Genomic DNA, 57,671 nt, shown 5'->3' with positions numbered 1-57,671 from the left:
GTTGGTGGCGAGGTGCAGTTTGATGCTTGCTATGAGAAGAATCCTCTAGTAAATGCGATGTGTGTAGGGCTAATTAAGCAAGAAGATATCCAAAAAGGACAAGCGGCCGGTGATGGGAATCCCGTCATGTATGTGGGTGCAAAGACAGGTCGAGATGGGATTCACGGCGCAACGTTTGCTTCTGTTGAGTTCAGTGAAGAAGGCGAGCAACAACGTTCGGCGGTGCAAGTGGGGGATCCGTTTATGGAGAAGCTGCTGCTTGAAGCTTGCCTTGAAGTGATTGAGCAGCATGCAGATATTTTGGTTGGTATCCAGGATATGGGAGCTGCGGGTCTTGTTAGTTCAAGCTCAGAGATGGCTTCAAAAGCGGGAGCAGGGCTTGAACTTGTGATGGATGATGTCCCGCAACGAGAAACAGGGATGACTGCTTATGAAATGTTACTTTCTGAATCACAAGAGCGGATGTTGCTTTGTGTGAAAAAGGGTCATGAAGCAGAAATTCAAGCTTTGTTCGAACGTTATGGTTTGCATGCGGTAACGATTGGCCATGTGACGAATGATAAGATGTATAAAATCATTCATCAAGGTGAAGTGGTTGCAAATGTACCAGTAGATGCGCTGGCTGAGGATGCGCCTGTTTACGAGAAGCCATCTAAAGAACCTGCACGCTTCCAAGCTTTTCAAAATGAAACGCCATTTGCGCCGCGCATCGCCGATCATGGACTTGTGTTTGAAAAACTCCTTGCTTCCCCAACGATTGCAAGTAAACGTCACATTTATGAGCAGTATGATTATCAAGTGCGAACGAGCACGGCGGTTGCACCGGGGTCTGACGCGGCAGTGATTCGCGTGCGAGGAACGGATAAAGCCATTGCGATGACGACGGATTGTAACTCGCGCTATTTGTATCTTGATCCTAAAGTGGGTGGAGCGATCGCTGTTGCTGAGGCAGCACGAAATATTGTTTGTAGTGGAGCAAAGCCACTTGCCATTACGGATGGGCTGAATTTTGGAAATCCGGAAAAACCTGAAATTTTTTGGGAAATTGAAAAAGCGGCAGACGGAATCAGTGAGGCTTGTCGTTCTCTTAACACGCCTGTTATTTCTGGTAATGTCTCGCTTTATAATGAAACAGATGGAACAGGTATTTATCCAACGCCTGTAATCGGGATGGTTGGGGTAATTGAACAAACAAAAGATATCACAACGCAGCACTTTAAGGCGACTGGAGATCTTATTTTCCTGATTGGAGAAACAAAAGCTGAATTTAATGGTTCAGAACTGCAAAAACTTTTGGAGGGAAAAATCAGTGGGCGTGCACCGGAGCTTGATCTTCAAGTCGAACAAAAAACACAATCGGCGCTTCTTGCGGCGATTCAAGCGGGAACGGTTGCGAGTGCGCACGATCTTGCAGAAGGTGGACTTGCTGTTGCTCTTGCTGAAGCTTGTTTTGCAGGAGATTTCGGAGCGGATGTCGAGATTCCGTTTTCACTTACTGAGCTCTTTAGTGAATCGCAATCACGCTTTCTTGTATCGGTGAAGCAGGAAAACCGGGAGTCTTTTATGCGGCATGTTGAAGGGCTTATAGCACGCGAAATTGGAACGGTAACGGAAAATGGTCGCTTGGTTATTAAAAGCGGAGAAGATGTGCTAGAAAAAGAAACTGAGTCACTTCGGACCATTTGGGAAGGGGCGCTTTCATGCTTGCTGAAATAAAGGGTTTAAATGAAGAATGTGGAATTTTTGGCGTCTGGAATCACCCGCAAGCTGCTGAAATTACGTATTATGGCTTACACAGTTTACAACATCGCGGGCAAGAAGGTGCGGGAATTGTTGCAACAGACGGCAAAGTGTTACGCGGGCACCGCAACTTAGGTTTGCTAGCAGATGTATTTAAACATGGGGAACTGGAAGGTTTACCAGGAAGTGGCGCAATTGGCCACGTGCGCTATGCAACAGCTGGCGGAAAAAGCCTTGGAAATGTTCAGCCGTTTTTGTTTCATTTTCAAGATTCTTCACTTGCTCTTGCGCATAATGGGAATTTGATTAATGCGAAGACGCTTCGGAAGGAACTAGAAAGTGAAGGCGCCATTTTTCAAACGAGTTCAGATACAGAAGTGTTAGCGCATCTCATGAAGCGAAGCCGGACAGGAGACTTTATGCAAGATTTAAAGGTCGCTCTCCGCAAGGTTAAAGGCGGCTTTGCTTATATGCTACTCACGGAAAATGCGATGATCGCAGCACTTGATCCAAATGGTTTCCGACCGCTTTCGATTGGACGGATTGGGGATAGTTATGTGATTGCTTCTGAAACGTGTGCATTCGAAACGGTTGGGGCAGAGTTTGTTCGGGATGTGGAGCCTGGTGAGTTGATTGTAGTGGATGATGATGGATTGCATATTGATTCATTTACAAAGGATATTAAGCATTCGATTTGTAGCATGGAATATATTTATTTTGCTCGTCCGGATTCAGATATTGCGGGAATCAATGTACATTCGGCACGGAAGAGAAGTGGGAAACAGCTTGCTAGGGAGGCTTTTGTAGATGCGGATGTGGTGACGGGGGTTCCAGATTCAAGCATTTCTGCTGCCATCGGGTACGCGGAAGAAGCAGGTCTTCCTTATGAGCTTGGATTAATCAAAAATCGATATGTGGCGAGGACTTTTATTCAGCCTTCTCAGGAACTGCGTGAACAAGGCGTTCGGATGAAGCTTTCGGCAGTGCGTGGGGTTGTCGAAGGGAAGCGGGTTGTGATGATTGACGACTCAATTGTACGCGGCACGACAAGTAAGCGAATTGTGAATTTGCTCCGGGAAGCTGGGGCGCTTGAAGTGCATGTGCGGATTGCTTCGCCACCGCTTGCGTTTCCTTGTTTTTATGGGATTGATATTCAAACGCGAAATGAACTGATTGCGGCGAATTATAGTGTGGATGAAATTTGCCGGATTATCGGTGCGGATTCGTTGCAGTATTTAAGCGAGGATGGCTTGATTGATGCGATTGGTAGGCCTTATCCGGATGAGCCTTATGGCGGGCTTTGCATGGCTTATTTCAATGGGGATTATCCGACGCCACTTTATGACTATGAGGCGGAATACTTAGCAAGTCTTGAGGCGCAAAAAAACGGATTGTAGAAGGAGGAAATACTGTGGCGGAAAATGCGTATAGTAAAGCAGGCGTGGATGTAGAAGCTGGGTATGAAGTGGTTCGGCGGATTGAAAAGCATGTGGAGCAAACGAAGCGACGTGGTGTAATGGGCGCACTAGGGTCTTTTGGCGGTATGTTTGATCTTAGTTCGCTTGCCCTCAAGGAACCGGTTCTTGTTTCTGGTACGGACGGGGTTGGAACGAAGCTCTTGCTTGCGATTGAAGCGGATAAGCATGACACGATTGGAATCGACTGTGTGGCGATGTGTGTGAATGATATTTTAGCGCAAGGTGCGGAACCGCTTTTTTTCCTAGACTATATTGCGACGGGGAAAACATCGCCGCTTAAGATGGAACAAATTGTAAAGGGAGTTGCGGCTGGCTGCATGGAAGCGGGCTGTGCTCTTGTTGGCGGGGAAACGGCTGAAATGCCTGATATGTACGCGCCAGATGAATACGATTTGGCAGGTTTTACGGTTGGGGCTTGTGAGAAAGAGCGTTTGATTGCACCTGGCGCGGTGAAAGCTGGGGATGTTTTGATTGGGCTTTCTTCAAGCGGGATACATAGCAATGGTTATTCGCTTGTGCGTAAGCTGTATTTCAAAGATCATGATTTTTCTCTCGATACGTTTGTTGAGGATTTTGGCAGGAAACTTGGGGAGGAGCTTCTTGAACCAACGCGGATTTATGTAAAGCCGGTCCTTAACGTCTTAAAGAAGTATCCGGTCCACGGGATTTCACATATTACAGGCGGAGGCTTTGTTGAGAATTTGCCACGGATGCTTGATGCGGATTTGGCAGCGGAAGTAGAGCTTGGAAGCTGGCCTGTTTTACCGATTTTTAAACATATGAAGGCGCTAGGGGATTTGGATGAACTTGAAATGTTTGAGATTTTCAATATGGGAATTGGGCTTGTGCTAGCTGTCCCAGCGGATGTGCAGGATGAAGTTTTGGCTTTACTTGGGGAATCGGCTTACCGGATTGGTTCTGTTGTGAAACGCGAGAAGGAAGCGGTTCGACTCGTTTCAGGTGAGGAAAAATGAAGATAGCTATTTTTGCTTCGGGAAGTGGATCGAATTTTGAAGCATTGATGGAAGACAGTGTGATTCGACCGGCGGTAAAGCTACTTGTGTGTGATAAGCCGGGAGCTCGGGTGCTCGAACGGGCGGATCAATTTGAGTTGCCTCGTTTTGTGTTTTCGGCAAGCGACTTTTTGAACAAAGCTTCTTGCGAAAAAGTGATCTTGGAAGAGCTCCTTAGATATGAGGTGGATTTTATTGTGCTTGCGGGCTATATGCGGCTTCTTGGGGAAACGCTCCTTGAGGCTTTTCCAAACCGAATTATTAATCTTCATCCGTCTCTTTTGCCGCTATTTCCGGGGAAAGATGCGATTGGTCAGGCGCTTTCTGCTCGGGAGAGTGTGACGGGGGTGACGGCGCATTTCGTTGATGCCGGGATGGATACGGGTGCTGTGATCGCGCAGGAAAAAATTGAGATCGTCTCTTGTGAAAGTAAGGCGCAACTTGAAGAACGGATTCATCAGGTCGAACATCGTTTTTATCCAGCGGTTGTGAAAAAAATGATGCAAAAGGAGTCGAAGAAAAGAAATGAAAAGAGCATTGATTAGCGTGTCAGATAAAACGGGGATTGTTGATTTTGCTCGGGAGCTCGTTTCGCATCAATTTGAACTTATTTCGACGGGCGGAACGAAAAAAGTACTTCTTGAGGCGGGGCTCCCTGTTGTAGGAATTGAAGAGGTGACGGCGTTTCCAGAGATGTTAGATGGACGTGTGAAGACGCTACACCCGGCGATCCATGGCGGATTGCTGTTTAGGCGAGATCTTTCGGAACATAAGGCACAAGCGGCTGAGCATGGGATAAAGCCGATTGATTTGGTTTGTGTGAATTTATATCCGTTTCAGGAAACGATCGCAAGGCAAGGGGCAACTTTGGAAGAAGCTATTGAAAATATTGATATTGGCGGACCATCGTTGCTTCGTTCGGCAGCTAAAAACTATGCAGCGGTGACTGTGCTTGTGGATTCGGCGGATTACGGGACGGTGCTTGCAGAGCTAAATGAAGCGGGCGAAACGAAGCGGGAAACACGAGAAAAGCTTGCGGCGAAAGTTTTTCGCCATACGGCTCAGTATGATGCGCTGATTGCGGGATATTTGACGGAGCTTTCAGGCGAAGCATTTCCTGAAAAGTTGACGCTTACTTATAATTTGCAAAGTGAGATGCGTTACGGGGAGAACCCGCATCAACAAGCGGCATTTTATGCGGAACTGCTTGCGGGTACAGCAAGTCTTGCAAGGGCAAAGCAACTTCATGGCAAGGCGCTTTCGTATAACAATATTCGGGATGCGGATGCGGCGCTTAAGATCGTATCTGAGTTCGAGCAACCAGTTGCAGTGGCGGTGAAACACATGAATCCTTGTGGTGTTGGAACGGGAAATTCAGTGGAGGAAGCTTTTCAAAAGGCTTTCGAAGCGGATGAAACGTCTATTTTCGGAGGGATTATCGCTTTGAACCGGGAAGTGAACCGAGAAGCGGCTCTTAAGATGAGTGAAATTTTTCTTGAGATTGTGATTGCTCCAAGTTTTACTAAGGAAGCTCTGGAGATTTTAACGAAAAAGAAAAATATTCGGTTGCTAGAGCTTGAAATTTCAAGTGGCGCGCGTTATCATGACGTGACGTCTGTTCGAGGTGGTTTGCTCATTCAAGATAGTGATACGTTTCTTGAAGAGAGTAAGAGCTATGAAGTGATGACAGATCGCGTACCTACGGATGAAGAGCTTAAGGCGCTTTTATTTCAGTGGAAGATTGTAAAGCATGTGAAATCGAATGCGATTGTCGTTGGAAATGCAGAGATGACATTTGGAATTGGTGCGGGGCAAATGAACCGAATTGGTGCGGCAGAGATTGCCTTTCGTCAAGCAGGCGAAAAGGCAAATGGTGCGGTTCTTGCGAGTGATGCGTTTTTCCCAATGAATGATACGGTAGAGGCAGCTTGGAGAGCGGGCATTCGGGCGATTATTCAGCCGGGAGGTTCGATTAAAGATCAAGATTCGATTGATATGGCGAACAAACATGGTCTTGCGATGATAAAAACGAAGGTACGGCATTTTAAACACTAAGAAAGGTGTGTCAAAGATGAAAGTCTTGGTTATTGGAGGCGGCGGCCGGGAGCATGCGGTTGCTAAAAAGTTGCTGGAATCTGATCGAGTAGAAACGGTTTTTTGTGCGCCGGGAAATGCGGGAATAGAAGCAGACGGGATTCAGTGTGTGAAAGTTCCAGAAACAGACTCGGAAAATTTGATTGCCTTTGCAAAAGCGGAACGCATTGATTTTTCGATTGTGGGCCCAGAAGTGCCTCTTTTGTTAGGGGTCGTAGATGATTTTGAGGCAGCTGGTTTAAAGGCTTTCGGTCCACGAAAAGAAGCAGCTTTGATTGAAGGAAGCAAAGATTTTGCAAAATCGTTTATGAAAAAATATCAGATTGAGACGGCGGCTTCTAAGACTTTTACGGACTATGATTCGGCGAAGGCTTATCTGGATGAAAAAGGGGCACCAATTGTCATTAAAGCGGATGGGCTAGCTGCTGGAAAAGGGGTAGCAGTTGCGATGTCGCTTGAAGAGGCTACGCTCGCACTAAAAGAAATGATGCTTGAAGATAAATTTGGCTCAGCCGCGGAAAAGGTTATTTTGGAGGAGTTCCTTGAAGGGGAGGAATTTTCGCTCATGGCTTTTGTGAATGGCGAAGAAGTCTATCCGATGGAAATCGCGCAAGACCACAAGCGGGCCTATGATGGAGATAAAGGTCCAAATACGGGTGGAATGGGCGCTTACTCACCTGTACCGCAAATTTCTGAGCAGTTGGTGAAAAAAGCTGTGGAAGAAATTTTAAAACCAGCTGCACGAGGACTTGTAGCAGAAGGGCGAGCTTTTCGTGGGGTGCTTTATGCTGGACTGATCGCAACAAATGCGGGACCAAAGGTGATTGAATTCAATGCGCGTTTTGGAGATCCGGAAACGCAAGTGGTATTGCCACGTCTGGAAAGTGATTTTGCGGAAGTGATTCAAAAACTGCTTCATGATGAAAAACCGGATGTTCGTTTCAAAAAATCAGGCGTTACGCTCGGCATTGTGCTTGCAAGTGCTGGCTACCCAGATCATTATGAGACAGGACACGAGCTTACTGGGCTAGAACATTTAACTGAAACTGTTCGGGTTTATCATGCGGGAACGAAATGGCAAGATGAAGTGCTTGTTTCTGCTGGCGGAAGAATTCTCTTGCTTGAGACGGAAGCGGACTCGATGCAAGAAGCAAGGCAAGCTTTGTATGATGAAATGAAAAAATTAGATAATCCTAACTTCTTTTACCGAATTGACATTGGTTCGAAGGCAGAGTAAGATGAAAAGAGAGATTTAGCGGGTTGGCTGGGTCTCTCTTTTTTGCGAAACAATTGTTTTTTACACGTTGGTACGTTAAAATATGAAAGTATAGAGTATAAACACTAAAAACGGAGGTTTTCGTATGCAAATAGAGAAAATTCGAGGGGAAGGTCTGGATGCGTTTTTTCAAGGAGTTTTGAAACTGGAGACGCTTGAAGAGTGCTATGCCTTTTTTGATGATGTTTGTACGGTTAATGAAATTCAGTCAATGGCGCAACGTTTTCAAGTAGCGAAGATGCTTTCGGAAGGAAAGACATATAATGTGATTGAAGCGGAAACAGGAGCGAGTACGGCGACTATTTCCCGTGTGAAACGTTCGCTTAATTACGGAAATGACATGTACGGCAAAGTTTTTGAACGCATGAAAGAAGACGAAAAGTAACAGGGAGGCTTTTTTTGGAACAGAAACCATTTCGAGGCTTACGAATCTTGATTGCTACTCTTTTAGGCATCGCTGCTCTTTTTATGATCGGGAATATGGTGATGATGCGCGAGCCGCTAACTTTTAGTGTGCTGTGGCACTGGGTCTTTATTATCGGCTTTTTGGCTATTTCCTTTATAAATTTACGTGCGAAAAGTTTTGTAGGGACATCAATTGGTCTTTCGGGATTCGCCATTTGTCTTACAAGTTTAATTGTGATGGCACTTTGAATTTGAAAAAGGTTCTGAAACGAATTTCGTTTCAGAACCTTTTTTGTTATTTGAGGATGCCTGTTGCGTAGAGAAAGACAAAAATAATGCCGATTGGGGCGATAAATTTGATGAGAAAAAGCCAAACGATGAAGATTTTGTAGCTGATTTTGCTTCCGGCTTGGAACTCTTCTACTAATAGCTTCCGTGGCATTCTGAAGCCAACAAAGATTGCGATTAATAAGGCTCCGATGGGAAGTAAAAGATTTGAAACAAGATAGTCGGCAAGGTCAAAAAAGGTTAGCCCGAAAATGTGGATGTTAGCAAATACGCCGAAGCTAAGGGCTGACGGAATGGCAAGGAGCATAATGACAAGGCCTGTCATGGTGCTCGCTTTCTTGCGCGATGTTCCTTGTGCCATAAGTGGCGCCACGGTTACTTCGAGAAGCGAGAAGCTGGATGTAAGGGCTGCAAACAGGAACAAAAATAAAAAGACGATGAAGAAAAAGGTTCCGAACGGTAGATGACTGAAAATGGAAGGGAGAATCACAAATAAAAGTCCGGGTCCAGCGTCTGGTTTGATGTCTAGTGCAAAGCTTGCTGGAAAAATGGCAAGTCCTGCTAGAAGTGAGACGAAAAGGTTCAGTAAGGCAACGGATGCGGCTGACTGTGGTAAGCTAACAGACCGGTTTAAGTATGAACTATATGTCACCATAACGGATAGACCAACGCTTAAGGAGAAGAAGGCTTGTCCAAGTGCGATTAAAACGGTGCTACCGGTAATGGCGCTAAAATCAGGTTTTAAGAAAAATTGAACGCCTGCCATCGCTCCGTCAAGAGTCAAGGAACGAATGATTAAGATAACGAATAAAATGAATAGTGCAGGCATCATGAATTTATTCATTTTTTCAATGCCGGAGACAATGCCACGGCGAATAACGAATACATTGAGTGCGATGAAAGCGAATGTTGCGAGAATGGAGATATAAGGATTCGCAGTCGTTTTTCCGAATTCTTCGAGCAATTCCGGTTGGGAAAGGCCGTTTAGTGAAAGCGAGAGGGCTTTAATCAGGTAAGTAATAATCCAGCCTCCTATGACACTATAAAAAGAAAACAAGATGCTTGCTCCGGCAATACCCATTTTTCCAAGCCAGTTCCATTTGGTTCCGGGCGCTAATTTTTTATAGGCTGTAATGGCATCTGCTTTCGAACTTCGTCCAATAATAAATTCTGCAATTAAGACAGGCAAGACAATCAAGACCGTTAGCAGAAGGAAGAGGATAAAAAAGGAGCCTCCTCCTGCTGTAGCGGCTACATACGGAAGTTTCCAGATCGCTCCAATCCCTATCGCCGAGCCGGCAGAAGCTAATATAAATCCGAGTTTGGAACCCCATGTTTCCCTTTTTTCCATACTATTCCTCCTTTATCTAGTTAAAGTATAAGTTTTATGATACCAAAAAATGAAAAGTAAGAAAAGGATTTTTTTAAAAACTTTAAAAAAGTACAAAAAAAGTTAAATTGTTGTTGGAAAGGGTGAAGATGGTGGAAACAAATGCTATAATAAATTATTGATGACTGAAAGGTGAAGGAGAATTTCCAGAATGAGACATTTTTTTAAAATCGATCCTGCGAAAGTTCTTACGGATCCAGAGGTCGAGGCTTTACTGAGAAGTGATACGGATGGTTTTATCATTGGTGGTACGGATCTTGTAACGGCTGAAAATGCGGCTTTTTGTTATGAACGCTTTATGGAAACGGATAAAGCGCTTTTTCTTGAGTTAAGTAGCGAGGAAATGGTGCTCCCATTTGCGGATCGATTTTTGGTTCCACTCGTTTTAAATTCTCCGGATAGCAATTGGGTTGTTGGGCAGTTTAGTAAGGCACTCAAACGGTTTTCACCGCATGTGCCGTTTAAGCAGATTAAGCCAGTAGGGTATCTTGTTTTAAACGGCGAAGCGAAGGTGGCTAAGTTGACAAAGGCGGACACGGAGCTTTCGAAGGAAGATGTGGCAGCATACGCTGAACTCGCGGAGCGTTTCTTGCAATTACCGGTGTTTTATTTAGAATATAGCGGGAAACTCGGCGATGTTTCTCTGGTGCGGCATGTGAAGGGTAAGTTGCTCGGAACGGAGTTATGGTATGGGGGCGGAATTCGTTCGGTTCATGAGGCACGGTCAATGGCAGAATTTGCGGATGTGATCGTGGTTGGAAATTTGATTTATGAAAATTTTAGTGAGGCTTTGAAAACGGCAGAAATCACTAGGTAAATGAATGGAAATATGATAAAATAAAGAACAAATGTTTGTATGGTGGTGGAAAAGATGCAATTGGAAAGTGAACAGTTAGTAGCGGGGCTCAATCCGGAACAAAAAAGGGCGGTTGAAACGACGGAAGGCCCACTTTTGATTATGGCTGGCGCTGGAAGTGGGAAAACACGGGTTTTAACGCACCGGATTGCTTATTTGATCAAGGAAAAGGAAGTTAATCCTTATAATATTTTGGCGATTACGTTTACGAATAAAGCGGCGCGGGAAATGAAAGCGCGGATTGTTGGCCTTCTTGGCGGAGTTGCAGAATCAATTTGGATTTCAACGTTCCACTCCATGTGCGTGCGGATTTTACGTCGTGATATTGACCGGATTGGTTATGAACGAAATTTTACTATTTTGGATAGTGGCGACCAGTTATCGGTCATTAAAGGGATTTTGAAGGATAAGAATATTGATGCGAAAAAATTTGAGCCGCGTGGGATTCTTGCTTCGATCAGCAATGCTAAAAATGAATTGATGACGGCTAAAGAATACAAGAAAGAAGCAAGTGGCTATTACGACAATATGGTAGCCGAGGTTTATGAAGCTTACGAGAAGAAACTTAAGAAAAATCAGGCACTTGATTTTGATGATTTGATCATGGTGACGATTCAGTTATTTGAACGGATTCCGGAAGTGCTTGATTATTATGGACGTAAGTTTCAGTATATCCATGTCGATGAGTATCAAGATACGAACCATGCGCAGTATTTGCTTGTGAAGATGCTTGCTGAGCGGCTGCAAAATATTTGCGTGGTTGGGGATTCGGATCAGTCCATTTACGGCTGGCGTGGTGCGGATATTTCTAATATCCTTTCGTTTGAAAAGGATTATCCAGACGCGAAAACGATTTTGCTAGAGGAAAACTATCGCTCAACGCAGCGGATTTTAGAAGCGGCCAATCGAGTGATTGAAAATAATGGAAACCGAAAACCAAAAAAATTGTGGACGAAAAATCAAGAAGGCAAGAAGATTTTTTACCATAAGGCGTTAACGGAAAAAGAAGAAGCCTCGTATGTGGTTAGTAAGATTCAAGAAGAGGTTCAAAATGAATCTCGCCCACTTTCTGACTTTGCAGTCCTTTATAGGACAAATGCGCAGTCGCGGGTAATGGAAGAATTTTTCATGAAATCAAGCATGGCATATACGATGGTCGGTGGAACAAAGTTCTATGATCGTAAGGAAATTAAGGATATTTTAGCGTATTTGCGCTTGATTTCGAATAATGATGATGATATTAGTTTGACACGGATTGTCAATGTACCAAAACGCGGTGTCGGTGCTGGATCGCTTGATAAGATTGCACAAACGGCTGCGGCTTATGATTTAACTTATTTTGAAGTGCTCGAACGAATTGAACTTGCTGGGCTTTCAGCTAAAATCAGCAAACAATTAGTCGAATTTTATGATCTTGTTAAAGGATTTACGAAGATGCAAGATTATTTGTCTGTGACAGAACTTGTTGAAGAGGTTCTTGAAAAAACGGGTTACCGGACAATGCTTAAGAATGAACGAACGATTGAAGCGCAAACGCGACTCGAAAATATTGATGAATTTATGTCGGTCACACAAAACTTCGAGAAGGAAAGCGAAGACAAATCGCTGATCGCGTTCTTGACGGATTTGGCTCTTGTAGCGGATGTCGATCAACTAGATAATGCAGAAGATGAAAATAGCGGGGCTGTTACGCTTATGACGCTCCACTCGGCAAAGGGGCTAGAGTTCCCAGTTGTCTTTTTAGTGGGAATGGAAGAAGGCATCTTCCCGCATTCTCGTGCGCTATTTGAAGAAGACGAAATGGAAGAAGAAAGACGACTGGCATATGTGGGGATTACACGTGCTGAAGAGGAACTTTATCTGACGAGTGCTTACTCACGGATGTTGTTTGGACGAAGTACGGCAAATTCAGAATCCCGCTTTATTGGGGAGATCCCACAAGATTTACTTGAAATGGGTCATGAAAATCGGTTGAAGGAAGTTCCATTTAAACGAACACCCGAGAAACGAACAACTTCTGTTTATAAGAGCTCTGGTGCGGCTCAACTTGGCTGGAACGTCGGGGATAAAGCGAAGCACAAAAAATGGGGGACAGGAACGGTTGTTAGCGTAAAAGGCGAGGGAAGCAATATGGAGTTAGATATTGCTTTTGAAAGTCCAGTGGGTATTAAACGGCTACTTGCTGAATTCGCGCCGATCGAAAAAGTCTAGTAAGAAATGGGTGGACCTTGAAAATGAATGAAAAAAAACGCTATGAAGATATCATTCGTACTTTGGATGAATATAGCTACGAGTATTATGTGATGGATAATCCTACAGTTGAAGATGCGGAATATGATAAGTTAATGCAGGAATTATTGCAGATTGAAGAAAAACATCCAGATTGGGTTACGAACGACTCGCCTTCTATGCGTGTTGGTGGCGAAGTTTTGGAAGGCTTTGAAAAGGTAGAGCACAAAATTCCTATGCTGAGCTTGGCGAATGCATTTAATGAACAAGATTTGCTTGATTTTGACCGGCGGATTCGTGAAAAAGTGGGGGAAGATCGTGAATACATGTGTGAGCTCAAAATTGATGGGCTCGCAGTTTCTCTTGCTTATGAAGATGGACGTTATCACCGCGGGGCAACACGGGGAGATGGGTCTGTTGGCGAAGATATTACGGCTAACTTACGGACGATTCGCTCGATTCCAATGAAGCTTAAACAGCCCTTTTCTATTGAGGTGCGTGGTGAAGCATATATGCCGAAGCGTTCTTTTGTGAAGTTGAATGAAAAACGTGAAGAAGACGGACTTCCACAATTTGCTAACCCGCGAAATGCGGCTGCTGGGTCACTCAGACAGCTTGACACAAAAATTGCAGCATCGCGGAATTTAGATATTTTTCTTTATGCGGTAGCTGATTTTGGTGAGATGGGAGTTTCGCGTCATAGTGATGGACTTGATAAGTTAACGGAACTGGGGCTTCGAACAAATAAGGAACGCCGAGTTTGTAAGACGATGGATGAAGTCTTTCAGTATATTGAGGAGTGGACACAAAAACGTGAGACACTCGATTATGACATTGACGGAATTGTAATTAAACTAAATGACCTTGCGCAACAAGAAGAGATGGGAGCGCGCATTAAGACACCGCGCTGGTCGATCGCCTACAAGTTTCCTGCAGAAGAAGTGGAAACAAAACTCGAAGGAATTGAGTTGAATGTTGGGCGCACGGGAGTGGTTACGCCAACTGCGGTTCTAGATCCGGTTCAGCTTGCGGGAACGACGGTTAGCCGAGCTTCGCTTCACAACGAAGATTTGATTCATGAACGAGATATTCGTGTTGGAGACACGGTTGTTGTGAAAAAAGCAGGCGACATCATCCCAGAGATCATTCGAAGCATTCCAGAAAAACGTACGGGGAATGAAGTCACTTTCCACATGCCAGAAACTTGTCCGACTTGCGGGAGTGAACTGGTTCGACTGGAAGAAGAAGTCGCACTTCGTTGCATCAATCCGAAGTGTCCTGCTCAAATCAAAGAAGAATTGATTCACTTTGTTTCAAGGAATGCCATGAACATTGATGGGCTTGGTGAAAAGGTTGTGGTGCAGCTGTTTTCACATGAATTGATTCACGATGTTGCAGATTTATATTTCCTATCGAAGGAAAAACTGTTAGAATTAGAAAGAATGGGAGAAAAATCAGTTTCGAATTTGTTGAACTCGATTGAAAATAGTAAATCGAATTCGTTGGAAAGACTTTTATTTGGACTGGGGATTCGTCATGTCGGTGAAAAAGCTGCTAGGACGCTTGCGCTGAAATTTGAAACAATGGATGCTCTTCGTGCGGCAGATAAAGAAACGCTCACGGAAACGGCAGATATTGGCGAGAAGATGGCAGATAGTATTGTGACTTATTTTGAAAATGAAGAAGTCCACGCACTGCTTTCTGAACTTAGAAGAGCTGGTGTGAATATGACGTACACAGGACCAAGACGTGAAGATATTCCAGAAGAAGATTTGGTATTTGCTGGGAAAACGGTTGTTTTAACAGGGAAATTGGAACAAATGACACGAAATGATGCGAAAGCGCTAATTGAAAAACTTGGTGGGAACGTTTCAGGAAGTGTTAGTAAGAAAACGGATGTTGTTGTTGCAGGTAGTGATGCAGGTTCGAAGCTTACAAAAGCAGAGGAACTTGGCATTCCTGTCTGGTCGGAACTAGACCTTATGGAATACTTACCGGATGAGGGTGAAATTTAATCAATGAAAAAACTTTTAATAGTCATCGCAAGTTTACTGCTCGTTTTGGCAGGATGTGCGCCGAAGCTTTCTTCAGATGAAGAGGTCGTGCAAAAAGGCGATAAGAAAAAAAGCGAAACTGGGATTATGACGAAAAACCAGATTTCGTCCAATTACTACAAGACGGTGCTACCTTATAAAGCAAGTAAGTCCCGAGGTCTTGTTGTTTCGAATATTTATTCACGTTATGACATTAATCAACTGGAAACAGGATTGATGCGCGTTTCGCAGGAAGAATATTCGCCGGATGAATATCTTTTCCAAGAAGGACAATATCTTGACAAAGAAACACTTACTTCTTGGCTTGGTAGAAAAAGTGATAAAAACAAAGAAGGGCTAAATCCTGTTGACAATGGCTACGGGGATGATCGAAATCCGATTTATTTAGCTCATATCTTAGAGCAAGATTATTTGAAACAAACAGATAGTGATAGTGTCTCGCTTGGTGGGGTTTCTATTGCGCTTGCAATGAACTCGGTTGATTATTACCAAAAAGAAAAATATGGAGATACATTTGAGCAAGGGATTAGTGATTCTGTTTTACTTGAACAAGGTCAGAGAATGGCACAAACTGTGTTAGAGCGGATTCGTAAAACGAAGGGACTTGAGAATGTTCCGGTCACAATCGCGATCTATAAACAAGGTAAACGTGATGCCGTAGCGCCAGGAAACTATATGGCATATGCAACGGCTGATGGTGCAAGCTTATCGAACTTTAAAACGATCAAAGAAAAGAACTATGTGCTTCCTTCAACTGAAGCAAATAGCGACCATAAGACGGACAATGACAGTTTCTTAAACTTTAAAGCTGATATTGAGTCTTACTATCCAAACTTTACTGGGGTAGTTGGTCGTGCACGCTATGAAAATGGGGAAATGGCGGAGCTTGATATTGATATTCCATTACAATTTTACGGACAAGCTGAAATTATTGGTTTCACACAGTACATTACAGATCTTGTTGGTAAACATTTACCAGGTAGCGCTGAGATTCAAATTAATATCTCTACAACGGATGGCCCAGCCGCTTTAATTACTAGAAGTCCAAGTGATAAAGCAGCAACGGCGCATATTTATGACTAAATGGATTTAAAACTGGCTAGCTAACGCTAGTCAGTTTTTGTTTGCCGTTTTTCGTATCGCAAGTGGGAGTAGTTTATGATATAATTTTAGCATTGGTGGAAAAACTGGAAAAGGAGGATGGCATCTTGACAAATATTTCTGAAGACGAGGTTTTGAAGGTCGCAAATTTGGCGAAACTAGAAGTTTCTAACGAGGAAGCGGGGGCTTTTGCCACGCAACTTGATAAAATCATTGAAATGGTTGAAAAATTAAATGAACTCGATACGCAAAACGTGGAACCAACTTCACATGCGATTGAAGTCTCGAATGTGTTGCGCGAAGATGTGGCGAAACCGGGATTGAAACGTGAGAAGGTTTTACGCAATGCTCCTGATACGCAAGATGGTATGTTTAAGGTACCAACGATTATTGAAGAGTAAATTAATGAATGGATCCATTTTAGGAGGGAATTTATTTTGGGATACTTTGATCATTCAGTGAAAAACTTGCACGAACTACTCGTGAAAAAAGAAATTTCCCCATATGATCTGGTGAAAGAATCTTTTGACCGAATTGAAGCTGTCGAAGAGAAAGTCGGCGCTTTTATTACTTTAAATCAAGAAACTGCGTTTGATGTCGCAGAAGAAATGGCTGACGCTGGAATAGATCCGAACAATATGCTCGCAGGGCTTCCGATTGGTATCAAAGATAATATTGTAACCAATGATTTGCGGACAACAGCTGCAAGTAAGATTTTATATAATTTTGACCCAATTTATGATGCAACGGTTATGCATAAATTAAAGGCGGCTCAAGCGATTAATATCGGGAAACTTAATATGGATGAATTCGCGATGGGGTCTTCAACGGAAACTTCTTATTTCCACAAAACGTATAACCCGTGGGATCTTTCAAAAGTTCCAGGTGGTTCTTCAGGTGGGAGTGCGGCGGCTGTTGCGGCAAAAGAAGTGCTCTTCTCTCTTGGCTCAGATACGGGTGGATCGATTCGTCAACCGGCTGCTTTTTGTGGGGTCGTTGGAATGAAACCTACATATGGACGTGTTTCGCGTTTTGGGTTGATTGCTTTCGCTTCATCACTAGATCAAATTGGACCGATTACGCGCACAGTTGAAGATAATGCGTATTTATTGCAAGCTATTTCAGGTGTAGATGAAAACGATTCGACTTCGATTGATAAGCCAGTCGAAGATTTTTCAAAATACTTAACAGGCGATGTTAAAGGTCTTAAAATTGGGGTGCCAAAAGAATATCTTGGTGATGGTGTTCAAGAAGGCGTGAAAAAAGCAGTGCTTGAAGCGCTTGAAACGTTTAAAAAGTTAGGGGCTACTGTGGAAGAGGTTTCATTGCCGCATTCTGAATATGGCGTTGCAAGTTACTATATTCTTGCATCAAGTGAAGCTTCCTCAAACCTTTCTCGCTTTGATGGGGTTCGTTATGGGTACCGTTCTGAAAAAGCAGAAACACTTGATGAGCTCTATAAACTGACAAGGTCGGAAGGCTTTGGCGATGAAGTAAAACGTCGGATTATGCTTGGGACTTATTCGTTAAGCTCGGGGTACTATGATGCTTATTACAAGAAAGCGCAGCAAGTTCGGACGCTAATTAAACAAGATTTTGAAAAAGTGTTCGCAGATTTTGATGTGATTATTGGTCCAAGTACGCCAACAACGGCATTTAATATTGATGGCATGATTCACGACCCGATCACCATGTATCAAAATGACTTACTGACGATTCCAATTAATTTGGCTGGCTTACCAGCTATCTCTGTTCCATGCGGATTTAGTGAAGGACTTCCTGTCGGCTTACAAATTATCGGTAATCATTTTGAGGAAGGTCGTATCTATAACGCGGCACACGCTTTCGAGCAAGAAACGACTTTCCACAAAGAAAATCCATCATTATAAAGGAGCGGTTGAAACATGAATTTTGAAACGGTAATTGGGCTTGAGGTCCACGTTGAACTGAAAACTGAATCGAAGATCTTTTCTTCTGCTCCTGCACATTTTGGGGCAGAACCAAATACGAATACGACAGTGGTTGATTTAGGAATGCCTGGCGTGCTTCCGGTTCTGAATAAGCGTGCTGTCGAATTTGGAATGAAAGCAGCGATGGCGATTAATTGTGAGATTGCTCGCCACACGAAATTTGACCGTAAAAACTATTTCTATCCAGATAATCCTAAGGCTTACCAAATTTCACAATTCGATAAACCGATTGGTGAACACGGCTGGATTGAAATCGAAGTAGGCGGTAAAACGAAAAAAATTGGCATTACACGCCTACACCTAGAAGAAGATGCTGGGAAGAATACGCATACTTCGCACGGCTATTCGCTTGTCGATATTAACCGGCAAGGAACACCTCTTATTGAAATCGTTTCTGAACCAGATATTCGCTCAGCTGAGGAAGCCTATGCTTATCTTGAAAAGTTAAAGTCGATCATTCAATATACGGGTGTTTCTGATGTGAAGATGGAAGAAGGTTCGATGCGTTGTGATGCGAATATCTCAATTCGTCCTGTTGGGCAAGAGGAATTCGGTGTGAAAACAGAACTTAAGAACTTGAACTCCTTTAATAATGTTCGTAAGGGAATCGAATACGAAGAAAAACGTCAAGCAGAGGTGCTAATGGCTGGTGGCATCATCGAGCAAGAAACTCGCCGCTTTGAAGAAGCAACGGGTAAAACGACACTGATGCGTGTAAAAGAAGGCTCGGATGATTATCGTTATTTCCCTGAACCAGACTTAGTTGATTTATATATTGATGAAGCTTGGATGGAACGAATTCGCAGTGAAATTCCTGAACTTCCAGATAAGCGTCGCGTCCGTTACGTTGAAGAACTGGGGCTACCGGCTTATGATGCGATGGTGCTTACGCTTACGAAGGAGATGTCTGATTTCTTTGAAGCGGCGATCAAACTTGGAGCCGATGCGAAGTTAATTTCTAACTGGCTGATGGGGGAGGTTTCTGCTTATCTGAATGCAGAGCAAAAAGAACTTCATGAAACGGGGCTTACACCGGAAAACCTTTCTGGAATGGTCAAATTGATCGAAGACGGAACGATTTCCTCGAAAATTGCTAAGAAAGTCTTCCGTGAACTCGCTCAAAATGGCGGGGATGCGGAAGCTGTCGTGAAAGCAAAAGGACTTGTTCAAATTTCAGATGAAGGGGAGTTGCGTAAGATTATTTCAGGTATTCTGGATAATAATGCGCAGTCCATTGAGGATTACAAAAACGGGAAAGATCGTGCTGTTGGCTTCCTTGTAGGTCAAGTTATGAAAGCAACAAAAGGACAAGCGAATCCGCCGATGGTGAATAAGATTTTACTCGAAGAAATGAATAAACGTTAAACCAAGAGAAGGGGGCAATTAGCTTCCTTCTTTTTCTTTTTAAACCAGCTGTTTTTTGCTATAATGAAACTGTTGGTGTGAAGAAAATCGGTCGGATAGACAATCGTATTTTTGTTTTGTAAGAGAGGATGAACTACATGGCGAAGAGAGCCCGTGTGATCTATAATCCGACATCTGGTCGGGAAATTATTAAAAAGAATTTGGCAAATGTGCTGATGATTTTAGAAGATGCTGGCTATGTGACTTCTGCACATGCGACGACACCGGAACCGGGAGATGCAGAGCGAGAAGCTAAACTTGCGGTTGCTGAACGCTACGATTTAGTGGTTGCAGCAGGTGGAGATGGGACCATTAATGAAGTGATCAATGGCATTGCTGAGCAAGATTACCGGCCAAAAGTAGGTATTATTCCAACGGGAACAACCAATGACTTTGCACGTGCGCTCCACGTCCCTCGCGATGTGATCAAGGCAACGGAACTGATTGCAAAAGGGGCCTCTGTTGCGATGGATATTGGAAAAGCAAATGGGACTTACTTTATTAATATTGGTGGCGGTGGGCGAATCACAGAACTTACCTATGACGTCCCAAGCAAGCTCAAAACGATGCTTGGTCAGCTTGCTTACTACTTAAAGGGAATTGAGATGCTTCCCTCAATCAAAGCGACAAAAGTGCGTATTGAATATGATGAAGGCGTGTTCGAAGGGGAGGCGATGTGCTTCTTACTCGGACTAACCAATTCAATCGGGGGATTTGAAAAAATTGCGCCCGATGCTAAACTTGATGACGGAAAATTTTCATTGATTATTTTGAAAAAAGTCAATTTGCCTGAGTTTATTCGACTGGTTACGCTTGCTCTGCGGGGGGATCATATCAAGGAGCCTAATGTGATTTATGTGAAATCGCAAAAGGTTGTCGTGACGTCTGAAAAGAAAATGTTGATCAATTTGGACGGGGAACTCGGCGGAGAAACGCCTATGGTTTTTGAAAATTTGAATCAACATATTGAATTTTTTGCGGATGTGGAGGCTATTCCTGCTGCTGATTTAGACCAAGATGAAAAGACGAGTCTCTTATCTGAGTAATCTTCCTCTGGACTTTTTGTACGGGAAAGGGACTTATGACGGAGACGTCTAGTAAAAAAGTTGTCTTTTTTGTCATATATTTGTATTATTTCTAAAAAAGCATTATAATGGGGAAGTTCTAAGGTAAGGAAGTAGGTGTAAAAAGTCTTGAAAAAAACCAAACCATTAAAACGAATGCTAGGCGTTTCTTTTGTGGCACTTCTTTTAGGAGGGGCGGTTACATTCGCTTTTTGGCACGTACAGGCTGATGAAATCGAAAAAGCGGGGACAAGTGAGGATTTAATCACAAGCAATAAAACATGGGTGGATGCAAAGACTGAAATCCCGCTGACGAATGATATTCATTTTGTCACACAGAAAAAAGGAACATCGGTGAAAATCGTCGGGGATGGCGACTTGCAAATTGAAGTGGTTGACACGCAATTGCTGAAAGAAATGGCCGATGAAAATCCTGATTTTAAAGGAATCAAAAAATACCGGCTTCGAGTTGAAGCTGATCGGGTAGCTGATTATTTAAATAATGAACGCTATGTTTTCCCAGTGGAGCATGGCTATAAAGGGTTATCGAATTATCAAATCAGTGCTGGGGAAAGAAAAATTAGATCTGCTGATGAAGCAATTGCGCTTACGAAAAAGAATACAAATTGGGCGGTAGAAACAACGCTTCCTGTTGAGTATTCGGATGACCTTGCGGAGGATGCAGTCGATGTTCTTAAAATGAATGTTTCTTCTGGGAAACTAGAAATGGATGACTCGTTCCGTGCGGATTATAAGAAAGTTGAAGCGCATGCGAAGATGTTCCGTTATAACTTTACGGTTGAAAAAAATTCTTTGCTGGTCTTTAAAAGCGAGGAAGAAGTTCAGATTGATGAGCCGATCGGGATTGAATATTTGATGAAGTAGAAACAGGGCGAAATGTCCTGTTTTTTTGTTGTGGATTACGTTATAATATGGGAATGGAAAGATGAGGAAGGATGAAGTGCTGTGGAAATGGGCCAACTGAAGAAAAATCAGCTGCTGGACGTTCGGATAGAAGACTTGACGCACGATGGTAGTGGCGTTGCTAAAGTGGATGGGTATCCGCTTTTCATTCCAAATACGCTTGTTGGGGAACGGGCGGAGATTAAAATTGTGAAGTTGAATAAGAAATTCGGATTTGGCCGATTGATGGAGCTAAAGGAAGCGAGTAAGGACCGAGTGGAGCCGCCTTGTCCGGTTTATGATAAATGTGGCGGATGTCAGTTGCAGCACTTATCTTACGCTGGTCAGCTTGAATTTAAGCGTCATAGCGTAGAGCAAGTGATGCGCCGGATTGGAAAAATTGAAGCTTACGTGGAGCCGGTGCTTGGGATGGATCATCCATTTCGCTACCGTAACAAGTCGCAAGTTCCGGTTGGTACAATTAATGGACGGATTGCGGCTGGATTTTATCAAAAACGAACTCATGATATTATTGATATGGATTATTGTTTGATTCAAGATGAGCGGAGTGACAAGGCTGTTCAGGCTGTGCGAGATGTGATGGAACTTTTTCAAATTGAACCGTATGACGAAGTTCGGCACAAAGGGTTCTTGCGCCACATCATGACGCGTGTCAGTCGGTCAACGAATGAACTTATGCTCGTTCTCATTACGCGGACGGAAGACTTTCCGTTTCTTGCGGAAGTGCTTGACGCTTTGAAAAAACGGATTGATGGGCTTGCGTCTGTTGTGCAAAATGTCAATCCGCATAAAACGAATGTGATTTTTGGTGAGAAAACGCGTGTGCTTGACGGAAAAGAGCGGATTACGGACACGATTCATGGTATTCAGTTTGCAATTTCGGCGAAAAGCTTTTATCAGGTGAATCCAGAGCAGACGGAAGTATTATATGCGAAAGCGCTTGAAGCTGCAGGACTGACGGGACAGGAAACGGTGATTGATGCGTATTGCGGCATTGGATCGATTTCGCTTTGTCTTGCGAAGCGTGCGAAAAAGGTTTATGGGGTTGAAATCGTTGATGCGGCGATTCAAGATGCGCGTCGCAATGCGGAACTTAATCAGCTGGGGAATGTGATATTTGAGACGGGAAAAGCAGAAGAGGTGATTCCGCGCTGGTATAAAGAAGGGGTTAAAGCGGATGTGATTGTTGTGGATCCTCCTCGTAAAGGTTGTGATGAGAAGCTTCTTGAAACGATTCTTGCGATGAAGCCAAAGCGTGTTGTTTATGTTTCCTGTGAGCCGAGCACGCTTGCGCGTGATTTGCGAATTTTGGAAGACGGCGGGTATAAAGCGGGAAGTGTTCAGCCTGTTGATATGTTTCCAATGACGACACACATTGAAAATGTCGTGGCGCTTGAGCGTGTGGATGCTTGATAGGCGAAGCGTGGAAGGCCACTTTGGACGAATCACATGACACGTCCAAAGTGGCTTTTTTATGTTAGGATAATTGTGTTTGGATTTCAGAGACGATTTCAAGCGGACTCAAGGAATCGGTCTCAATACTAAAACTGGCAATAGCTTCATAATGCGCTTCGCGGGACTGAAATAATTTCTCGATTTCTTCAGGTGTTTGGTTTTTGGCAAGCGGCCGTGTTTCGTCGCCTTTTAGTCGTGCGAGAAAGATCATTGGGCTTGTTTTTAAATAAATGATAGTAGCTGGGTGTTGCTGTAAAAATGTGCGAGTGGCTTCGGTTGTGATAATGCCCCCTCCTGTTGAAATGACAGCAGCATTCGTTTTAAATTCGGAAAGTTTTTTTTGCTCAAGTTCGCGGAAATAAGCTTCGCCGGATTCAGAAAAGATCGCTGAAATGCTTTTTTGTTGCTCGTTTTCAATCGCTCGGTCAATATCAACAAAAGGCAATCCCGTTTTTTTGGCTAGTAATTCGCCAACGGTCGTTTTACCGGAAGCCATAAAACCGATTAGAATGATGGATTTAATCGGAAGTCTCTCCCTTCTTTATTTCTCTAGTTAGTCGTATTTTACCATAGGAAGAGGCGGTTTGCGAGATGTGCTATTTTTTTCGCAGGGATGGTTCGGAATCAAACATGTCGAAAAGTAAAGGGATTGCCTAGATTTTAAAATCATTGTTTTTTTCTGCCCCCTTTTGCGGCTTCACGTTTTAGTGTAGAATGAAGATAAGGAATATTGGAGAGGAGAAATCATGAATTTGCAATCAAAGATTTTAGCTGGGGACAAGGTGAAACTTTATGTGAACAAACGACTCATTTTTTCAAATGTTTTGTTGTCACTGGCTGCAAGTATTTTGCTTTATTTGTTATTTAGCCATTTGAAAGGGGTTACGGGAACGGAAGAAATCATTTTGCTTGTCTTTCTTGCTATGTTTGTTTTGCGCCCGTTTTTTAGATTGCTCAATGTGATGCCAACTCTTGAACTTAGTCAAGCTGGGATTGGCTATCGCGGAGATTTTGAGCCTTGGGATGCGGTTTTTGATGTGAAAGTGGTGCGCCCGAAGGTTCGGCTTTTTAGTTTCGGTAGGTTGATGCTTTATACGAAAATTAAAGGGGAACCCGAGCTTGCTTGGGATATTACAGCTTATGATAGCGAGCTCGATCTTTTGGAACTGGAAGCGTTGATCAAATTTTGCATCGCTGAGTTTGGCGAAAATGCGGAAAGCTTGGCGCCTGTTCTTGAAGAAAAACAGCCGGCCTCGTTTTAAATGTTACGACTCCGGGTAAAGTGCTTTATGCGAGGAGGAGAGGCAAATGGGAAAAGTTTATTTTACAACAAGTGCAACGGGTGTTGGCGGTAGAGCGGGCACGGTTGCATCGAATAACAGTGATTTGGAATTTGAACTGAGCAGACCGGTTGCTTTTAAAGGCGAAGGTGGCGGTGGAACTAATCCAGAAGAATTATTCTCGATGGGGTACGCGGCTTGTTTTGGAAGTGCTTTTCAGTCGGTTGCGCGCAAGAATAAATCGAAAGCAAAAGCTGAAATTACGGTGGAAATTGCGATGGAAGATGATGAAGCAGACGGCGGATATAAGCTTGCTGCGAAAATCACGGGTTTTATCACGGAAGCGACACAGGAAGAGGCTGAACACTTGATGCAAGAAGCACACAAAATGTGTCCGTATTCGAAAGCAACTCGTGGGAATATTGAAGTGGAGCTTAAAACGCGTATTGCTGAATAAATAAATCAAAGAGAGCTTGGGGTTTCTTGCCCCCCGAGTTCTTTTTTTGTGAAAATCGGTCGATAAACTTATTTTCATTAGGAGCGAGTTATTGTACAATAAGGTTCAGAGTAATTTTCGGGAGGCCTAACATGAAGCCTGTTTTAGAAGCAAATAAAATTAGAAAAGTATATGGAACACGAAGCAATTTTTACACAGCGATTAATGATATTTCGCTTCAAGTTGAGCGCGGCGAGTTTGTGAGTGTGATGGGGCCATCAGGAGCTGGAAAAACAACGCTTCTTAATGTTTTATCGTCCATTGATAAACCGTCTTCAGGTGAAGTTAAAATTAGCGGGACGAATCTTTTTAAAATGAAATCACGGGAACTTGCGGTTTTTAGACGTGACCGGTTAGGATTTATTTTCCAAGATTATAATTTACTGGAAACGATGTCGTTAAAAGACAATATTATACTGCCGCTTTCGCTTAGCCGAACCTCTTCGCAGGAAACGGAAGCGAGGTTTCAGCATATTGCGAAACAATTTGGGATTTATGACATTCGAGATAAGTATCCAAATGAAGTGTCAGGTGGTCAAAAGCAACGTACAAGCGCTTGCCGAGCTCTGATCACGAATCCGGATTTGATTTTTGCTGACGAGCCGACAGGAGCGCTTGACTCCAAAGCGGCAACCCATTTGCTTGCTAATCTCGAGCGAGTGCGAACGGAAGAAGGGGCGACCATTTTGATGGTGACGCATGATGCGTTTGCTGCGAGCTATTCAGATCGAATTCTTTTTATTAAAGATGGTGAAATTTATCAAGAACTTGCGAAAGAGAGCTCGACGCGCAAATCATTTTTTCAGAAAATTTTAGTAGTATTAGCAGAGCTTGGCGGTGAAACGGATGCTCGTGACTAAAATTGCTTTTACAAATATGTTTAAAAACTTCCAGTCGTACTTACTTCACTTTGTCAGCATTTCCATGAGCATTTTGATTTTCTTTACGTTTATGTCATTAGCAAATAATCCACTCATTCGGAAGATTTTCTTGCGCTGGGAAGTGATTGGCTCTTCGCTATTTTCTTCTTCGGCTTTTGTCCTTATTTTATTTGTTGGTTTTTTCATTTTTTATTCGAATAGCTATTTTTTAAAGCGACGTAAGCGAGAACTTGGTCTTTATTCGTTACTTGGTTTGCGCAAGGGACAAGTTTGTGCGATTCTTGTGATTGAAAACTTGTTAGTTTATTCGCTTGCTCTGGTTGCAGGAATTGTTGCGGGCATTTTTTTCTCAAAACTATTTTCGATGTTACTGTTTTGGATTGTGAATTTACGGGTGGATACCACGATCATCTTTTCAGGAAAAGCTATTATGGATACGATTTTAGTTTTTCTTGTGATCATGGCCTACACCTCGCTTTATGCGTGTGGAATGGTTTTGCGCTATAGTTTGCTGCAGCTCTTTCAAAATAAAGAGATGGAAAAAAATGTGCCACGTGGTTCTGTTACGCTTACGATCCTTGGACTATGTTTCATTGGTTTTGGCTATACACTTGCGTTACAAAATATTGATGAATCCTTTCTTTGGCATAAGCTGAAATTTTTTGCGGGTTTTGGCTTAATACTGCTTTCTGTAGTGGTAGGAACATGGCTTGTCATCCGGTTTTCAATGCCGCTTGGATTGCGCTATTTCTATGGGCGAAAAAAAGTTCATTATCGTGGTACGAATTTGCTCACGATCACTTCACTTCGTTATCGCTTGAAACGAAATGCTAATACGCTTGCGATGATTGCTGTTTTGAGCGCGACAACGCTTACGATTATTGGCGCAATAGGGAGTTTTTATTCAGGAGCTATTCATGATGTCAAGCGCGAAAATCCAAGTAGCTATCAAATTTTGAATTTGACGCCAAATAAGCAAAAGGAAGTAGACCGGATTATCCGCAGAAGTAGTGAGAACAAATTGCAATATGCTACACAAAGTGCCTATCTGAATGTTCCTGTAAAAAATCCAATGAAACGAATGCCTTATGAATTTTATGCGAATAGCCGTCATTTTTCTTTCATCTCAGAAAACGAATTTAATCGCTTGAATAAAATCGAGAGAAATCGCAATTTGAGTATTTCAGGTCTTAGCGACGGAGAAGGTATTCTTGTTGGAAGTGATATGACACGTATCCCGACGAAGCTTAAAAAACGTCTGCAAAATCACATTTTTTTCTTGCGTTCAGATGATCAAAAAAGAGAATTAGATACAGTGCAATTTGTTGGATTTCGTGAATTTCCGCTATTCAATACGGGATTTGCAGATTTCACAGTTGTTGTAAATCAAAGGGTTTATGATAAGCTACTCACGGAATTTCGACCGGAACAAGTCTTTATTTATGATGTTTCAGAAGTGGATCACTCCGAAAAACTGGGTAACCGGATTCAACAAGCGGTTGAAGGGAAAGTGAGTATCTGGTCTAACAAGATGTCGAGCTATTTCTCCAATTATCATATTGTTTCCATTTTGACTGGGGCGATTTTATTTGTTGGTGTGTTCATTGGAATTGTGTTTTTCCTTGCAACAGGGAGCATCATTTATTTTAAACAAGTGACAGATGCTTATTCGGAAGAACCGGGATTTCGGATCCTATTTAAGCTTGGGTTGACGGACCGGGAATTGCGACAAATTATTGCTGGTCAAATTGGTCCGTTATTTGTTGTCCCGCTTCTTTTCGGGATTTCTCACAGCATTATTGCAATGATCGGCTTAGCTAAGAATTTTGATGTTTCCGTGAAGCTACCTTTCATTATTGTGGCGTCGATTTATTATGTTTTTTATGGTGTTTATTACTGGTTAACAGCTAGTAATTACCGGAATATTGTATCGCGGCATCGTCATGACTAGTCAAATGAATCGGAATCAGCTAAAATGGAACTATGCAGAAGATGGAGGGTCCAAAGAATGGTAAAAGTGTATATCGTAGAAGATGATGTTGTGATCCGCGATACGATTCAGAAACACTTAAAAAAGTGGGGCTTTGAAATCGGAGTCGTAAGCGATTTTAACAATATTCTCAACGAATTTTTAGAATTTGAACCGCAACTTGTGATTTTGGACGTGAACTTGCCTTATTTTGATGGATTTTACTGGTGTAATCAAATTCGCGAAGTCTCGAATGTTCCGATTATTTTCCTTTCATCGCGAAATTCACGGATGGATCAAATTATGGGAATGAATATGGGAGCGGATTACTACATTGAAAAGCCGGTTGATTTAGATGTCTTAATGGCAAGAATAAATGCTTTGCTCAGAAGAACGTATTCGTATACAGAACTTGAGGAACCCAATGTTTTGGAATATCATAATGTGTTTTTGCACATTGATACCAATACGCTTTCTTATTTGGAAGAAAAAATTGAGCTCACGAAAAATGAGTTTTTGATTTTATATGAATTGATGAAGCAAAAAGGAGCAATCGTGAGTCGGGATGAAATTATGCGTGTGCTTTGGGAAGATGAAAGCTTCGTTGATGATAACACGCTGACAGTCAATATCGTTCGGATTCGCAAAAAATTAGCAGAAATTGGCATCAAAGATTTTATCAAAACTAAAAAAGGACAAGGCTACATGATTGAGTAAAAGAAGGGAAGTGGGTTTTAAGAATAATTTCTTAAAGTCTAACTTCCTGTTTTTATAAAAGGAGGGGCTTTTTTGAAAATTTTAGTTTTCGGGGGAACACGTTTTTTTGGTAAGCAACTTGTGAAACGGTTGATTGAAAGTGGGCACGAGGTGACGATTGCAACTCGTGGAAAAACGCGAGACCCCTTTCAAAATCAAGTGAAACGGGTGATTCTTGACCGAAGAAAGCGTGACGATTTATTCTTGCTTGCAGCATCAGAAACGTATGATGTGATTTATGACGATATTTGTTATTCACCACAAGACGCACTTTATGCTGTTAAGGCATTTCAAAAAAGCAAACCTCGGTTGATTTTTGTGTCAACGCTTGCCGTTTATCCGAATAAGGGAAGAGTGCTTACGGAAGCTGATTTTGATAGTGCGCATTATGAGATTGTAACGGGTGACCGTGAAGATTTTGATTACGGGGAAGGAAAGAAACTGGCAGAAGCGGTTTATGCGCAGAAAGCGGAATTTCCTGTTTTATCTGTGCGCCTACCGGTTGTGTTAGGGAGCGAAGATTATACGAAGCGGATGGAGTTTCATTTGAAGCGGATAGAAGCAGGTACGGAAATCGGGATTCAAAATGAAGCGGCCGAAATCGGATTCATTCATGCGGATGAAGCAGCTCGTTTTCTCGAGTGGGCAGGAACTGCAAGCGAGGCTACTGGGCCCATTAATGCGGCTTCAAATGGCAGCATGACGCTTGGCGATTTGATGCAACTTTTTGCTGAGAAGCTTGGAAAGGAAGCGAAAATTGAAGCAGTCACAGAAGATGAGGATGAATCTCCTTATGATTTAGAGGATTCTTATTTTCTTTCGAATGACTATGCGAAATCACTTGGATTTCAGTTCGAATCGCTTTCTGACTGGTTGCCAAAACTGATAGAAAATTACGTTCGCCAAAAAGACTATTAAAAGAAAGAAGGAACAGGATTTTGCTAAGCTTTGAAGAGAAAAGAAAAATTATTACTCGTTTTACGGTACTCGAGGAAAAACCGGTTTCGATGAAGCGTTATAACTATCACTATCCAGCAAGTAAACGCGATAAAACGGTACTTGTAAAGCATCTTCATCCAAATGGCAATGGTTTTGTTTATGCGCCGTATCTAGAAGGGGAAGAAGTGCTTGATAAAGAAGGCTACGTGAATATTTACGAGGCGACTGAAGATAAATTAATCCAGCTTATTGAGCGAGCGATCACTTACATGGATAGTGATGGCGAGGCTTATCAAGAAGGCGATACTTTCGTTTATCAGAATGATGCGGGCGAACTTTTAAAACTTGTTTTTGAAAATAAGATGTGGATTGTGTATGCTTATGAAAATGTGGAAGCCGTTTTTAAATCACTGGATCAAGCGGAAAGCTACCTTGCTGATGAAGGCTTTTTTGAAGAACAGGAATAAAGGAGAGAAAAATTTTGGAAACAGTTACGAGCTTACGCGAACGGATCAATGTACTAAGTCATAAAGATCCTGCGGATGTCATTATTAAAAATGGTCGAATTGTCAATGTTTTTACGGCGGAAATTATCGAAGCGGATATTGCGATAAAAAATGGTTACATAGCGGGGATTGGTGAATTCCATAAGGCAGAAAAAGTCATTGATGCAAAGGGCCATTATATTGTACCAGGATTTATTGATGCTCATGTTCACGTGGAAAGTGCGATGGTTCCTCCTAGCGAAATGGCACGGGTTCTTCTTCCAAACGGAGTAACAACGATTGTAACTGACCCGCATGAAATAGCTAATGTTGCCGGAACAGCAGGGATTGATTATATGCTTGAAGAAGCAAAAGGTTCACCTCTCGATATGTTTGTGATGCTGCCTTCTTCTGTACCAGCAACACCGTTTGAAAATAATGGAGCAACGCTTGATGCAGAAAGTTTACGAGCACTTTATAATCGAGAAAATGTGATTGGACTAGCAGAAGTCATGGATTTTCCTTCGGTTGCTTCTGGTGCGGAAGATATTTTACAGAAAATTATCGATGCTAAAACCCATGGTGGTCGAATTGACGGGCACGGAGCGGGGCTTACTCGTGAAAATTTGAATAATTATTTAGCAGCTGGAATTCGGACAGACCACGAAAGTACAACAGCTGAGGAAGCACTCGATCGTGTTCGTGCCGGCATGTTTGTCATGCTACGTGAAGGGACGGTAGCACGTGATTTGCTTGCAACATTACCTGCTGTAAACGAAAAAAATTCGCATCGTTTTTGTTTCTGTACAGATGACAAACTGATTCCAGATCTAGTTTCTGAAGGCTCGATTAACTATAATGTGAAGCTAGCTATTCAAAATGGAGTTTCGCCAACCACGGCGATTCAAATGGCAACGATCAATGCGGCCGCGTGCCACAATCTCCTTTATCTCGGCGCTGTTGCGGCGGGATACCAAGCCGACCTCTTGTTTCTTGAAGAGCTCGAGACCGTTAAAATTACAAAAGTGATGAAGCGCGGGGAAGTGGTCGTCGCGGACGGTGAACGGTTTGAAGCAGCTTTCCCGAAAAAAACGACAACTTTTACTTCACCGGAAATTCGCCATTCGCTGAAAGCTAGCGATTTGCGACTGAAACTTTTGAGCGATCATGTTTGTGTGATCGGTATGCTACCTAATAGTTTATTTACTGAAAAACTCGAGGTGAAGCTTGACCGAGTTAACGGGGAGTTTGTGCCAGATTCGGCACGTGACCTAGCCAAGATGGTTGTTGTGGAACGGCATAAGGGGACGGGAAACGTTGGGCTTGGGATCGTATCAGGATTCGGGCTTACACGCGGGGCGTTTGCGACTTCGGTTGCGCACGACTCACATAATATCGTTGCAGTTGGAATGAATGATTCTGATATTGAGCTTGCAGTCAAAGCTTTAACAGAAGCTCGTGGCGGAATCGTTGTTGTGGCAGATGGGAAAGTAGAGGAAATTCTGCCGCTTCGAATTGCAGGCTTACTCAGTGATCAACCGTTTGAAGAAGTAGCGCGCTGTCTCAAAAGTTTAGAAGAAGCTTTTGGAACCATTAGTTCTGCTAGGGGTTTTGATCCGTTCTTGACGCTATCATTTTTAACACTTCCAGTTATTCCTGAATATAAACTTACCGATCAGGGGTTGTTTGATTTCGAAGCTTTTTCCTTTGTTCCACTTGAAATTACTGAATAGAAAGGAGGGCTTGCTATGACTTTTTGGCGGTATGTCCGTGATAAGCGCTTTTTCATTTTGTTTTTTGCGGTTGTGATGTGTTTTATCGGACTACTTATTTATATCGATCCCAACAGCAAACTCACGATTGGGAACATCATTTATTTATATATATTCGTTTTCTTATTTTTAGTGGCCTATTTAATACTCGGCTATAGTTTTAAGTATCGTTACTGGAAAGAAATGAAGGATCTTGTTGATGGCGAAATTGAAGAAAATGTCATCGAGTTGTTACCGAAGCCACGCACGAGTGAGCAAGCTTTCTTTAATGAACTGATGCGCAAAAAACATCGGGAAGAGCAAAAGAAAGTGAACTCGCTTGTTGATAAACAGGAAGAATATCATGATTTTATTCTTTACTGGGTACACGAAGTAAAAACGCCACTTGTCGCCAGTAAAATGCTAATCAAAAATCCAGATTTGAATGATACGAAAACGATTTTTGAAAAAGTGGATGAAGAATTGGATCGTGTGGATCAGCTCGTCATGCAAGCTCTTTATTTCTCAAGGCTAGATACCTTTGCAAAAGACTACTTCATCCAAGAACAAAATCTTGGCACGATAGTCCGAGAAGCTATCAAGCGACATTCCAAATTTTTTATTTCCGAACATAAACGCTTAGAACTAGATGAGGTCGATTTTGATGTTCGAACGGATAGCAAATGGCTAGGTTTTATACTGGATCAACTGCTTTCAAACGCGCTGAAATATACTGAAGAGGGCGGCGTGATTAAAATCTGGTGTGATAAGTCTTGCACGAGTACGACGCAACTTCATATTCGCGACAATGGGAGAGGGATTAATCCAGAAGACTTGCCGCGCGTCTTTGAGCAAGGCTTTACTGGTTCCACCGGTAGGCAAGAAAAAAAGGCAACGGGGATGGGGCTTTATTTGGCTAAACAAATGTCGAAAAAATTGGACCATGCACTTGAAATCCGTTCTGAAGAGGGTGTCTTTACAGAACTTATATTAACGTTTGAACAAAAAGATGATTATTTGCTTGTTGCAAAAGAATGATAAAACCAGTCCTTGTCTATACTTGACGGGGTCTGGTTCTTTGTTTACAATATGTAGAAAAACTAGCGAAGTGGAGGGATTTATTATGACAGAGGAAATAATTGTTCGCGGTGCACCAGCAGAGTATGTATCAAGTGTAGGAGCTTGGGAGAAGCTTCCTGAGCATTTAATGCGTAGGAAGCTGAACCGGATACTAGTGTTGCATGGACGTGCATCTTGGGAAGCTGTACGTCACCAATTTCCAGACTTATCAAACTTTGAAACGACATTTGTCGAATACGGCGGTCAAGTTACATATGAAGCAAGGGATGCTTTGAAGGAAAAAATGGAAGCCGAACAATTTGAAGCCATTGTTGCTGTTGGAGGCGGAAAGGTCTCTGATTTAGCCAAGGCAGCTGCTTTTGTTTCCCGCGTGCCTGTTATTATGCTCCCAACACTTGCCTCTACGTGTGCGGCTTATACGCCTCTTAGCGTGATGTATACAGAAACGGGGGAGATGATCCAGTTTGATATTTTTCCTGTCAGTAATGCGCTTGTTTTGTTAGATCCAGCGATTATTTTAGACTCGCCTAAGGAGCTTTTCGTCGCTGGAATTGGGGATACGCTTGCGAAATGGTATGAGGCAGATGTTGTGATTGCTGAACTTCCCGAAAAAACGATGGCAATCGAAGTGGCCGCGTTTGCCGCGCGAAAATGTCGCGATAATTTGCTTCGCTTTAGTGCGGTGGCGCTTGACGAGATGGAGCGGCATGAACTTGGGACAGCCTTTGTGAAAGTCGTCGAAACGAATATTATGCTTGCTGGAATGGTCGGAGGCTTTGGGGATAAATACGGTCGAACTGCCGGGGCACACTCTATTCATGATGCACTAACGCTTCTTGAAAAGTCGCACGATGTTTTGCACGGACTCAAAGTCTCTTACGGCATTTTGATCCAGCTTGTCATTGAAGAAAAGTTCGATGAGATTGACGCACTTTTGCCTTTTTACAAGAAACTAGGATTGCCTGCTTCTCTCACTGAATTAGGGCTTCTAGACATCACAGAAGATGAATTGCGGCAGGTAGCCGAGCGAGCAGCGCGAGATGGCGAGATGATTCATATGATGCCGCAAACGGTGACACCAATTGTGGTTCGAGATGCTATGGATAAACTGGAACAGTATGTGCCTGCTATTAAGGTGCAATAAAGATGAAGATTCGGCTGGAAAAATATGTGGATAGAGCATCAATTAGAGCCTTGCTAGAAGATGCTTTTCCGAGTCCGCTTGAAGCGGATTTAGTGGAAAAATTGCGTGAAACGGAGGCTTATTTGCCGGAACTTGCGCTTGTCGCGGAGCTTGAATCAGGCGAAGTCGCTGGCTTTCTTTTACTTACGAAGGCAAGCATCGCACAAGAAAAACAAAATCCAGAGATTCTTGTGTTAGCTCCACTTGCTGTATTAACCAGTAAAAAGCATCAAGGGATTGGCTCGAAACTAGTTGAAGCAGGGATTACGTCTGCTCGGAAGGCTCGCTTTCCGGGGATTAGTGTTTTAGGTCATGCATCCTTTTATTCACGCTTTGGCTTTCAAAAAGCTAAGACCTATGGAATTGAAGCCCCGTTTCCTGTTGATGAGGAGCACTGGATGGTGCTTGGGCTTCCGGAGCAAAATCTCGAAGGGTTAGCCGGAAAATTGATCTATCCACAGCCATTTTTGGAGATGGAGTAAAGAGGCTTAGACAAAATGGTAAAATGAGGCAGACTAGCCAAACTAAACTAAAAGAACAGAAATCGGTCAATGAAACCATTTGCGAAATGGAAATTTTGACGATTCTGTTCTTTTTTGTTTTATGTCTCAACCCCCTTTACTTTTTGGAAAAGAAGTCGAGAATAAATTGATGAAATAAAGCTTCGGATGGGGCAAGTTTGCGTTTTTTGGTTTTGATGATGCCAACGGATCTGTGAAGTTCTGAATCGGTGAAGGAAAGGCTCTTTGTATTTTTAAAAACGGCCCCGTCAAGAATCATTTCAGGCAGAATGCTAATGCCCAGTCCGGCACCAACAAGGCCTTGTATGGTATAGAAATCTTGGCTGCTGAAAGCCACTTCGGGCACAAAGCCTTTATTTTGTGCAGCATCTGTCACGATTTGATATAAATTAAAATCTTCAGGGTAAAGAATGAATTTTTCTTGTGCCAACTCTTTTAAAGAAACGCTGGTTTTAGAAGCGAGTGGATGACTAGATGGAACAATGAGTTTCAGTTCTTCATCGAAAAAACACGTGGACGTGAAGATATCGTTTTCAGCTTGAAGGGGGGAAAGAAAAGTCAAATCCAGTTCGCCAGAGCGAACCATCGCCACTAACTCTGCATTTGAGCCTTCGCGGAATTCATAGGTGATTTGTGGATATTTCTTTCGGAAGGCACTGATGACGGAAGGAAGGACACGCGGAGCTAGTGAATTAGGAAGTCCAAGCTGAACGGTCCCGATGTCAGGATTTGAATATTCCGTGACAAGTGCTTCTGCTTTTTGAAGCTCATGCATGGCACGTTTTGTTTGCTCAAGAAAGCTTGCGCCGATAGAAGTTAAGCGCATATTTCGTCCGACACGCTCAAATAAAGCTACACCGAGTTCTTCTTCGAGTTTCATAATTTGACGACTAACGGCAGATTGGGCTACATGCAGATTGACTGAGGCTTGCGTCATATGCTCCACACGGGCTACTTCCATAAAATATTTTAATTGACGTAGTTCCATTTTCAAGCTCCTATCATTCTCAAAAAGAGATAGTTTTATTCTATTATATATATTGTTTCGATAAATGAAAAGCGCTAAAATAGAAAATACCCCTTTTAAAGGATGATTTTTGATGAAAAGGGTTAAATTTTCTATTAATTTAGTTTATTCATATAAATGGAAGAAATGAAGGAGGAATTTCAATGAAGAAGCTTGGGATGCCGGAGCCGCATGGACTTTACGATCCACGTGATGAACACGATGCTTGCGGAATTGGTTTTGTGGCGAATGTAAAAAATAAGTCAAGCCATAAAATTGTAACAGACGGGATTCATATGCTTGGCCAGTTGAAACACCGCGGTGGTGAAGTTGGCGGTGATACTGGTGATGGGGCAGGAATTCTACTTGAAATTTCGGATTCATTTTTCCGAAAAGTTTGCGGTAACCTTGGAATCGTGCTTCCTAGGCGTCACCACTATGCGATTGGAATGCTGAATCTCCCTAAATCTGAATCCGAGCGAAAGCGCTTGATGGAAAAACTTGTCACGATCATTGATGAAGCTGGGCAAACTTTCTTAGGATTTCGGGCACTACCTGTTGATTCAAGTCAAATTGGTGAGCGTGCTAGGAAAAAGGAGCCAGCCATTTATCAAGTTTTTATTGAAAAAGAGCCAAACTTAACGGAACGTGCATTTGAACGGGAGCTCTATGTGATACGTCGCCGAATTGAAAATTTTGCACAAAATGATGCCGAAATCAAAGAAACTTTTTACGTTCCAAGTTTGTCAACGCGGACGATTATTTATAAAGGAATGCTTACCCCCGAACAAATTAGCGCTTATTACCTGGATTTGGCAGATCCAGCGTATACTTCGGCATTTGCGCTAGTTCATTCGCGCTTTTCAACAAATACATTTCCAAGCTGGGAGCGGGCGCACCCGTATCGTTATTTGGTACACAACGGAGAAATCAACACCCAGCGTGGGAATATCAACTGGATGAAGGCTCGTGAAAAGCGAGTGAAAAGTGCTCTTTTACAGGAAAAACTCGAATTTGTCCAACCTATCATTGATGAAAGGGGAAGTGATTCCGCTACGCTCGATAACGCACTTGAATTCCTTGTTCAAACCGGGCGCAGTTTGCCCCACGCGGCGATGATGTTAATTCCAGAACCTTGGGATAAAAACGAGCAGTTAAAAGACTATAAGCGAGACTTCTATGCGTATCATGCAACGCTCATGGAGCCTTGGGATGGTCCTACTTCAATTTCCTTCACTGATGGACGGGTGATCGGTACGATTCTCGATAGAAACGGACTGCGCCCCGCGCGCTACTATGAAACGAAGGATCACACGATCATTTATTCTTCTGAAACAGGTGTAATCCCTGTTGAACCTGAGGACATTATAAAAAAAGAAATCGTTGGCGCTGGCGAAATGTTGTTGATTGATCTTGAAGAAGGACGAATCATTTCAGATGAAGAATTGAAACAAAAAATTATGCACGAAGCTCCGTACCGGGAGTGGTTGGATAATCATTTAACAGATTTAAAGGAACTCACTAAAAAGGAAAATTTATCTTCTGAAAAATATGAGCATGCGGAATTACTCAAGCTTCAACAAGCATTTGGCTATACGCAAGATGAACTCAATAAAATTTTAATTCCGATGGTTGTAGAAAAGAAAGATCCAACAGGGGCAATGGGGTATGATGCTCCACTTGCCGTTCTTTCGAATCGCCCACAGCTCCTGTTTCATTACTTTAAGCAATTATTTGCCCAAGTGACGAATCCACCGATTGATGGGTTGCGGGAGCAAGCGGTGATTTCGACGATGACACTTTTGGGCGATGAAGGGAATATCCTTGAGCCAAGTGGCGAAAATGCCAACAGAATCCGTTTAACGACACCTGTGCTTTCTCGCCTTGAGTTTGAGGCTCTTAAAAATCAAACGAAATTTAGCACAAAAACAACGGTTCTAAAGATTCTTTTCCGTCCTGAGGAACGAAACGAGCTGGATGAAGTTTTGGCACGGCTTTTTGAGGAGGCTAGAGTCGCGATTGAAGAGAGCGGTAGTTCTTTACTTATTTTGACGGATGAAGGGGTCGGCGAGGAGTGGATCGGGATTCCTGCGCTTCTTGCGGCAAGCGGCTTGCATCATTATTTAACGCGTCGCGGTTTACGTACTAAAGCGAGTATTATTGTGAAAACGGCGGAAGCGCGCGATGTGCACCATACAGCGCTTTTAATCGGGTACGGTGCAGATGCCGTTTTCCCTTACTTGGCGATTGAGCTGTTCCGCAGTCAAATTGAACGCGGTCGAATCGAAGGTTTTAGTCATGCGGAAGCTGAAACACGTTATCTTGAAGCGCTAACGGATGGGCTTTTAAAAGTGATGTCCAAGATGGGCATTTCTACCGTGCAAAGCTATCGTGGCGCACAAATTTTTGAGGCGATCGGTCTTTCTGAAGAAGTGATTGAAAAGTATTTTACTGGGACGGCGAGCAAACTTTCAGGGATTCCGCTTGCTGTGATTGCGGAAGAAGCCTGGTTACGCCACCGGAAAGCTTTTCATGCACAAGGTGTAGATAGTAAGACGCTAGATTCAGGTGGTGAGTATCAATACCGAGCAAACGGCGGCGAATATCACGTGTTTAACCCACTTGCGATTCATTCATTGCAACGAGCAACACGCGAAGGTGATCAGGAAGCTTACGAACTTTACCGAGATTTAATGGAAAATCACAATCAAGCGTTCTTGCGAGGGCTTTTGAAGCTAGAAACGGGGAGAAAGCCTATCTCACTTGATGAGGTGGAGCCGGAAGAAAGTCTCTTCAAACGCTTTAAAACGGGTGCAATGAGTTATGGCTCGATCAGCCAAGAAGCACATGAAGCCCTCGCGATTGCGATGAACCGGATTGGTGGGAAAAGTAACAGCGGGGAAGGCGGAGAAGATCCAGCGCGTTTTATCCAAAATGCGAATGGAGACTCAAAACGCAGTGCGATTAAGCAAGTCGCTTCTGGCCGCTTTGGAGTGTCGAGCCACTACCTCGTTCATGCATCGGAATTGCAAATCAAAATGGCACAAGGCGCGAAACCAGGGGAAGGTGGGCACCTTCCTGGTGGTAAAGTCTATCCTTGGATATCAAAAACGCGTGGTTCAACAACAGGAGTGGGGCTCATTTCCCCACCGCCTCATCATGATATTTATTCCATCGAGGATCTTTCCCAATTGATTTTCGATTTAAAAAATGCGAATCCAAGTGCGCGAGTTAGTGTGAAATTAGTTTCTAAAACAGGCGTTGGAACGATTGCGGCTGGGGTGGCTAAAGGAAAAGCAGATGTGATTTCTGTAAGTGGCTATGAAGGGGGAACTGGCGCGGCAGCAAGAAGTAGTATTCGTCATGCCGGTTTGCCTTGGGAAATTGGACTTGCGGAAGTGCAGCAAACCTTAATTTTAAATGATTTACGAAATAAAGTAGTGCTCGAAACGGATGGGAAGTTGATGACAGGGAAAGATGTCTTAGTTGCAGCCATGCTTGGCGCAGAAGAATTTGGCTTTGCAACGGCGCCACTTGTGACTTTGGGATGCGTTATGATGCGGGTTTGTCACATGGATACTTGTCCGGTTGGGGTCGCTACTCAAAATCCAGAATTAAGAAAGAAATTTGCTGGATCGGCGGATTATGTTGTTCAGTTTTTCAAGTTTATCGCAGGAGAAATGCGGCAGTTGATGGCTGAACTTGGCGTTCGAAATTTGAATGAAATTATTGGGCACAAGGAATATCTTAAAGAAACAGCGCGTAAACAGGAACACTGGAAAGCGAAGTATCTCGATTTTTCCAATTTGCTATATATGGATGCATTTTACCAAGCGGCCGATCAATTTTGTACGAAAGGTCAGAATCATCAGCTGGAGGAAACTTTGGATGAGCGCTTCTTGCGATCAGCGGCTGAACCGGCACTCCGCTCGGGTGAAAAAGTGGAACAAAGTTTCGTAATTCATAACATCGACCGAGCAGTGGGAACGATAGTGGGGTCAGAAATCAGCAAGAAATACGGCGAGGCGGGACTTCCAGACGATACGATTCGTTTTACATTTAAAGGGTCTGCTGGGCAAAGTTTTGGCGCATTTGCTCCAAAAGGCATGACGCTTCGTGTAGAAGGTGATGCCAATGACTATTTTGGAAAAGGCATTTCAGGCGGGAAATTGATTGCATTTCATAACGTGCGAACTCCTGTTGATCCGCATTCATCTGCAATTGCTGGGAATGTCGTGCTATATGGTGCGACTCTCGGGGAAGCTTATCTTGCTGGAAAAGCAGGCGCACGTTTTGCGGTTCGAAATAGCGGGGCGGAAGCGGTTGTTGAAGGTATTGGAGATAATGGCTGCGAATATATGACCGGCGGAGTGGTAGTTGTCCTTGGTGACATTGGTGCGAATTTTGCTGCAGGAATGAGCGGAGGAATCGCTTATCTCTACGCAAAGGATTTTGCTACGCTTGAAGGAAAAATCAATCCAGAACTGGTTAGTGTAAGAAGTCAGTTCGCTCAAAGTGAACAAGCGAAATTACGTGATTTATTAGAACGACATGTAGAGGCAACGGGAAGCGAGAAGGCTCGCGCCATTTTGCTTGATTTTGAATCAGAAGTGAACAACTTCGTATATGTAATCCCGACTGAGTATGAGGCGATGCGCAAGCGGATTGCGGATTTGACGGAACGATTTGATGACGCCGAGGAAGCAGAGCTTGCGGCTTTTTATGAAAGCACAAGAGAGAATGCGAAACAGGTTCGTTAGGAAAGGAGAGAACGAAAATGGGAAAAGCGACGGGCTTTATGGAGTATGATCGAATTGAAACGCCAGTCAGGAAACCAAAAGAACGGGTACGGGATTGGAATGAATATAGCTTGCCACTTGAAGATGCGGATTTAAAGATTCAAGCAGCTCGCTGTATGGATTGTGGGGTTCCTTTTTGTAGCATTGGAATGGAAATTAAAAATGGGGTATCGGGATGCCCGCTCCATAATTTAATTCCAGAATGGAATGATGCGGTTTACCGGGGGGACTGGAAAGAGGCACTTGAGCTTTTGCTTAAAACAAATAACTTTCCGGAATTCACTGGGCGTGTTTGTCCAGCTCCTTGTGAAGGAAGTTGTACGGTAGCCATTTCGGAACCGGCAGTGGGAATTAAGTCCATTGAACGGGCTATTATTGACCGAGGGTTTGCTGAAGGTTGGATCAAGCCGACTCCACCGAAAGTGTGGACGGAAAAGAAAATTGCAGTGATTGGTTCTGGGCCAGCAGGTCTTGCTTGTGCCGATCAGCTCAATCAAGCGGGGCATACTGTTACAGTGTTCGAAAAAAGTGATCGTATTGGTGGGCTTTTAATGTATGGTATCCCAACGATGAAGCTGGATAAAGAAAGCGTTTCAAGGCGTGTCCAATTGCTTGAAGCAGAAGGGATTCGTTTTGTGACCAATGTGGACTGCGGGAAGGATCTTTCTTTTCAGGAATTGAAACAGGATTTCGATGCACTCGTTTTGGCAACTGGGGCTGGGAAGCCACGTGAAGTGGCTGTCCCAAATCGCGATAGTAAGGGGATTCATTTGGCGGTGCCATATTTAACGGCGAGTATTCGGGACTTGCTTTTAAATAAAGCGGAACAGTCGCTTTCGGCTGCTGGAAAAAGAGTGATTATTATCGGCGGTGGAGACACGGGAGCAGACTGTGTGGCAACAGCGCTTCGTCAAGGAGCAAAATCTATTTTGCAGTTAGGAAGGCGCGGAAAACTTGAAGAAGAACGAGCGGAAAATAATCCCTGGCCGGAATACCCCCATGTTTTTCAAATGGACTATGCCCACAAAGAAGCAGAAGCAGTGTACGGAATGGATCCTCGTGAATATTTGCTAAGTCCAGTGAGTTTTGTAAAGAATGAGGCTTGTGAAGTGACGGGGATCCGGACGGTGCAAGTTGAACGAGATGAGGAGACTAAACGCTACCGAGAAGTGCCAAATTCAGAACGCATTTTGGATGCGGATATGGTGTTAATTGCGGCGGGCTTTGAAGGAGCGGAAGATGCGATTTTCGAAAACTTTAAGGTGAAGAAGACGAAACAACAAACAATTGAAGCAGCGAAGGGATTTTACAGAACAAGCGAAGAAGGGATTTTTGCTTGTGGAGATGCTCGCTATGGTCAAAGTCTTGTTGTAACGGCTATTGCAGAAGGTCGTGAAGCGGCAAGGGAAGTGGATTTTTATTTGATGGGAGAAACTTTTTTACCGTGAGGCGGAAGAAAGATAAAGGGATAGCGGGCACTTGGAAGCGGAAGGCTTTTAGTGTCCGTTTTTCTTGCGGGTAAAAAAAGTCTTTTTAGGTTATACTAAAGGGGAAATGAATGATTGGGGGAGCGAATTATGCTAAAACTTGGAATAGTTGGGACGAATTGGATTACGGATTCTTTTATTGATGGGGCTACGCGCTCAGGAGAATGGGAACTACGAGCGGTTTACTCACGAACGATGGAAAAAGCGGCAGACTTTGCTAAAAAATATGGAGCGACACAAGAACTTTTTACAGATATTGAAAGTATGGCGCTTAGTGATGCGATTGATGGGGTTTATATTGCTTCGCCTAATGGCCTGCATTTTGAGCATGCGCTTCAATTTTTGAAGTCTGGCAAGCATGTGATTGTTGAAAAACCTATTTTTTCAACGGTTCGTGAACTTTCAGAGGCACACCAAGTTGCGAAAGAAAATGGCGTATTTTTATTTGAAGCGGCTCGGCACATTCAAGAACCAAACTTTAAAATTTTACAGGAAAATCTTGGAAAAGTGGGTAAATTGCACGGGGCTACGCTTGCTTACATGAAATATTCTTCACGGTATGATCAGGTGCTTTCTGGGCAAGAACCAAATATTTTCTCGTTACATTTTTCAGGAGGTTCGCTTACGGATCTTGGTGTTTATCCACTTTATTCTGCGGTTGCGCTGTTTGGAGAACCAAAAGCAGCTCATTACTTTGCAACGAAAATGCGGACGGGTGTTGATGCGAATGGACCTATTATTTTAGAATATGGGGATTTTAATGTCACAATCATTCAAGGAAAAAACTCAACGTCATTTTTAAATAGTGAGATTTATGGTGAAAAAGGCACGCTTTTGATTGAACCTCTTACCTCGATTGAAAAGTTGTCATTTCACGGAAATCACGGCGAAGAAGTGCTTGAACTGGCTGAGCCGATTGTTGAAAATGATATGCAGTTTGAAGCGGCTCGTTTTGCTGAAATTATTGAAAAAAAGGATCAAAGTGCTTATGAGGCGCTTCGGGATTTGAGCATGCAGGTTTTAAAACTTTCAAATGAACTTCGCCATCAAAATGATATTTATTTCGATGCAGAAAAGTAAGTCAACTCGGGTCGCTTTTCCTGAAAGAGGGGTGAAGCGACTTGTTTTTTGTGGTATGATGATGGAATGATAGAAGGAAAAAGGAGTATACGCATGGAAGAGAATTTAATGGAGCGCTGGCAGAAGGCTTTTACGGCGAATGGTTTTGATAAGCCAACGGAGATTCAAACGGCTCTTTACGGAGTGCTTAAAGCGGGAAGTGATGCGCTTGCGATTTCGCCAACTGGAACGGGGAAGACGGTTGCCTATACGCTTCCGATTCTTGAAAAAATCGAAGCGAAACCGGAACTGCAGTGGCTTGTTCTCGCGCCAAGTCATGAACTTGTGATGCAAATTGCGGATGCGATTCGTTTGTTTTTAGACGCGGATAAGAAGATTTCTGTGATGCCAATTATTGGCGGGGCTAACATAAAAAGGCAACTCGAACGACTCAAGAAAAAGCCGCAAATTATTGTGGCTTCACCGGGACGGTTGTTAGAATTAATTGAACGAAAAAAAGTGAAGATGCACAGTGTGCAGGTGGTTACACTTGATGAGGCAGATCAGTTGTTAACAAAAGAAAATAGCCGGATGACGATGGATATTGTCCGCCATGCGAAGCGGGATGTGCAGTTAGTGCTTGCTTCTGCGACGCGTCCTTTAGATCCGGATGATTTTTTCAGGCAATTTGAGCGTGATCCCGTCGAAATTGAAGTGAAGCCGACATCGCGAGCAACGGAAAATGTAACGCATCTGTACATGGAAGTGGAAAATCGCGAGAAGGCGAGCTTGATACGGCGGATCGCTCAAGTGGAAGGGATGCAAGCGCTTGTGTTTGTGCGCGATAAGCCGCGGATGGATATTTTGCTTGAAAAACTTCAATTTGATGGCGTTTCGGCTGCGGGGATTCATGGGGATTTACGTAAAGAAACTAGGCAAAAAGTATTGCGCGAATTCAAGGCAGGAAAGTTACAGTATTTAATAGTAACAGATATTGCGGCACGTGGTCTAGATATTCCAGATCTACCGTATGTGATTCAATATGATCTTGCGGAAAGTGCAAGGGAATACACACATCGGGCAGGAAGAACGGGTCGGATGGGGAAAGCGGGAACGGTGCTGTCGTTTGTAAACCAACGGGAGCTTCGGTCGCTGAAGCAGTATTTGAAGGAGCTCGGAAAGTCAGCTCTTGCAGTTCGCTTTTTTGGCGGCAAGCTTGTTTCTCCGGAAGATGCAAAGGAAAACAAAGTGACAAAGAATACGAAGAAGAGAAACCGCTGATTTGGCGGTTTTTTTCTTGCTTAAAAACGGCTATTGCGACTTATGTGTGTAAAAGTGTATAATGGGGGCATAGCGTTTAAAGGAGCGAAGAGGATGGCGAGTAGAAAAGAGGAAGTTTTAGCCTTCTTAGATGAGCTGAATCAAAAAACGACTGCGGTTGACGTAGCTAGTAAACTCAACATGGATCGTGCCAATGCCAGCCGTTATCTGAACGATTTGTTTAAAGAAAACAAGATCAAGAAGCTTCCAGGAAAACCTGTTTATTACGAAACTTTGAAAAATGCGCTTGCTGAAGCAAAACGCGAAAAAGGGGATGCAACGGCTTTTGATCGCTTGATCGGGTCGGATCAAAGTTTGAAGATCAGCATCCAGCAAGCGAAGGCGGCCATTCTTTATCCGCCGAATGGTTTACACACTTTAATTTTAGGAAAAACGGGAACAGGGAAATCTCTTTTTGCCGAATGCATGTATGAATTTGCTCGCGAATCGACGGTGATCCCGCAAGATGCCCCGTTTATTTCTTTTAACTGTGCCGATTACGCTCAAAACCCGCAACTTTTATTTGGGCATATTTTTGGTGTCGTAAAAGGTGCTTATACAGGTGCGGAAGAAACACGTGATGGGCTTCTTGCGCAAGCTGATGGTGGAATTTTGTTCTTAGATGAGATTCATCGCTTGCCGCCAGAAGGGCAAGAAATGTTGTTTACGTTTATTGATAAGGGAGAGTTCCGGCCGCTTGGAGAAAGCTCGAAAGTGCACCGCGCACAAGTCGAGATCATTGGTGCGACAACGGAATCCCCAGATAATTTTTTACTTGAAACATTTACGCGGCGGATTCCCATGACGATTACTTTGCCGCAACTCGCTGAACGGAGCATGGAAGAGCGCTATCAGTTAGTGGAATTCTTTTTGAAGCAGGAAGCAAGGAGACTCAATCAGTCAATTCGTGTGCACCGGCAAGCTTTGATTGCGTTCTTGCTTTACCATGCAAGCGCAAACGTGGGGCAACTGCAACGAGATTTGAAACTTGCTTGTGCAAAGGCTTTCTTGCATTATAAGACAAAAGCTGCCAATTATATTTTGATTGAGCAAGATGATTTACCCATTCATGTTCAAAAAGGTTTACTGCACATGAAGGATGAACCAGAAAAACTAAATCGTTTAATCGATGTGAATAAGACGATTTTCAAATTTGCTGATGCGAGTGAACCGGGTCCAGATCTTGTAGTAGAAGTAGATGATGTGTATCAAGCGATTCAAGATCGCGCTGAGGAGTTGCTCAAAGAAGGGAAAGATGGTAGTGAGCTTGAGGCAGAACTTTATGTAGATGTCGATCAATACTTTCATGATTACATGGAGCAACTTCCTACGCAACAGACTGCGAAAGAAATCATTGATCCTGCTATTTGGGAGTTAACGGAAGCGGTTTATCACGTTGCGGAAAAACGGCTTGAGCGCAGTTATAATGATAAGATGAGGTTTGCTTTTGCGCTTCACTTGCAAAGTACAATAGAGCGGATTCGAGAGCAAAAGCACATTGTGCACCCGGATTTGAATAACGTTCGAAAAAAATATCCGAAGGAATTCCAAGCAGCAATTGAGCTTTCAGCGATGATTGAGCAAGCGCTTCAAATTGAAATTCCCTTTGATGAAATAGGCTTTTTAACCATGTTCTTGACGGCTGAAGTGGTGGATTCGATGTTTGTAAGCAGTGAAGCACAAGTGGAAGTTCTTGTATTGATGCATGGTCGAAGTACTGCAACAAGTATGGTTGAAACGGTTCAAGAGCTTCTTAGTATTGAAACGGGAACGGCCATTGATATGCCACTTACGATGGATGTCAAAACGATGTATGAAAAAGTGAAAAATCGTGTTTTGAAACTGGACCCGCAAAAAGGCTTGCTCATTTTATCCGACATGGGTTCTCTTGCTTCTTTTGGAAATATGTTGGTGGAAGAACTCGGGATTCGGACAAAAACAGTGACGATGACGAGCACGCCAGTTGTTTTAGAAGCAATTCGAAAAGCTTCACTTGGTCGGGGGTTAGAGGATATTTATCAAAGCTGTCAGCAGCTATTTGAAAATAAATATAAAGCGCATGCGCTACGCGCTAAGCCGGTTAAAAATGCGGTTGTTTTGACTTGTTTTACGGGTGAAGGCGTTGCAGAACAGCTGCGGAAACGAATTGCCCCGATTATTGATGAAAGTAAAGTGGAGATTATCATTTTACAATTCTTGCATAAGGATGCTTTCCGTGAACGGATCGATCAATTGAAAGAGGAATTCCATATTCTAGCAATTATGGGTTCTGTTGAGTTTGAATATCAGGATATCCCGTTTTTCAGTGCGTTAGAAGTCTTTTCTGATGACGGCTTGGATATTGCGAAACGAATTATCAGTGATGAAGTCCCTTATGAAAAATTGATTGCTTCTCTTTCGGGGAATCTTAAAGCAGTTGATTCTGTAGAGGATTTGGTTTACTTTTTGCGGAAGCTGATTTCGGAACTACAAATTCAATTGAATTTGATTCTTGAACCAGGCGTTGATATTGGGATGATTTTACACATGGCGTTCTTGATTGAGCGGATGCGTCTTGGAGCAGTTGACCGGGAATTTCCTGACTTGAACGAATTTGCTAAAAAGCACTTGGTGGAAATGCAAGTGACACAACAAATGATGGAAAATGTGGAACGTGAATATCAAATTACGGTTCCGCAATCTGAAATCGCGTATTTAACACAAATGATGCTCGCTAATCGAGTAGAAGCTTAAACTGTGAAGTGTGTAGCTTCTACACACTTCACCTTCTTGTAAAAAGAATCTAAAAACCTGGTGTGACGCTGTTTTCATTGGCATAAAACTTGCATTTAATATGAAATGAACAGTGAATCATCATTGTTGGAGGTAAAAAAGCGTGAAAAAAATTATGTTAATTTGCTCTGCCGGCATGTCGTCGAGTTTGCTCGTGCAAAAAATGCAGGAAGAAATTGCGTTACAAAAACTGGATGCAGAGGTTCTTGCCGTTGCTGAAGCAGATGTTTCGAAGTACGTTTCAGAGGTTGATGTAGTTTTGCTTGCCCCGCAAGTGCGCTTTTTAGCAAAAGGACTTAAGCGCAAATTTGGTTCATGTGAGATTCCCGTCGAAATTATTGATGCGATTGATTATGGGACGATGGATGGCAAAAATGTTTTGAATCAAGCATATGCGATGATGGAAGAAAGGGATTAAGAGTTGCGTAGCACTCAAACTTGTGTTTAAAAAACGTTCAAAGAGAGGATTTTTAGGTTATGAGAAAATTAGGAATTTCGGTTTTTCCGCAACATGTACCACTTGAGGACTCGTTAAATTATGTGGAAATGGCAGCAAAATATGGTTTTAGTCGTATTTTTACGTGTTTAATCTCAGCAAATGATAAAGAAGAATTTGCGAAGCTTGAAAAAATTTGTAAGCGTGCGAATGAACTTGGATTTGAAGTGATTGCTGATGTAGATCCAACGGTTTTTGAATCTCTTAATATCACCTATAAAGAACTTGATCGTTTTAAAGAAATCGGTCTTGCTGGACTTCGATTAGATCTTGGCTTCTCAGGTTCTGAAGAAGCGGAAATGTCATTTGATGATAATGATTTGATGATTGAACTAAACATTAGTAACGGAACAAGTTATGTGAATAACATTTTGAGTTATGAAGCCAATCGAGCGAATATCATTGGTTGCCATAATTTCTATCCACGTCGCTACACGGCTTTATCACGTGAACAATTCTTACGGACTAGTAAGCAATTTAAAGATTTAAACTTGCGAACAGCCGCTTTTGTTTCTTCAAATGAAGGAGAATATGGGCCATGGTTTGTCGTAGATGGGGGACTTCCAACCCTTGAAGAACACCGTGGAATGGACATTGCGGTTCAAGCGAAAGATCTTTGGAATACAGGGCTTATTGACGATGTGATTGTTGGAAATATGTTTGCTTCTGAAGCGGAATTAAAAGCTTTGAGTGAACTAAATCGCAATGAACTTGAGCTTTCTGTTGAGTTTGTGGATGAAGCCACTGATACTGAAAAAGAGCTCGTCTTGACACAAAAACACTTCAATCGTGGCGATGTATCTGCATATGTTATCCGTTCGACGATGACACGTGTGAATTACAAGCAGTATGATTTCGCACCCCATGATACGGTTTCGCTTGAATTAGGCGACGTGACGGTTGATAATAATGGCTATGAGCGTTATAAGGGTGAAATGCAAATCGCGCTTCAAGCGATGGAGAATTCGGGAAATACGAATGTTGTAGCACGGGTAGTGCCAGAAGAACGTTATTTACTTGAAACGATTCAACCTTGGCAACACTTCCGTTTGATTGAAAAAAACAAATGATACCTAAGCCCGTCTTGTTTACTTAGCGAATGAGACGGGCTTTATTTAATAGGATACACTAGCAATCATCTATCCATTCATTGTGCTTGTTTTTGGGTTAACAAAGCGATTTTTTTAAGGAGGAGAAATATGAAGCCTAAAGTTGGATTTATTTGTGTGCACAACTCTTGCCGTAGTCAAATGGCAGAAGCACTCGGGAAATGGCTAGCAAGTGAGACTTTTGAAAGCTTTTCCGCAGGAACCGAAAGTGTCCCTAAAATCAACGAAGATGCCGTACGAACGATTTATGATCTATATCAATTTGATATGTCACAGCAAAGGTCAAAAACATTAGAAGCCATGCGAGAAGTAGATATCGTGATTACAATGGGGTGTAATGTGCAATGTCCGCAAGTCAAATGTAGTCACCGCGAGGACTGGGGACTTGACGATCCTACGGGTAAGAGTCAAACAGAGTTCAAAAGGACTGCAAAAACAATCGAGAAAAAAGTTTTAGATTTAAAAAGACGAATCGAAACGGGCAAGATTGATTATGAGAATCCTAAGGTTAGAAACTAATCTTAGGATTCTTTACTACTGAGTGCTGAAAAAAGCTTTCGAGTTTCTTTGATATGATAGAATAGAATGGAGCTATTTTTAATTTTACATATCCTACAAATGGAACGTAGAATTCGTTTTAACTTAAGATCGTTTAACCTCAAGGAGGGAAATGATGTGAAAAGGTATATCGCTTTGCTGCGAGGAATCAATGTAAGTGGCAAAAATAAAATAGTCATGACGGAATTAAAAACAGGATTTGAGGAACTTGACTTTGTTGAGGTTACAACGCATCTAAATAGTGGAAATGTGATTTTTTCCAGTAGACTTGAAGACACACTAGTACTTGCTAAAAATATAAAATCAATGATTAAAAATAAGTTTAACTTAGAATTACCTGTTCATGTCCTTTTACAAGAAGAACTAAAGGAAATTATTGAAAATGCGCCTGATTGGTGGGGAAATGCGGATAAGGCCATCTACGACAATTTGATTTTTCTCTTGTTCCCTTTAGTTTATGAGGCGTTTTACGAGGAAATGGGGAGTCCTAAAGTCGAGTTTGAGAAAATACATCATTATAAAAATGTTGTTTTCTGGTCATTCAGTCGAAAAGACTATCAGAAAACAAATTGGTGGTCAAAAACTGCCAACTCGAATGTAAAAAATAAGATCACTATTCGTACAGCGAATACGGTTAGAAGAATATCGGAAATGTGATAAGAAAAGCTTGTCTTAAAGACTAAAAAATGTAGATGAATAAAATAAGACCGCTTTTTTGGCTATTTTTGTGTAACGCTGTGTAATGCTACATAATGTTAAGAATTAAAATCCGAAGCCTCAGCCCCATTTCAGCCCCAAATAACAAAAAACGAGCTCGATAAAAATCGAAACTCGTTCTCGCGCCATCTATTAGAACTTTAAAATAAACGTCCCCTGTAGGAATCGAACCTACAACTAAACCTTAGGAGGGTCTTGTAATATCCATTTTACTAAGGGGACAAGATGAATGAACGTTTCGGGCAAAAAGAAGCCCAATGACCTTATTCTAGCAAAATTACCCATTTTTTTCAAATAAAAGACCGCTAAATCAACGTTTTAGGGCATAGTTTCAGAACTCCTAGTCTCCCAATGGTTCTAGGAGTTCTTTCGAAACTTCCCCTAATTCCACCCCCTAAAATCTATCGGAAATTAATTTCTCGTAATTTTTAGATGCCAATTCATTCATTTTGTTGTCTGTATGCATATAATGCGCAGTTATTGCGGAATTCTTAGAATGTCCAATTCTTTTTTGAATAACTACTTGAGGAACCCCAGCCTCTACCAATTGTTTAATGTGAGTATGTCTGAAAGCATGAATTGCGTGTTTTTCATGATAGCGAACCCCTGATGCTTTGCAAATTTTATGAATGTATCGTCGCACTGCGCTTCTACCTATTGTTGATCCGCTACAAGAAAATATAAAATCGTGTTGAATGATATTTGGTGGAAGACGAAGCTTTTCTTTTTTATTTATTAGTAATCTTTTTTGGATTATTTTTTTTGTTCTACTATCTAAAATGACTTCACGATATGAATCTTCTGTTTTAAGTGGTGTAAAGATTGGATTATTGATTTGATGATCAGGTGATAGTTGTTTATTGATAGATATAGTCCCTGATTTAGCATCATAGTCTTCTTCTTGAATAGCTAGCAGTTCACTGACACGAAGCCCTGTATACAACAATACCTCAATGAAATCAGCACATACTTCATTGCGAGTGTTTTTTATTAATTTACGACTATACTCAAAAATCAGTTTGATTTCATCGTCTGTATAGAACATGTTTTTTTCGTCTTCTTGCTTATTTGTCTCATCTGTTTTTATTTTGATTTTTGAAGCACAATTATAATCAATCATACGCATTTCATGTATCATAAAATCAAGAAAGTTACACATTATAGCATTTATCAAACGAATGGTTTTTTTTGAGTATCCTTGTTCAACAAGTTTATTAATAAATTTTTGATAAGTTATTCGATTTAATTTTGTAACTTTAAAATTTCCTAGATGGGGGATGATATGGTTTTTTATATGACCACGATATATCTTTTCTGTCTTCACGCTAATAGTGCCATGCTTATATTCATAAAGCCATTCTTTGATAGAGTCTTTGATAGTCAAGTTATTGTCATAAACTATAGATGCTTTTTCTTGGCGCACTAATTCATTATAAGCCTTGTTACCAGCATCTTGCGCCTCTCGTTTCAATTTACAAGCACCTGAACGCTCCTTTTGTTTTCCGTTGATACTTGCACGGGCCCGCCACACATATTTTTTCCTTTTTTCATCATAATTTACACTTACCGCCATTTTTATCATTCCTTCCGGGCAAAGGGACGTGAATAATAAAGTGGGCAATATTCGTTTTATTCAAATTCTATTTCATAAATAGATTGTTCTAATCCCTCAAGAACTTCATTTTTTTCTATAAACTGAATCCATTCTTTATGAGGATTTAATGCTTGTTTGGATATATTAGGAGAGATTTTTTCATAGGCTCCTTTTACAAAGTCATTCCACATTCTTTCTGTAGCTTTCTCTATTTTTTCATCGACCCATCTTTTCTTTGCTGGACGACGCTTGTTCTTTGCTTGTTGATATTCTAAAGCAGCTTTAATAAATGCTTGTTTAGCTAGTAAATTTTTATCTAAAAAAATATCGAACTCTTTAATTGTCATCATACCACCTCCTTAAAATATATTTTACATTTCACTTATGCCCCTTTTTCGTGATGTAGATGGACAATATCAGATACAGAAGAGGCATAAATTTGAAAATCATCTTTTGTTAATCCGTTAGTTAGTTCTTTTATAGCTAATCTTAATATAAAGTCTGAAATATTTTTTTCTTCGGTGTTTGATATAGATAGGTGTATAATATTTTGCCTAACATCAATACTACGCATAACCTCATATTTTTTAAATGCAAAAAAATTAATGCTGGCAGATGGTGTGATAGAGTGAAGCACCTGTAAATTTTCCTTAGAAATTTTATTAGTACAATCTTTAAATTTCATTTTAAAACCTCCTTAAGAATGTATGTTCTGTGTTTTCTTAAAAAGAAAAGCCAAGAGGCTAATCTTAAGCAGTTAATTTAAAAGTAAATTTTTGTGTTGTTCCTTCTAAGGGTAGCATCTCAATAGTAATAGGTGTTGTACCAATAAGCTTGTATTTATAATTTATTTCTAGGGTAGTATTCTTTTTAATGCGTTGTGAATCACCACTGAGTTTCTCATCTAGTTGCTTTAATTCTTTTCCGTTTTGATACGCTATAATAGTAACACCGCTACCTTCAAAGCTTCTTTCATCAGCAATACCATCGTCATTTCTCCAGTCAAAAGTGAAGGTTATCTGTTTGTTCTTTATTGTTGCTTTTGTTGGCTTAATGTTTGCCATACCGCTAAATTGGTAATCTCCAGTTAAATTTATTTTAGATTTTAATTTTTCTTCTTTTTTCCCTTTCTCAACTTCATTTGCTTCTTTAACTTTTTTAGGAGTTTCTTTTTTAGCTTTTTCTTCCGCTTTCACACTATCATTCTTAGCTGTTTTATTTTCCTTATTGTCTGTAAACATACCAATTATACCAAGTGCTAAAACAACTATAACCCAAAATGACCAACGTTTGTAAAATGGCTTTTTCATCTCTTCTCCCTCTTTCTAAAATTATTAGAGTACAACTCTTCCAATTAAATAAAGTTCATCTTTCTCATCAGCATAAAAGTCAGGGTATAATCGATTTCCATTTTTATCAGTATCTCGATTTAGAGAGACAAGCCGAATTCTACTTTCTTCTTTATAGATTTTTTTTATAAATGCTTCTTCATTGATTTCAACAGCAGCAATCATACCATTTTGAAATTCGTCTTGTTCTTTCACAAAAATGATTTCTCCATCTTCAAAAGTGGGTTCCATGCTGTCACCTGTAACTTGAAGAGCTAGGTCATAATCACTTGGAATGTCCTCTTTATTCATTCGAATAGTAAATAAGGGTTGTGTTTTATCAAAATTTTGGGTTCCTAATCCAGCAGCAACTTTACCTGCGACATCTATATCATTATCATTACCATTAAAATTTGCTTGGCTCACTTTTTCATTTTCCTGTTCGTGCAATTGTTGTTCAGTGTATCTGTAAACACGTTCTTGACGAGTTTTTTCTAATTTATTATATAATTGAAATATGGTATTTTTTTCACTGTTTGATTCATCTAACGCCATTAGATATGATGGTGATACGCTGAATAAGGAAGACATTTTTTCAACGATGGACCGTTTCATATTTTCTACATTACCTTTTTCATACTTATTTATTGCAGCTCTTTTTAAGCCAACTCTTTTGCCTAGTTCTTCTTGTGTCAACCCCATTTCTATTCTAAGGCGTTTAATTCTATCACCCATTGTTTCCATATGATTTATTCACCACCTTTCACAATTTTGTATCTTAAAAGTAACATATTATTTAATAGTATTCAAGATGTTTTTAAAAAGTTTAATAAAAAGATACAAAAAACGTTGACAGATAATAAAATTGTGGTAGAATAAAAGTATCTTAAAAAGATACAAAAGGAGGTGATGGGAGATGGATAAAGGGAAACTGAAATCTATAATAGTTCTTAATAATGATACACAAAATTCACTATCATTATTTTTAGGAATTAGCCCACAAACGTTTTCTAGCAAAATAAATGAAAAAAATGGTTCTGAGTTCACACAGACAGAAATAAAAAAGATTAAAGAACGCTATAAATTATCTGCTGAAGATATAAATGATATTTTTTTTAACCTTGTTGTATCTTGAAAAGATACAAAATTGAGATTTATTCAGGAGGTGCGAGATGGAAAGAGAAACTAAAAGAGCTTTATATTTAGAAAAATTCAAACGTGAAAACGAAATGGTAAAAGGTTTATTCGGAAGAGAAGTTGATCAGATCGGAACAGATTTAGTGGAACTTCTAAAAAAAGAAGACCTGACGCTTGATCAGGCGTACGCAAGTCTTCAATATGCCTATAACTTAATCAAATATGAGTCTAATTTTTTGAGATTAAAGTAACAGGCTGAGTAATTTGTAAAATGTTATTGTCTATGAACGGGAAAGATAGTTTTGCGTCAATGGTTTCAACGTTCCAGACAGTTGAGTAAGAAGGAGTTAATACATTTGAATCATACTCAATTTTTGAAAGTTCGACTAACTTTTCCATTAAGATATCTGGTCGATCGATTATAGAAAAACGTTCCGGGGAATAAGTCGCATCGAAGTAATCATAGACTGTATGTCTAACCATAGAAAACACATCATACTTTTCTTTTTCAGGTTTGAATAAATCATAAGTTATAAAATCAGATTTAATAGTTTGATTTAAAACAGGATAAAGATCGTTTTTATAGTAGACAGTTCTAGCTGTTACAAACCCAACATTTGATTTCCAAATAATCGTAAAGGGCTTAAAGTCATTTCGTTGTTGAGAACTAACCAGTTCATTAAAAACAAAAACGGCATATTCAAACATAGATAATTCAACTCTATTCACATGTTTCACCTCCAATCACAATTAGTATATCAGATTGGAAAGGAAAATAACTATTTTTAGGAGGGAGAAAATGTACCAAATCATGCCAGATACCATTGAAAAGGACGACGAACGTGTATTAACGACCGAACAACTTGCTGACTTTTATGGTTGTCCCGAATATGCCATCAAACAAAATTTTAATAACAACAAGGATAAATTTATAAAAGGCAAGCATTATTACTATCTCGAAGGCGAAGAGTTAGCCCAATTTAAGAACAGCGTAGAAAATTTCTACCCTGTTGGAAAAAACGCCAGACAGCTTTATCTATGGACGAAGCGCGGAGCCTCCCGCCATTCAAAAATGTTGGGAACGGAACGAGCTTGGGATATGTATGACCAACTGGAAGAATCCTATTTCAATCAGAACAATCAACCTATGAGCATTGAACAAATGATGATTCACCAGTTACAGGAGATGCAAGCTGTTAAAACGGATGTGGCTATGCTCAAAGATACCATGCGAATCGATGGGAATCAGCAATACACCTTAAAAGAAACAGGGAAAAAACGAGCTTTATCCGTTTTAGGGGGCTACCAATCCAAAGCCTATGAAGCGATCTCTAAAAAAGTCTTTTCTCAAATGTGGCGAGACTTCAAAAAGCAGTTTCTGATTCCGCGCTATGGGGATCTTTCGAAAAAAGATTTCGAAGCAGGTATGGATTTTTTAAACATGTGGTTACCTGAAACAAGTGTAAGACTGGAAATAAAAAACTTAAATCAACAAGAAAATTTATTTTAATAATTAAAAAATGGGCAAAGGGACGTGAAAACATGTCACTTATTGATGTTGAAGCACTGGAAAAACGTATAGAAAAGCAACTATTAGAGGAGATTCAAGAAAGATCAAGAATAGGAACCATTTGGAGTATGAAACGGATGGCGAAAGAGGCGGGGCATAGTGATGAATGGGTAAAAATGCACTGTGTTCCTCATTTAGAGCCTCGTGGCGTGGCGTTTCAATTTAAAGGACAATGGAATTTTTTAGCAGAAGAAGCACATGAATTTTTGAGAAACATAAAGGATTATCAATAGTTAAAAAGTGAGGAGGGAAATACATGCTACATCTAATCACACTCGCATTCTTTATTTCAGTTGTCATTATGGGTTGCTATTTAGCTGGTTATGGAAGTAGGCAGAGCATCAAAAAAATAAGCTCACGCGCCAACGTGAGCAGTGAGGGAATACCATATCCCAAATATACACACCTATAGTGTATGGTATTCCCTTCAAAAAAGCAAGTACATTTCAATTTTGGAGGTTTTAGCATGGATGGATTTCAAGCTTATGTCAAGTTAGAGGAGTTACAAGAACTTATTTCGGATAGTAAAGAGACAAAGCCGCCTTACCAATTAGGAACAACAGCACTCAATGAACAAACAGGAAAAGTGGAAACTAGATGGACAACCATTAGTAGAGAACAATATTTAGCGGAAATGTTAGATGTTGTGAGCCATGAAATTACTAACATTCAACAGGTTCTCTATATGAATACCGAATATGAGCTTGTTCAACTATTTTTTACCACCATTAAAGCGAATAAACAATTTCAACGTGAGGAAACCTACAGAAAAGAATTCTATCAGTTTATGCATCGGTTACTTGAGGATAAACAGTTAAGTGAGCTTCTTTTATTGGAGTTTTTAAGTAGCAAAGAATTCTTTGAAATTATAGAAACTATGAAGTTTGATGAGCATTTAGAACCTGATTACATGGATCCTTATGCGAAGTATGAAGATTATTTAAATCGCTCTGTGAGTCGGCTAGCTGAAAAAATAGGCATTTCGGATTTTATCGAAAACCAGTTAAATGATTTTCGAAAAAGTACATCTGATGAGGAGGGGCTGCAATGACTAAAGAAATAGATCAGTTCCTTGCAAGTGTTCGCTCATTAAGAAAACTAGGGTTTCATGAGAGAGGTAGATTGTCCAAAGCCGAGGAGACACAAGAAAAATTTGTTTTTCATAGCATCCGGTGTATTGCCTATTTTCCTATACAAACGTTAGTAAGGGAAATGCAACAAGATAAGCGATTTTTAGAAGGACTTTTAAATCTGTTATCTGCTATACATCAAGGGATAGACCGTTTAACTCCGCAACAGTTTGAAACGCTTTTTCCAATAGAAAAGTTATATAGCGGAGAGAGTGAGAAAGAAAAGGCTTACTTTTACACGCAAAAAATGATTCATGAGCTGATTGGTGAAGGCGATGAGCCAATTAAAAGGGAAGCGGCTGCCTTTCTATGGAACTATCAAAACAACGAAGTGCGTAGATTCGTAACAAGAACCATGATCATTGGCAAATTATTTTATCAGTCTAAGGAAGTTTCGAGTTCCGTTCAAGATTTTGCGAAGCTGATGGGAGGTGTTTCTATTGCCAACTAAAGAGGCGATGACAATTATTCGTGAATCAGAAAGTTTTAGACAAATTCAAACAATCATTTTGACAATGAGCAAACAAGCGTTAACCTGCTTCATTCAAATATTAAAGAATTATCAAAGGGAAAACAAAGCAGCTGGGAGCTTTATAACAGAAATTATCCAACTCGCAGAATCTGAACTAGAAGCGTACAAAAAGGAGGAAGCGACCTTATGAAATGTCCCTATTTAATACTTCGTGAAGCACCCTCTAAAATACAAGAAACATTTGAGGCTAGCATGAAGGCGATAAGAGACTTAGATACATGTACTTTGCTAAGACTTCATAATCGTTGCAAGCAAATGGAAATAGAAAGTCGTTTGGCACAAATTGCACTAGAAATTACGCTTATAAGCCTTTCTTTTGAGCTTTACAAGCGTAGGGCAAGGAGGCATTTAAATGCAAGATCAAGTTTTTTATGAAGGTATCTATAAACAAGGATTCGGCATGATTGCAAAAGCAGTCATGCGGGATCAGGCGTTAAGCATAGAGGCAAAAGCCATTTATTCGTATTTATGTAGTTTTGCTGGTGCGGGTCAAACTGCATTTCCAAGCGTAGAACTCATATTGGCAGAGTTAAACATAAGCCGTGAGCGCTTTTATAAACATCGTAAATTATTAATAGAAAAAGGATATATCAAAGTCACGCAAACGAAAAACGAAAAAGGACAACAGCAACAAAATATTTATCACATTTTGAATGAAGTAACCCCACAGTCGGATTTTAAAACTACGGATAACCCGCAGTCAGAAAAACCGCAGTCAGGTTTTCCGCAGTCGGATAATCTGCAGTCAGAAAACCAGTACAGTATAAGTAACAGTCTTACTAGTAACAGTCTTAAAAGTAACAATATAAATAATAATAGTGCTGCTGCTGAAAATAGATATAATCAGTTATATAGTGAGCTGTCTGATGCAAACAAGCAGGCAGCAGAAGCAATTCCCATTGATTTATTTCAAGATTGCATCACAAACTGCTTGGGGAATGTATGCCAATTAAGTCCCTATCAGGTGCAAGATTT

Annotated in this window: 55 protein-coding genes and 1 tRNA gene (2 of these 56 cut by a window edge); 46 read left to right on the top strand and 10 right to left on the bottom strand. The window is 41.5% G+C overall.

The genetic code is table 11. The features are described from left to right. From purL to HB912_RS12550, 8 genes are all read left to right on the top strand, one after another. Positions 1-1,716 carry the 3' portion of a phosphoribosylformylglycinamidine synthase subunit PurL gene (gene purL / locus HB912_RS12585; RefSeq protein WP_185375068.1) on the top strand. The gene continues 504 nt to the left of window position 1, outside the view, so 1,716 of the gene's 2,220 nt are visible here — the last part of the coding sequence; its start codon lies beyond the left edge, outside the window; it ends in the stop codon at positions 1,714-1,716. Continuing rightward, positions 1,701-3,137 carry an amidophosphoribosyltransferase gene (gene purF / locus HB912_RS12580; protein ID WP_036072243.1) on the top strand — a complete coding sequence of 479 codons (1,437 nt, stop codon included), beginning with the start codon at positions 1,701-1,703 and terminating at the stop codon, positions 3,135-3,137. Before purL ends, purF begins: the two co-directional genes overlap by 16 nt. Before the next feature lie 14 nt (positions 3,138-3,151). Further along, positions 3,152-4,192, top strand: coding sequence for a phosphoribosylformylglycinamidine cyclo-ligase (gene purM / locus HB912_RS12575; protein WP_185375066.1), 1,041 nt, complete (start codon positions 3,152-3,154; stop codon positions 4,190-4,192). Then, the gene (gene purN, locus HB912_RS12570; protein WP_185375064.1) at positions 4,189-4,776 is read left to right on the top strand and encodes a phosphoribosylglycinamide formyltransferase; all 588 of its coding nucleotides are present in this window, start codon (positions 4,189-4,191) and stop codon (positions 4,774-4,776) included. The genes purM and purN overlap by 4 nt, the downstream gene beginning before the upstream one ends. Beyond that, a complete protein-coding gene (gene purH / locus HB912_RS12565) occupies positions 4,757-6,286 on the top strand; it encodes a bifunctional phosphoribosylaminoimidazolecarboxamide formyltransferase/IMP cyclohydrolase (protein ID WP_185375061.1) in 1,530 nt (509 codons plus the stop codon). The genes purN and purH overlap by 20 nt, the downstream gene beginning before the upstream one ends. Before the next feature lie 16 nt (positions 6,287-6,302). Beyond that, positions 6,303-7,562 carry a phosphoribosylamine--glycine ligase gene (gene purD, locus HB912_RS12560; protein ID WP_185375059.1) on the top strand — a complete coding sequence of 420 codons (1,260 nt, stop codon included), beginning with the start codon at positions 6,303-6,305 and terminating at the stop codon, positions 7,560-7,562. 124 nt (positions 7,563-7,686) lie between these two features. After that, positions 7,687-7,986 carry a YerC/YecD family TrpR-related protein gene (locus HB912_RS12555; RefSeq protein WP_036072253.1) on the top strand — a complete coding sequence of 100 codons (300 nt, stop codon included), beginning with the start codon at positions 7,687-7,689 and terminating at the stop codon, positions 7,984-7,986. A gap of 14 nt (positions 7,987-8,000) precedes the next feature. Next, the gene (locus HB912_RS12550; RefSeq protein WP_185375095.1) at positions 8,001-8,255 is read left to right on the top strand and encodes a hypothetical protein; all 255 of its coding nucleotides are present in this window, start codon (positions 8,001-8,003) and stop codon (positions 8,253-8,255) included. A 46-nt stretch (positions 8,256-8,301) separates the two neighbouring features. Here the strand turns inward: HB912_RS12550 and HB912_RS12545 are convergent, their stop codons facing one another. Continuing rightward, positions 8,302-9,645: a sodium-dependent transporter gene (locus HB912_RS12545; protein ID WP_185375057.1), complete on the bottom strand. Its 1,344-nt coding sequence runs from the start codon at positions 9,643-9,645 to the stop codon at positions 8,302-8,304. Between the two features lie 190 nt (positions 9,646-9,835). Here HB912_RS12545 and HB912_RS12540 point away from each other — a divergent pair, with 190 nt between their 5' ends. The 10 genes from HB912_RS12540 (at position 9,836) to rlmD (ending at position 22,699) form a co-directional block, all read left to right on the top strand. Further along, complete coding sequence (locus tag HB912_RS12540; protein WP_185375055.1) at positions 9,836-10,501, top strand: geranylgeranylglyceryl/heptaprenylglyceryl phosphate synthase; 666 nt, start codon at positions 9,836-9,838, stop codon at positions 10,499-10,501. Positions 10,502-10,555: 54 nt separating this feature from the next. Next, on the top strand, positions 10,556-12,751 hold the full coding sequence (gene pcrA / locus HB912_RS12535) for a DNA helicase PcrA (RefSeq protein ID WP_036072261.1): 2,196 nt from the start codon (positions 10,556-10,558) through the stop codon (positions 12,749-12,751). Positions 12,752-12,774: 23 nt separating this feature from the next. Next, positions 12,775-14,784 carry an NAD-dependent DNA ligase LigA gene (gene ligA / locus HB912_RS12530; protein ID WP_185375053.1) on the top strand — a complete coding sequence of 670 codons (2,010 nt, stop codon included), beginning with the start codon at positions 12,775-12,777 and terminating at the stop codon, positions 14,782-14,784. A 3-nt stretch (positions 14,785-14,787) separates the two neighbouring features. Next, entirely contained in the window at positions 14,788-15,906 is a 1,119-nt protein-coding gene (locus tag HB912_RS12525) for a CamS family sex pheromone protein (RefSeq protein WP_185375051.1), read from the top strand. Between the two features lie 125 nt (positions 15,907-16,031). Then, positions 16,032-16,325 (top strand): Asp-tRNA(Asn)/Glu-tRNA(Gln) amidotransferase subunit GatC, encoded by a 294-nt coding sequence (gene gatC, locus HB912_RS12520; protein WP_036072330.1) that lies wholly within the window; start codon positions 16,032-16,034, stop codon positions 16,323-16,325. Between the two features lie 36 nt (positions 16,326-16,361). Further along, entirely contained in the window at positions 16,362-17,813 is a 1,452-nt protein-coding gene (gatA, locus tag HB912_RS12515) for an Asp-tRNA(Asn)/Glu-tRNA(Gln) amidotransferase subunit GatA (protein ID WP_185375049.1), read from the top strand. A gap of 15 nt (positions 17,814-17,828) precedes the next feature. Continuing rightward, positions 17,829-19,259 carry an Asp-tRNA(Asn)/Glu-tRNA(Gln) amidotransferase subunit GatB gene (gatB, locus tag HB912_RS12510; protein ID WP_185375047.1) on the top strand — a complete coding sequence of 477 codons (1,431 nt, stop codon included), beginning with the start codon at positions 17,829-17,831 and terminating at the stop codon, positions 19,257-19,259. Between the two features lie 137 nt (positions 19,260-19,396). Then, positions 19,397-20,344: a diacylglycerol kinase gene (locus HB912_RS12505; RefSeq protein ID WP_185375045.1), complete on the top strand. Its 948-nt coding sequence runs from the start codon at positions 19,397-19,399 to the stop codon at positions 20,342-20,344. A gap of 147 nt (positions 20,345-20,491) precedes the next feature. Then, entirely contained in the window at positions 20,492-21,247 is a 756-nt protein-coding gene (locus HB912_RS12500; RefSeq protein WP_185375043.1) for a hypothetical protein, read from the top strand. An 81-nt stretch (positions 21,248-21,328) separates the two neighbouring features. Further along, positions 21,329-22,699 carry a 23S rRNA (uracil(1939)-C(5))-methyltransferase RlmD gene (gene rlmD, locus HB912_RS12495; RefSeq protein ID WP_185375041.1) on the top strand — a complete coding sequence of 457 codons (1,371 nt, stop codon included), beginning with the start codon at positions 21,329-21,331 and terminating at the stop codon, positions 22,697-22,699. Positions 22,700-22,763: 64 nt separating this feature from the next. Here the strand turns inward: rlmD and HB912_RS12490 are convergent, their stop codons facing one another. Then, positions 22,764-23,252: a shikimate kinase gene (locus HB912_RS12490; protein WP_342354375.1), complete on the bottom strand. Its 489-nt coding sequence runs from the start codon at positions 23,250-23,252 to the stop codon at positions 22,764-22,766. A 235-nt stretch (positions 23,253-23,487) separates the two neighbouring features. Between HB912_RS12490 and HB912_RS12485 the strand changes: the two genes are divergently transcribed. From HB912_RS12485 to HB912_RS12435, 11 genes are all read left to right on the top strand, one after another. Continuing rightward, the gene (locus HB912_RS12485; protein WP_244964492.1) at positions 23,488-24,003 is read left to right on the top strand and encodes a hypothetical protein; all 516 of its coding nucleotides are present in this window, start codon (positions 23,488-23,490) and stop codon (positions 24,001-24,003) included. Positions 24,004-24,049: 46 nt separating this feature from the next. Further along, positions 24,050-24,478 (top strand): Ohr family peroxiredoxin, encoded by a 429-nt coding sequence (locus HB912_RS12480; RefSeq protein ID WP_185375039.1) that lies wholly within the window; start codon positions 24,050-24,052, stop codon positions 24,476-24,478. 131 nt (positions 24,479-24,609) lie between these two features. After that, positions 24,610-25,377 (top strand): ABC transporter ATP-binding protein, encoded by a 768-nt coding sequence (locus HB912_RS12475; protein WP_185375037.1) that lies wholly within the window; start codon positions 24,610-24,612, stop codon positions 25,375-25,377. Further along, positions 25,364-27,349: an ABC transporter permease gene (locus HB912_RS12470; protein ID WP_185375089.1), complete on the top strand. Its 1,986-nt coding sequence runs from the start codon at positions 25,364-25,366 to the stop codon at positions 27,347-27,349. Before HB912_RS12475 ends, HB912_RS12470 begins: the two co-directional genes overlap by 14 nt. A gap of 57 nt (positions 27,350-27,406) precedes the next feature. Next, positions 27,407-28,084, top strand: a complete 678-nt coding sequence (locus HB912_RS12465) for a response regulator transcription factor (protein WP_167629755.1) — start codon at positions 27,407-27,409, stop codon at positions 28,082-28,084. Positions 28,085-28,156: 72 nt separating this feature from the next. Next, positions 28,157-29,041, top strand: a complete 885-nt coding sequence (locus HB912_RS12460) for an NAD-dependent epimerase/dehydratase family protein (protein ID WP_185375036.1) — start codon at positions 28,157-28,159, stop codon at positions 29,039-29,041. 20 nt (positions 29,042-29,061) lie between these two features. Further along, a complete protein-coding gene (locus HB912_RS12455; protein WP_185375034.1) occupies positions 29,062-29,529 on the top strand; it encodes a hypothetical protein in 468 nt (155 codons plus the stop codon). Positions 29,530-29,543: 14 nt separating this feature from the next. Continuing rightward, positions 29,544-31,280, top strand: a complete 1,737-nt coding sequence (gene ade, locus HB912_RS12450) for an adenine deaminase (protein ID WP_185375032.1) — start codon at positions 29,544-29,546, stop codon at positions 31,278-31,280. A gap of 15 nt (positions 31,281-31,295) precedes the next feature. Continuing rightward, positions 31,296-32,336 carry a sensor histidine kinase gene (locus HB912_RS12445; protein ID WP_185375030.1) on the top strand — a complete coding sequence of 347 codons (1,041 nt, stop codon included), beginning with the start codon at positions 31,296-31,298 and terminating at the stop codon, positions 32,334-32,336. Between the two features lie 82 nt (positions 32,337-32,418). Continuing rightward, positions 32,419-33,522 (top strand): iron-containing alcohol dehydrogenase family protein, encoded by a 1,104-nt coding sequence (locus HB912_RS12440; RefSeq protein ID WP_342354374.1) that lies wholly within the window; start codon positions 32,419-32,421, stop codon positions 33,520-33,522. A gap of 2 nt (positions 33,523-33,524) precedes the next feature. After that, a complete protein-coding gene (locus HB912_RS12435; protein WP_185375026.1) occupies positions 33,525-34,043 on the top strand; it encodes a GNAT family N-acetyltransferase in 519 nt (172 codons plus the stop codon). Positions 34,044-34,179: 136 nt separating this feature from the next. On the opposite strand, the gene gltC is transcribed toward HB912_RS12435, so the two are convergent. Next, positions 34,180-35,070: a glutamate biosynthesis transcriptional regulator GltC gene (gltC, locus tag HB912_RS12430; protein ID WP_185375024.1), complete on the bottom strand. Its 891-nt coding sequence runs from the start codon at positions 35,068-35,070 to the stop codon at positions 34,180-34,182. A gap of 182 nt (positions 35,071-35,252) precedes the next feature. On the opposite strand from gltC, the gene gltB reads away from it, so the two are divergent. From gltB to HB912_RS12385, 9 genes are all read left to right on the top strand, one after another. Beyond that, entirely contained in the window at positions 35,253-39,848 is a 4,596-nt protein-coding gene (gene gltB / locus HB912_RS12425) for a glutamate synthase large subunit (RefSeq protein ID WP_185375022.1), read from the top strand. A gap of 17 nt (positions 39,849-39,865) precedes the next feature. Next, entirely contained in the window at positions 39,866-41,335 is a 1,470-nt protein-coding gene (locus tag HB912_RS12420; protein WP_185375021.1) for a glutamate synthase subunit beta, read from the top strand. Between the two features lie 129 nt (positions 41,336-41,464). Next, positions 41,465-42,454: a Gfo/Idh/MocA family protein gene (locus HB912_RS12415; protein WP_185375019.1), complete on the top strand. Its 990-nt coding sequence runs from the start codon at positions 41,465-41,467 to the stop codon at positions 42,452-42,454. A 93-nt stretch (positions 42,455-42,547) separates the two neighbouring features. Then, positions 42,548-43,714, top strand: coding sequence for a DEAD/DEAH box helicase (locus HB912_RS12410; protein WP_185375018.1), 1,167 nt, complete (start codon positions 42,548-42,550; stop codon positions 43,712-43,714). Positions 43,715-43,807: 93 nt separating this feature from the next. Further along, the gene (locus HB912_RS12405) at positions 43,808-46,486 is read left to right on the top strand and encodes a sigma-54-dependent transcriptional regulator (protein WP_185375016.1); all 2,679 of its coding nucleotides are present in this window, start codon (positions 43,808-43,810) and stop codon (positions 46,484-46,486) included. A 142-nt stretch (positions 46,487-46,628) separates the two neighbouring features. Further along, positions 46,629-46,943: a PTS sugar transporter subunit IIB gene (locus HB912_RS12400; protein WP_185375014.1), complete on the top strand. Its 315-nt coding sequence runs from the start codon at positions 46,629-46,631 to the stop codon at positions 46,941-46,943. A gap of 59 nt (positions 46,944-47,002) precedes the next feature. Continuing rightward, a complete protein-coding gene (locus tag HB912_RS12395; RefSeq protein ID WP_185375012.1) occupies positions 47,003-48,091 on the top strand; it encodes a DUF871 domain-containing protein in 1,089 nt (362 codons plus the stop codon). A gap of 129 nt (positions 48,092-48,220) precedes the next feature. Continuing rightward, on the top strand, positions 48,221-48,649 hold the full coding sequence (locus HB912_RS12390) for an arsenate reductase/protein-tyrosine-phosphatase family protein (protein ID WP_185375010.1): 429 nt from the start codon (positions 48,221-48,223) through the stop codon (positions 48,647-48,649). A 156-nt stretch (positions 48,650-48,805) separates the two neighbouring features. Then, on the top strand, positions 48,806-49,345 hold the full coding sequence (locus HB912_RS12385; RefSeq protein WP_185375008.1) for a DUF1697 domain-containing protein: 540 nt from the start codon (positions 48,806-48,808) through the stop codon (positions 49,343-49,345). Between the two features lie 210 nt (positions 49,346-49,555). Here HB912_RS12385 and HB912_RS12380 read toward each other — a convergent pair. From HB912_RS12380 to HB912_RS12355, 6 genes are all read right to left on the bottom strand, one after another. Next, positions 49,556-49,627: transfer RNA gene (locus HB912_RS12380), tRNA-Arg, on the bottom strand. A 172-nt stretch (positions 49,628-49,799) separates the two neighbouring features. Continuing rightward, positions 49,800-50,978 (bottom strand): tyrosine-type recombinase/integrase, encoded by a 1,179-nt coding sequence (locus HB912_RS12375; protein WP_185375006.1) that lies wholly within the window; start codon positions 50,976-50,978, stop codon positions 49,800-49,802. Between the two features lie 56 nt (positions 50,979-51,034). Further along, positions 51,035-51,346, bottom strand: a complete 312-nt coding sequence (locus HB912_RS12370) for a hypothetical protein (RefSeq protein WP_185375004.1) — start codon at positions 51,344-51,346, stop codon at positions 51,035-51,037. 35 nt (positions 51,347-51,381) lie between these two features. Next, on the bottom strand, positions 51,382-51,684 hold the full coding sequence (locus tag HB912_RS12365) for a hypothetical protein (RefSeq protein WP_185375002.1): 303 nt from the start codon (positions 51,682-51,684) through the stop codon (positions 51,382-51,384). 64 nt (positions 51,685-51,748) lie between these two features. Then, complete coding sequence (locus tag HB912_RS12360; protein WP_185375000.1) at positions 51,749-52,309, bottom strand: hypothetical protein; 561 nt, start codon at positions 52,307-52,309, stop codon at positions 51,749-51,751. Positions 52,310-52,333: 24 nt separating this feature from the next. Beyond that, positions 52,334-53,071: a helix-turn-helix domain-containing protein gene (locus tag HB912_RS12355; protein ID WP_185374998.1), complete on the bottom strand. Its 738-nt coding sequence runs from the start codon at positions 53,069-53,071 to the stop codon at positions 52,334-52,336. A 172-nt stretch (positions 53,072-53,243) separates the two neighbouring features. On the opposite strand from HB912_RS12355, the gene HB912_RS12350 reads away from it, so the two are divergent. Both HB912_RS12350 and HB912_RS12345 read left to right on the top strand, forming a co-directional pair. Continuing rightward, positions 53,244-53,462, top strand: a complete 219-nt coding sequence (locus tag HB912_RS12350; protein WP_185374996.1) for an XRE family transcriptional regulator — start codon at positions 53,244-53,246, stop codon at positions 53,460-53,462. 37 nt (positions 53,463-53,499) lie between these two features. After that, positions 53,500-53,715, top strand: a complete 216-nt coding sequence (locus HB912_RS12345) for a hypothetical protein (protein ID WP_185374994.1) — start codon at positions 53,500-53,502, stop codon at positions 53,713-53,715. Here HB912_RS12345 and HB912_RS12340 read toward each other — a convergent pair. Beyond that, positions 53,693-54,193: a hypothetical protein gene (locus HB912_RS12340; RefSeq protein ID WP_185374993.1), complete on the bottom strand. Its 501-nt coding sequence runs from the start codon at positions 54,191-54,193 to the stop codon at positions 53,693-53,695. The genes HB912_RS12345 and HB912_RS12340 overlap by 23 nt on opposite strands. A gap of 70 nt (positions 54,194-54,263) precedes the next feature. Here HB912_RS12340 and HB912_RS12335 point away from each other — a divergent pair, with 70 nt between their 5' ends. The 6 genes from HB912_RS12335 to HB912_RS12310 form a co-directional block, all read left to right on the top strand. After that, positions 54,264-54,974 carry an ORF6C domain-containing protein gene (locus tag HB912_RS12335; protein ID WP_185374992.1) on the top strand — a complete coding sequence of 237 codons (711 nt, stop codon included), beginning with the start codon at positions 54,264-54,266 and terminating at the stop codon, positions 54,972-54,974. A gap of 32 nt (positions 54,975-55,006) precedes the next feature. Further along, on the top strand, positions 55,007-55,267 hold the full coding sequence (locus tag HB912_RS12330; RefSeq protein ID WP_185374991.1) for a hypothetical protein: 261 nt from the start codon (positions 55,007-55,009) through the stop codon (positions 55,265-55,267). A gap of 233 nt (positions 55,268-55,500) precedes the next feature. Further along, entirely contained in the window at positions 55,501-56,085 is a 585-nt protein-coding gene (locus HB912_RS12325) for a hypothetical protein (protein ID WP_185374990.1), read from the top strand. After that, positions 56,082-56,615, top strand: coding sequence for a hypothetical protein (locus tag HB912_RS12320; protein WP_185374989.1), 534 nt, complete (start codon positions 56,082-56,084; stop codon positions 56,613-56,615). The genes HB912_RS12325 and HB912_RS12320 overlap by 4 nt, the downstream gene beginning before the upstream one ends. After that, positions 56,605-56,826 (top strand): hypothetical protein, encoded by a 222-nt coding sequence (locus tag HB912_RS12315; RefSeq protein WP_185374988.1) that lies wholly within the window; start codon positions 56,605-56,607, stop codon positions 56,824-56,826. The genes HB912_RS12320 and HB912_RS12315 overlap by 11 nt, the downstream gene beginning before the upstream one ends. A 222-nt stretch (positions 56,827-57,048) precedes the next feature. Beyond that, positions 57,049-57,671 carry the 5' portion of a helix-turn-helix domain-containing protein gene (locus tag HB912_RS12310; protein WP_185374987.1) on the top strand. Its footprint extends 265 nt past the window's final position, so only the first 623 of its 888 coding nucleotides appear in the window; the start codon lies at positions 57,049-57,051; the stop codon falls past the right edge of the window.

This window comes from Listeria aquatica (assembly GCF_014223975.1).
Taxonomy (GTDB): Bacteria; Bacillota; Bacilli; order Lactobacillales; family Listeriaceae; genus Listeria; species Listeria aquatica.
Note: the sequence above shows the minus strand (reverse complement) of the source record. Positions and strands in the feature narration are given on the sequence as shown.

Coding starts and splice junctions, on each gene's coding strand:
- purF (WP_036072243.1), top strand. CDS start 1,701: ATGCTTGCTGAAATAAAGGGTTTAAATGAAGAATGTGGAATTTTTGGC.
- purN (WP_185375064.1), top strand. CDS start 4,189: ATGAAGATAGCTATTTTTGCTTCGGGAAGTGGATCGAATTTTGAAGCA.
- purH (WP_185375061.1), top strand. CDS start 4,757: ATGAAAAGAGCATTGATTAGCGTGTCAGATAAAACGGGGATTGTTGAT.
- purD (WP_185375059.1), top strand. CDS start 6,303: ATGAAAGTCTTGGTTATTGGAGGCGGCGGCCGGGAGCATGCGGTTGCT.
- HB912_RS12555 (WP_036072253.1), top strand. CDS start 7,687: ATGCAAATAGAGAAAATTCGAGGGGAAGGTCTGGATGCGTTTTTTCAA.
- HB912_RS12545 (WP_185375057.1), bottom strand. CDS start 9,645: ATGGAAAAAAGGGAAACATGGGGTTCCAAACTCGGATTTATATTAGCT.
- HB912_RS12540 (WP_185375055.1), top strand. CDS start 9,836: ATGAGACATTTTTTTAAAATCGATCCTGCGAAAGTTCTTACGGATCCA.
- pcrA (WP_036072261.1), top strand. CDS start 10,556: ATGCAATTGGAAAGTGAACAGTTAGTAGCGGGGCTCAATCCGGAACAA.
- ligA (WP_185375053.1), top strand. CDS start 12,775: ATGAATGAAAAAAAACGCTATGAAGATATCATTCGTACTTTGGATGAA.
- HB912_RS12525 (WP_185375051.1), top strand. CDS start 14,788: ATGAAAAAACTTTTAATAGTCATCGCAAGTTTACTGCTCGTTTTGGCA.
- gatB (WP_185375047.1), top strand. CDS start 17,829: ATGAATTTTGAAACGGTAATTGGGCTTGAGGTCCACGTTGAACTGAAA.
- HB912_RS12505 (WP_185375045.1), top strand. CDS start 19,397: ATGGCGAAGAGAGCCCGTGTGATCTATAATCCGACATCTGGTCGGGAA.
- HB912_RS12485 (WP_244964492.1), top strand. CDS start 23,488: ATGAATTTGCAATCAAAGATTTTAGCTGGGGACAAGGTGAAACTTTAT.
- HB912_RS12480 (WP_185375039.1), top strand. CDS start 24,050: ATGGGAAAAGTTTATTTTACAACAAGTGCAACGGGTGTTGGCGGTAGA.
- HB912_RS12475 (WP_185375037.1), top strand. CDS start 24,610: ATGAAGCCTGTTTTAGAAGCAAATAAAATTAGAAAAGTATATGGAACA.
- HB912_RS12470 (WP_185375089.1), top strand. CDS start 25,364: ATGCTCGTGACTAAAATTGCTTTTACAAATATGTTTAAAAACTTCCAG.
- HB912_RS12465 (WP_167629755.1), top strand. CDS start 27,407: ATGGTAAAAGTGTATATCGTAGAAGATGATGTTGTGATCCGCGATACG.
- HB912_RS12445 (WP_185375030.1), top strand. CDS start 31,296: ATGACTTTTTGGCGGTATGTCCGTGATAAGCGCTTTTTCATTTTGTTT.
- HB912_RS12435 (WP_185375026.1), top strand. CDS start 33,525: ATGAAGATTCGGCTGGAAAAATATGTGGATAGAGCATCAATTAGAGCC.
- gltC (WP_185375024.1), bottom strand. CDS start 35,070: ATGGAACTACGTCAATTAAAATATTTTATGGAAGTAGCCCGTGTGGAG.
- gltB (WP_185375022.1), top strand. CDS start 35,253: ATGAAGAAGCTTGGGATGCCGGAGCCGCATGGACTTTACGATCCACGT.
- HB912_RS12420 (WP_185375021.1), top strand. CDS start 39,866: ATGGGAAAAGCGACGGGCTTTATGGAGTATGATCGAATTGAAACGCCA.
- HB912_RS12415 (WP_185375019.1), top strand. CDS start 41,465: ATGCTAAAACTTGGAATAGTTGGGACGAATTGGATTACGGATTCTTTT.
- HB912_RS12410 (WP_185375018.1), top strand. CDS start 42,548: ATGGAAGAGAATTTAATGGAGCGCTGGCAGAAGGCTTTTACGGCGAAT.
- HB912_RS12405 (WP_185375016.1), top strand. CDS start 43,808: ATGGCGAGTAGAAAAGAGGAAGTTTTAGCCTTCTTAGATGAGCTGAAT.
- HB912_RS12395 (WP_185375012.1), top strand. CDS start 47,003: ATGAGAAAATTAGGAATTTCGGTTTTTCCGCAACATGTACCACTTGAG.
- HB912_RS12390 (WP_185375010.1), top strand. CDS start 48,221: ATGAAGCCTAAAGTTGGATTTATTTGTGTGCACAACTCTTGCCGTAGT.
- HB912_RS12375 (WP_185375006.1), bottom strand. CDS start 50,978: ATGGCGGTAAGTGTAAATTATGATGAAAAAAGGAAAAAATATGTGTGG.
- HB912_RS12370 (WP_185375004.1), bottom strand. CDS start 51,346: ATGACAATTAAAGAGTTCGATATTTTTTTAGATAAAAATTTACTAGCT.
- HB912_RS12365 (WP_185375002.1), bottom strand. CDS start 51,684: ATGAAATTTAAAGATTGTACTAATAAAATTTCTAAGGAAAATTTACAG.
- HB912_RS12360 (WP_185375000.1), bottom strand. CDS start 52,309: ATGAAAAAGCCATTTTACAAACGTTGGTCATTTTGGGTTATAGTTGTT.
- HB912_RS12355 (WP_185374998.1), bottom strand. CDS start 53,071: ATGGAAACAATGGGTGATAGAATTAAACGCCTTAGAATAGAAATGGGG.
- HB912_RS12350 (WP_185374996.1), top strand. CDS start 53,244: ATGGATAAAGGGAAACTGAAATCTATAATAGTTCTTAATAATGATACA.
- HB912_RS12345 (WP_185374994.1), top strand. CDS start 53,500: ATGGAAAGAGAAACTAAAAGAGCTTTATATTTAGAAAAATTCAAACGT.
- HB912_RS12335 (WP_185374992.1), top strand. CDS start 54,264: ATGTACCAAATCATGCCAGATACCATTGAAAAGGACGACGAACGTGTA.
- HB912_RS12330 (WP_185374991.1), top strand. CDS start 55,007: ATGTCACTTATTGATGTTGAAGCACTGGAAAAACGTATAGAAAAGCAA.
- HB912_RS12325 (WP_185374990.1), top strand. CDS start 55,501: ATGGATGGATTTCAAGCTTATGTCAAGTTAGAGGAGTTACAAGAACTT.
- HB912_RS12320 (WP_185374989.1), top strand. CDS start 56,082: ATGACTAAAGAAATAGATCAGTTCCTTGCAAGTGTTCGCTCATTAAGA.